This is a genomic window from Streptomyces clavifer (genome assembly GCF_036345975.1).
Classification (GTDB): domain Bacteria; phylum Actinomycetota; class Actinomycetes; order Streptomycetales; family Streptomycetaceae; genus Streptomyces; species Streptomyces clavifer.
Window position 1 is genome coordinate 342920 of record NZ_CP107793.1, and the last position, 56553, is coordinate 399472.

46 protein-coding genes and 1 pseudogene (2 of these 47 only partly in view) are annotated in these 56553 nt (G+C 71.3%); 17 read left to right on the forward strand and 30 right to left on the reverse strand.

What is annotated here, in order from left to right:
* Nucleotides 1-1592: the 5' portion of a glycoside hydrolase family 48 protein gene (locus OG927_RS01465; protein WP_241192031.1), read on the reverse strand. 1246 nt of this gene lie to the left of the window's left edge; the window shows 1592 of its 2838 coding nt (coding positions 1-1592); it begins with the start codon at nucleotides 1590-1592; its stop codon lies beyond the left edge, outside the window.
* 1004 nt (nucleotides 1593-2596) lie between these two features.
* Between OG927_RS01465 and OG927_RS01470 the strand changes: the two genes are divergently transcribed.
* Both OG927_RS01470 and OG927_RS01475 read left to right on the forward strand, forming a co-directional pair.
* Nucleotides 2597-2743 (forward strand): hypothetical protein, encoded by a 147-nt coding sequence (locus tag OG927_RS01470; protein WP_164494230.1) that lies wholly within the window; start codon nucleotides 2597-2599, stop codon nucleotides 2741-2743.
* Between the two features lie 15 nt (nucleotides 2744-2758).
* Complete coding sequence (locus OG927_RS01475; RefSeq protein ID WP_079099303.1) at nucleotides 2759-4501, forward strand: glycoside hydrolase family 6 protein; 1743 nt, start codon at nucleotides 2759-2761, stop codon at nucleotides 4499-4501.
* Here OG927_RS01475 and OG927_RS01480 read toward each other — a convergent pair.
* Nucleotides 4498-5307, reverse strand: coding sequence for a VanZ family protein (locus OG927_RS01480; protein ID WP_330319546.1), 810 nt, complete (start codon nucleotides 5305-5307; stop codon nucleotides 4498-4500). The genes OG927_RS01475 and OG927_RS01480 overlap by 4 nt on opposite strands.
* A 61-nt stretch (nucleotides 5308-5368) precedes the next feature.
* On the opposite strand from OG927_RS01480, the gene OG927_RS01485 reads away from it, so the two are divergent.
* Complete coding sequence (locus tag OG927_RS01485; RefSeq protein ID WP_124283270.1) at nucleotides 5369-5869, forward strand: tetratricopeptide repeat protein; 501 nt, start codon at nucleotides 5369-5371, stop codon at nucleotides 5867-5869.
* Nucleotides 5870-6208: 339 nt separating this feature from the next.
* Here the strand turns inward: OG927_RS01485 and rpmG are convergent, their stop codons facing one another.
* On the reverse strand, nucleotides 6209-6373 hold the full coding sequence (gene rpmG, locus OG927_RS01490) for a 50S ribosomal protein L33 (protein WP_056787756.1): 165 nt from the start codon (nucleotides 6371-6373) through the stop codon (nucleotides 6209-6211).
* Nucleotides 6374-6964: 591 nt separating this feature from the next.
* Between rpmG and OG927_RS01495 the strand changes: the two genes are divergently transcribed.
* Nucleotides 6965-8401, forward strand: a complete 1437-nt coding sequence (locus OG927_RS01495) for a PP2C family protein-serine/threonine phosphatase (RefSeq protein ID WP_056787759.1) — start codon at nucleotides 6965-6967, stop codon at nucleotides 8399-8401.
* A gap of 75 nt (nucleotides 8402-8476) precedes the next feature.
* Here the strand turns inward: OG927_RS01495 and OG927_RS01500 are convergent, their stop codons facing one another.
* Nucleotides 8477-9973 (reverse strand): DNA-binding protein NsdB, encoded by a 1497-nt coding sequence (locus OG927_RS01500; RefSeq protein WP_056787763.1) that lies wholly within the window; start codon nucleotides 9971-9973, stop codon nucleotides 8477-8479.
* A gap of 231 nt (nucleotides 9974-10204) precedes the next feature.
* Here OG927_RS01500 and OG927_RS01505 point away from each other — a divergent pair, with 231 nt between their 5' ends.
* The gene (locus OG927_RS01505; protein WP_056787766.1) at nucleotides 10205-11338 is read left to right on the forward strand and encodes an aminoglycoside phosphotransferase family protein; all 1134 of its coding nucleotides are present in this window, start codon (nucleotides 10205-10207) and stop codon (nucleotides 11336-11338) included.
* A 97-nt stretch (nucleotides 11339-11435) separates the two neighbouring features.
* On the opposite strand, the gene OG927_RS01510 is transcribed toward OG927_RS01505, so the two are convergent.
* Entirely contained in the window at nucleotides 11436-12767 is a 1332-nt protein-coding gene (locus OG927_RS01510) for an N-acetylmuramoyl-L-alanine amidase (protein WP_124283267.1), read from the reverse strand.
* 239 nt (nucleotides 12768-13006) lie between these two features.
* On the opposite strand from OG927_RS01510, the gene OG927_RS01515 reads away from it, so the two are divergent.
* A complete protein-coding gene (locus OG927_RS01515; RefSeq protein ID WP_209471155.1) occupies nucleotides 13007-15271 on the forward strand; it encodes a terpene synthase family protein in 2265 nt (754 codons plus the stop codon).
* Here the strand turns inward: OG927_RS01515 and OG927_RS01520 are convergent.
* Nucleotides 15210-15710, reverse strand: a complete 501-nt coding sequence (locus OG927_RS01520; protein ID WP_056787776.1) for a hypothetical protein — start codon at nucleotides 15708-15710, stop codon at nucleotides 15210-15212. The genes OG927_RS01515 and OG927_RS01520 overlap by 62 nt on opposite strands.
* A 92-nt stretch (nucleotides 15711-15802) precedes the next feature.
* Entirely contained in the window at nucleotides 15803-16204 is a 402-nt protein-coding gene (locus OG927_RS01525) for an ACT domain-containing protein (RefSeq protein ID WP_209471154.1), read from the reverse strand.
* A 233-nt stretch (nucleotides 16205-16437) separates the two neighbouring features.
* On the opposite strand from OG927_RS01525, the gene OG927_RS01530 reads away from it, so the two are divergent.
* Nucleotides 16438-17520, forward strand: a complete 1083-nt coding sequence (locus OG927_RS01530; protein WP_241192005.1) for a right-handed parallel beta-helix repeat-containing protein — start codon at nucleotides 16438-16440, stop codon at nucleotides 17518-17520.
* 34 nt (nucleotides 17521-17554) lie between these two features.
* The gene (locus tag OG927_RS01535; RefSeq protein WP_330319547.1) at nucleotides 17555-18658 is read left to right on the forward strand and encodes a methyltransferase; all 1104 of its coding nucleotides are present in this window, start codon (nucleotides 17555-17557) and stop codon (nucleotides 18656-18658) included.
* Between the two features lie 67 nt (nucleotides 18659-18725).
* On the opposite strand, the gene OG927_RS01540 is transcribed toward OG927_RS01535, so the two are convergent.
* The 7 genes from OG927_RS01540 to OG927_RS01570 form a co-directional block, all read right to left on the reverse strand.
* Nucleotides 18726-19055, reverse strand: coding sequence for a TcmI family type II polyketide cyclase (locus OG927_RS01540; RefSeq protein WP_056787785.1), 330 nt, complete (start codon nucleotides 19053-19055; stop codon nucleotides 18726-18728).
* A gap of 19 nt (nucleotides 19056-19074) precedes the next feature.
* Nucleotides 19075-19554, reverse strand: a complete 480-nt coding sequence (locus OG927_RS01545; protein ID WP_330319548.1) for an SRPBCC family protein — start codon at nucleotides 19552-19554, stop codon at nucleotides 19075-19077.
* 1 nt (nucleotide 19555) lies between these two features.
* Nucleotides 19556-19813, reverse strand: coding sequence for an acyl carrier protein (locus OG927_RS01550; protein WP_056787791.1), 258 nt, complete (start codon nucleotides 19811-19813; stop codon nucleotides 19556-19558).
* Between the two features lie 16 nt (nucleotides 19814-19829).
* Complete coding sequence (locus tag OG927_RS01555) at nucleotides 19830-21080, reverse strand: ketosynthase chain-length factor (protein ID WP_056787794.1); 1251 nt, start codon at nucleotides 21078-21080, stop codon at nucleotides 19830-19832.
* Entirely contained in the window at nucleotides 21077-22345 is a 1269-nt protein-coding gene (locus tag OG927_RS01560; RefSeq protein WP_124283265.1) for a beta-ketoacyl-[acyl-carrier-protein] synthase family protein, read from the reverse strand. Before OG927_RS01560 ends, OG927_RS01555 begins: the two co-directional genes overlap by 4 nt.
* On the reverse strand, nucleotides 22342-22785 hold the full coding sequence (locus tag OG927_RS01565; protein WP_056787799.1) for a cupin domain-containing protein: 444 nt from the start codon (nucleotides 22783-22785) through the stop codon (nucleotides 22342-22344). The genes OG927_RS01560 and OG927_RS01565 overlap by 4 nt, the downstream gene beginning before the upstream one ends.
* Before the next feature lie 76 nt (nucleotides 22786-22861).
* Entirely contained in the window at nucleotides 22862-23980 is a 1119-nt protein-coding gene (locus OG927_RS01570) for a SchA/CurD-like domain-containing protein (RefSeq protein WP_056787802.1), read from the reverse strand.
* 260 nt (nucleotides 23981-24240) lie between these two features.
* On the opposite strand from OG927_RS01570, the gene OG927_RS01575 reads away from it, so the two are divergent.
* Nucleotides 24241-25878 (forward strand): FAD-dependent oxidoreductase, encoded by a 1638-nt coding sequence (locus OG927_RS01575; RefSeq protein ID WP_319105143.1) that lies wholly within the window; start codon nucleotides 24241-24243, stop codon nucleotides 25876-25878.
* Nucleotides 25879-25918: 40 nt separating this feature from the next.
* Here the strand turns inward: OG927_RS01575 and OG927_RS01580 are convergent, their stop codons facing one another.
* Nucleotides 25919-27439: an alpha/beta fold hydrolase gene (locus OG927_RS01580; protein ID WP_330319549.1), complete on the reverse strand. Its 1521-nt coding sequence runs from the start codon at nucleotides 27437-27439 to the stop codon at nucleotides 25919-25921.
* 350 nt (nucleotides 27440-27789) lie between these two features.
* Here OG927_RS01580 and paaK point away from each other — a divergent pair, with 350 nt between their 5' ends.
* On the forward strand, nucleotides 27790-29079 hold the full coding sequence (gene paaK, locus OG927_RS01585) for a phenylacetate--CoA ligase PaaK (protein ID WP_330319550.1): 1290 nt from the start codon (nucleotides 27790-27792) through the stop codon (nucleotides 29077-29079).
* Nucleotides 29080-29113: 34 nt separating this feature from the next.
* Here paaK and OG927_RS01590 read toward each other — a convergent pair whose 3' ends face one another.
* The 4 genes from OG927_RS01590 to OG927_RS01605 all read right to left on the reverse strand — a co-directional run bounded on the left by OG927_RS01590 (nucleotide 29114) and on the right by OG927_RS01605 (nucleotide 33718).
* On the reverse strand, nucleotides 29114-29998 hold the full coding sequence (locus OG927_RS01590) for a class F sortase (protein WP_330319551.1): 885 nt from the start codon (nucleotides 29996-29998) through the stop codon (nucleotides 29114-29116).
* 93 nt (nucleotides 29999-30091) lie between these two features.
* The gene (locus tag OG927_RS01595; RefSeq protein WP_056787816.1) at nucleotides 30092-30592 is read right to left on the reverse strand and encodes a hypothetical protein; all 501 of its coding nucleotides are present in this window, start codon (nucleotides 30590-30592) and stop codon (nucleotides 30092-30094) included.
* Between the two features lie 264 nt (nucleotides 30593-30856).
* On the reverse strand, nucleotides 30857-32368 hold the full coding sequence (locus tag OG927_RS01600) for an acyl-CoA synthetase (protein WP_330319552.1): 1512 nt from the start codon (nucleotides 32366-32368) through the stop codon (nucleotides 30857-30859).
* 243 nt (nucleotides 32369-32611) lie between these two features.
* On the reverse strand, nucleotides 32612-33718 hold the full coding sequence (locus tag OG927_RS01605) for a calcium:proton antiporter (protein WP_209471149.1): 1107 nt from the start codon (nucleotides 33716-33718) through the stop codon (nucleotides 32612-32614).
* A gap of 277 nt (nucleotides 33719-33995) precedes the next feature.
* Here OG927_RS01605 and OG927_RS01610 point away from each other — a divergent pair, with 277 nt between their 5' ends.
* The 4 genes and pseudogenes from OG927_RS01610 to OG927_RS35950 form a co-directional block, all read left to right on the forward strand.
* Entirely contained in the window at nucleotides 33996-35855 is a 1860-nt protein-coding gene (locus tag OG927_RS01610; protein ID WP_330319553.1) for a serine hydrolase, read from the forward strand.
* A 38-nt stretch (nucleotides 35856-35893) separates the two neighbouring features.
* Nucleotides 35894-36535 (forward strand): SIMPL domain-containing protein, encoded by a 642-nt coding sequence (locus OG927_RS01615; protein ID WP_330319554.1) that lies wholly within the window; start codon nucleotides 35894-35896, stop codon nucleotides 36533-36535.
* Nucleotides 36536-36990: 455 nt separating this feature from the next.
* A complete protein-coding gene (locus OG927_RS01620; protein WP_124283258.1) occupies nucleotides 36991-38364 on the forward strand; it encodes an endo-1,4-beta-xylanase in 1374 nt (457 codons plus the stop codon).
* A 282-nt stretch (nucleotides 38365-38646) separates the two neighbouring features.
* Nucleotides 38647-38694 (forward strand): annotated as a pseudogene (locus OG927_RS35950) (hypothetical protein); the annotation flags it as partial.
* 93 nt (nucleotides 38695-38787) lie between these two features.
* Here OG927_RS35950 and OG927_RS01630 read toward each other — a convergent pair.
* The 4 genes from OG927_RS01630 to OG927_RS01645 all read right to left on the reverse strand — a co-directional run bounded on the left by OG927_RS01630 (nucleotide 38788) and on the right by OG927_RS01645 (nucleotide 44601).
* On the reverse strand, nucleotides 38788-40362 hold the full coding sequence (locus tag OG927_RS01630) for a phytoene desaturase family protein (RefSeq protein WP_056787825.1): 1575 nt from the start codon (nucleotides 40360-40362) through the stop codon (nucleotides 38788-38790).
* A 172-nt stretch (nucleotides 40363-40534) separates the two neighbouring features.
* Complete coding sequence (locus OG927_RS01635; RefSeq protein WP_330319555.1) at nucleotides 40535-42784, reverse strand: serine/threonine-protein kinase; 2250 nt, start codon at nucleotides 42782-42784, stop codon at nucleotides 40535-40537.
* 387 nt (nucleotides 42785-43171) lie between these two features.
* Nucleotides 43172-44329 (reverse strand): methyltransferase, encoded by a 1158-nt coding sequence (locus tag OG927_RS01640; RefSeq protein WP_330319556.1) that lies wholly within the window; start codon nucleotides 44327-44329, stop codon nucleotides 43172-43174.
* A gap of 59 nt (nucleotides 44330-44388) precedes the next feature.
* The gene (locus OG927_RS01645; RefSeq protein ID WP_056787836.1) at nucleotides 44389-44601 is read right to left on the reverse strand and encodes a hypothetical protein; all 213 of its coding nucleotides are present in this window, start codon (nucleotides 44599-44601) and stop codon (nucleotides 44389-44391) included.
* A 245-nt stretch (nucleotides 44602-44846) separates the two neighbouring features.
* On the opposite strand from OG927_RS01645, the gene OG927_RS01650 reads away from it, so the two are divergent.
* Nucleotides 44847-45674 (forward strand): endonuclease I family protein, encoded by an 828-nt coding sequence (locus OG927_RS01650; protein WP_330319557.1) that lies wholly within the window; start codon nucleotides 44847-44849, stop codon nucleotides 45672-45674.
* Between the two features lie 86 nt (nucleotides 45675-45760).
* On the opposite strand, the gene glsA is transcribed toward OG927_RS01650, so the two are convergent.
* The gene (gene glsA, locus OG927_RS01655) at nucleotides 45761-47113 is read right to left on the reverse strand and encodes a glutaminase A (RefSeq protein ID WP_124283411.1); all 1353 of its coding nucleotides are present in this window, start codon (nucleotides 47111-47113) and stop codon (nucleotides 45761-45763) included.
* A gap of 40 nt (nucleotides 47114-47153) precedes the next feature.
* Nucleotides 47154-47648: a DUF1269 domain-containing protein gene (locus OG927_RS01660; RefSeq protein ID WP_056787840.1), complete on the reverse strand. Its 495-nt coding sequence runs from the start codon at nucleotides 47646-47648 to the stop codon at nucleotides 47154-47156.
* Nucleotides 47649-47783: 135 nt separating this feature from the next.
* On the opposite strand from OG927_RS01660, the gene OG927_RS01665 reads away from it, so the two are divergent.
* A complete protein-coding gene (locus OG927_RS01665; RefSeq protein WP_209471145.1) occupies nucleotides 47784-48899 on the forward strand; it encodes a baeRF3 domain-containing protein in 1116 nt (371 codons plus the stop codon).
* Between the two features lie 112 nt (nucleotides 48900-49011).
* A complete protein-coding gene (locus OG927_RS01670; protein ID WP_330319558.1) occupies nucleotides 49012-49407 on the forward strand; it encodes a hypothetical protein in 396 nt (131 codons plus the stop codon).
* A 54-nt stretch (nucleotides 49408-49461) separates the two neighbouring features.
* Here OG927_RS01670 and OG927_RS01675 read toward each other — a convergent pair whose 3' ends face one another.
* The 5 genes from OG927_RS01675 to OG927_RS01695 all read right to left on the reverse strand — a co-directional run.
* Nucleotides 49462-51849: a phosphoketolase family protein gene (locus tag OG927_RS01675; protein ID WP_056787849.1), complete on the reverse strand. Its 2388-nt coding sequence runs from the start codon at nucleotides 51847-51849 to the stop codon at nucleotides 49462-49464.
* A 9-nt stretch (nucleotides 51850-51858) separates the two neighbouring features.
* Entirely contained in the window at nucleotides 51859-53277 is a 1419-nt protein-coding gene (locus OG927_RS01680; protein ID WP_330319559.1) for an NADP-dependent succinic semialdehyde dehydrogenase, read from the reverse strand.
* Between the two features lie 143 nt (nucleotides 53278-53420).
* Nucleotides 53421-53882: an ATP-binding protein gene (locus OG927_RS01685; protein ID WP_330319560.1), complete on the reverse strand. Its 462-nt coding sequence runs from the start codon at nucleotides 53880-53882 to the stop codon at nucleotides 53421-53423.
* A 155-nt stretch (nucleotides 53883-54037) separates the two neighbouring features.
* Nucleotides 54038-56134: a xanthine dehydrogenase family protein molybdopterin-binding subunit gene (locus OG927_RS01690; protein WP_056787857.1), complete on the reverse strand. Its 2097-nt coding sequence runs from the start codon at nucleotides 56132-56134 to the stop codon at nucleotides 54038-54040.
* A gap of 40 nt (nucleotides 56135-56174) precedes the next feature.
* Nucleotides 56175-56553: the 3' portion of an FAD binding domain-containing protein gene (locus OG927_RS01695; RefSeq protein WP_056787860.1), read on the reverse strand. 620 nt of this gene lie beyond the right edge of the window; 379 of the gene's 999 nt are visible here — the last part of the coding sequence; its start codon lies beyond the right edge, outside the window; it ends in the stop codon at nucleotides 56175-56177.

Consider the following 56553-nt stretch of genomic DNA (forward strand, 5'->3'; position numbering starts at 1 on the left):
TTGGCGTACGAGGCATCCCCGGTGAACAGGTCCAGGTAGCCGTTGTCACCGCCGTACGTGAAGTTGTCGCAGGTGGGGTGGGTGACGGTCTCCCAGACGGACTCCTGCGATCCGCGCTGGAAGGTGTTGATGTACGAGGGTCCGGTCTCGGTGGGACCGGCCGCGCACTTCCCGGGCGTGTTGCCGAATCCGTAGACGTTGTCGACGTCCTGGATCCAGTGCATGCCGTAGATGTCGTCCGTGCCGTACGCACTCTTGAGCTCGGCCGCGATCGGGTCCGACCCGGAGGCCGCCGATCCGTCGAGGACCGCCGGGTACTCGTTCGGGGTGTCGTGCTCGGGCGCGTAGGTGGCGGGCTTCGAGGCGTTGTAGAAGGAGTTCGTGGGCTGGTCGGCGTGCGTGGGGATCATGTACTTCTCCATGGTGTCCCACGCACCGTTGAACTTCGTCCAGTCGCCGGTGATCTTGCCGTACATCGCCTGCAGCCAGATCAGGTAGCTGTACGCCTCGGACGTCGTCTCGTGCCCGTGGTCCGGGGCCTCGACGATCAGCGTCTCCACGGAGTGGTAGGGGATGCCCTCCGAGGAGAAGTAGCCGTTCGCCGGGTCGGTGATCTTCCCGTACAGATCGAGGAAGCGGGCGTCGTACTCCTTCGCCGCCGCCAGCTGGGTGACGGTGACCTCGGCCTTGCCGTGGCCGGGTGCCGTCACGGAGAACGTCGCGGCTCCGGTGCCGGAGGCGTCGGCCGAAATGGTCGCCTTCTGCGCCGTGGACCAGTTCGAGGGCGTGAAGGTGAGGCTCGCTCCGCCGGTGACACTCAGTCCGGAGTTGCCTGCGGTCCGGGCCACCGTGGCGGTGACGTTGGCCGTCGGCCGGGTGGACAGCTTCACATCGAACGTGGCGGATTTGCCCTGCTGGACGCCCAGTTGGGCCGGTGTGGCCACGACAGCCGGGCCTGCGGCGACGGTGATGCCCGCCGGGGTGGACTCCGCGGAGGCACCGAGGCTGTCGTAGGCCCTGGCGTAGACGGAGTGGCTGCCGGCCGCGAGGCCCTGAGCGCTGTAGGTGTAGGGGGAGGTGGTGTCGGTGCCGAGCAGGGTCGTGTTGTCGTAGAACTCGACCTTGCTGATCCCGGCTCCGTCCGCGGCAGCCGCGGTGGCTGCCATGGGTACCGGGTCTCCGGCCGAGAAGACGGCACCCGCCGCCGGAGAGGTGAGAACGGTGATCGGCGGCTGGTGCGCCCCCGCGCAGACCGTGCCGTTGACGGCGAAGGCGCCCGGAGCGGTGTTGGTGCCGCTGTAGGAGAACTGCGCGCCCGTCGTCACTGCTGCACCGGCGGCGATCGTGCCGTTCCAGGCGGCGCTCCTGACAGTGATGTTCTTGCCGGACTGGGACCAGGAGCCGCTCCAGCCGTTGGTCAACTGCTGGTTGCCCGTGTAGGCGTACGTCAGGGTCCAGCCGTCGATCGCGGCGGAGCCCCGGTTGGTCACGGTGAGTTCGGTGGTGAAGCCCGAACCCCAGTCATTGGCCTTCTGGTCGACGCTGCACTGGACGGCAGCGGCCTGCGCGGGGGTGCCGGCCGCGGCGGTCATGCCCAGGGGGAGGGCGAACGCTGCCACTAGGGCAGTCCACAACCGTCTGGATCCGACTCCGGTTCTGCCGGGTCCTCCCGGTAACCAAGTTCTTCGTGCGGTTCCCGTCGGCATGCGCGGGTACCTCCTCGCGGCTCGGCATACATGGGGGTGCGCGGGTTGAGCACAATCCTTGAACCAGTGGGAGCGCTCCCAGCATGGAGATGAGGAAAAACGGAGTCAAGACGCTTGAAGAGTCGAATTATTTCGATAGCAAGAGACGGGAACGGGTGTGTTGACCGACACCACTTGACGCTCTAACGTCAAGCCTCACCAGTGGGAGCGGTTCCATCAGTCGACGTGCCGTAGGGGGCACGCCCGGTCTGTCAGGAGTCGTTCATGCGACATCCCCCGCACTCATCGCACCTGCTCAACTGCTCCTCGGAGCAGTGCTCACCACGGACGGCCCCGCTGCCGCACCCGTGGCGACGGCCTCCGGATCCGCCCCCCGTGTGCACGGTCGAGTACGGCACCGCGCACCAGTGGGACGGCGGCTCACAGAGGTCCGTCACGCTCACCGGCCTGGGTACCGCCACCAGTCGCCGGAGCCTCGGTTTCGCCTCGCCCGGGTAACGGACGGTGGTTCAGGGACGGAAATCCCTGTGGCCGCCGCCGGGCAGGGGGCCGGCACCGAGGAGAGCGGAGGCCGGAAGGTGACACCCGCGCACGATGCGGGCATCACCGCCGGCGTCAGGAGCGGGTGCGGGCCCCCGGGGCAGCCGACCGGTGCGTTCACGCTCAACGTCACGCTCTGCACAGCGGATCCGGACCCGGATCCGACCGGCCCCACTGATCACGACCCGGCGGGCCGTCCGCCGGCGCTTGGCACCTCTACCACTTTCACGTCTGCGCGGACGAGGACTGCTGCACCTCCACGCTCGCGCCGGTCGTCACCGAAGTCCCCCTCGCCGCAGGCGAGATCGGTGTGAACAACCGCGCCCACGGCTCCGCCGAGGGGTCATGCGGTGGTTCGACGACCGCGGATCTCCTACCTCGGACGAGCCAGGAGCACCTGGGACTGCTCCGCAGGTCCGTCCCTGAACAGCGACTACGACGGTATCCCCACCCCGTACGGAATCGGGCCGCGTGACCAGCGCGCCCTCGACAGCTGAGGAAACGGAATTCGTATGAGCCGCACGAGCCGCACCACCCTGCGCCGATCCCGAACGGCGCTCATAGCAGCGGGAGCACTTGTCGCCGCAGCCGCGGGCTCCGCCGCCGCTGCGGCCCCGTTCGGAGCCTCCGCCGCCGCAGCGGCCGGATGCACCGTCGATTACAAGATCCAGAACCAGTGGAACGGCGGACTGACGGCCTCGGTGAGCGTCACCAACAAGGGTGATGCCCTGTCGAGCTGGCAGTTGGAGTGGTCCTTCGGCGGCGGTGAGCAAGTCAGCCAGGGCTGGAACGCCGCCGTCACCCAGAGCGGCAGCGCCGTCACGGCGAAGAACGTCTCGTACAACGGCTCCCTCGCCACGGGGGCCTCGGCCTCCTTCGGCTTCAACGCGACGGGGAACGGCAACAGCACCGTTCCCGCGACCTTCAAGCTGAACGGCGTCACCTGCAACGGCGACACGACGGGACCGACCGACCCGCCGGACCCGACGGACCCGCCCGCCGGCAGCCGTGTCAACAACCCGTACGAGGGCGCCAAGGTCTACGTCAACCCGGAGTGGTCGGCCAAGGCCGCCGCGGAGCCGGGCGGCAGCCGCATCGCGCAGCAGCCGACGGGAGTCTGGCTGGACCGCACCGCCGCCATCGCAGGCGTCGCCGGGGGCATGGGACTGCGCGACCACCTGGACGCGGCCCTGACCCAGAAGGGCTCCGGCGAGCTCGTCGTGCAGCTCGTGATCTACAACCTGCCCGGACGCGACTGTGCGGCACTCGCCTCCAACGGTGAGCTGGGCCCGACGGAGATCGGCCGTTACAAGACGGAGTACATCGACCCGATCGCGGCGATCCTCGCCGACGCGAAGTACGCGGGGCTGCGCATCGTCACCACGGTCGAGATCGACTCGCTGCCGAACCTGGTCACCAACACCGGAAGCCGCCCCACCGCCACCCCGGCCTGCGACGTGATGAAGGCCAACGGCAACTACGTCAAGGGAGTCGGCTACGCGCTCAACAAGCTCGGCGACGCGCCCAACGTCTACAACTACATCGACGCGGGGCACCACGGTTGGATCGGCTGGGACGACAACTTCGCCCCGTCGGCCACCACCTTCCACGCGGCAGCGACCGCCGAGGGCGCGACCGTCAACGACGTGCACGGCTTCATCACCAACACGGCCAACTACGGTGCACTGACGGAGAAGCACTTCTCCATCGGCGACTCGGTCAACGGCACGTCCGTCCGGCAGTCGAAGTGGGTGGACTGGAACCGCTACACGGACGAGCAGTCGTTCGCCCAGGCGTTCCGCAACCAGCTGGTCTCGGTCGGCTTCAAGTCCGACATCGGTATGCTCATCGACACCTCGCGCAACGGCTGGGGCGGAACGCAGCGGCCGACCGGACCGGGCGCGACCACCAGCGTCGACACCTACGTGGACGGGGGCCGCTACGACCGCCGTATCCACCTGGGCAACTGGTGCAACCAGTCGGGGGCCGGCCTGGGCGAACGGCCGAAGGCCGCCCCCGCCGCCGGAATCGACGCCTACGTCTGGATGAAGCCGCCGGGGGAGTCCGACGGTTCCAGCAAGGCGATCCCGAACGACGAGGGCAAGGGATTCGACCGCATGTGCGACCCCACTTACACGGGTAACGCACGCAACGGCAACAACCTGTCCGGAGCGCTGCCCGACGCGCCGGTCTCGGGCCACTGGTTCTCCGCCCAGTTCCAGGAGCTCATGAAGAACGCCTACCCGGCGCTCTAGGTTCCGTTTCGGCCGGCTCCGGGCGCTCCCCCGCCCGGGCCCGGCCGGCCACTGCGCCACCGTGCGATCAGAGCGCGTCCGCGAGCAACCGGCGCGGACGCGCTCCGGCCTGCGGCGGCCTCGGGCCTGGCCCGCCCTGCCGCCTTGCTCCCCGACACCGCCTTGGTCTCCGATCGGGCCCGCTTCCCGGATGCCGGCCTGCTCTCCGGTACGGACGCCGTCCCGACCCGGGCCTTCCTCGCCGCCCAGGCCCTGTTGGTCCGCTTGGCGCCTTCCTTCGCCGCGGGTGGAGCCTTCGCGGTGTCCGCTGCGGGCGGCTCGTCCAAGAGGGTGTGGTAGCGGTGGCTGACCCGCCGGCCGAGCACGATGTAGCCCAGCAGCGCACCGCTCGTATTGAGGATCACGTCGTCGATGTCGAAGGCCCGTCCTGCGACGAGCGCCCCCTGCACGAGTTCGATGACCGCCATGACCAGCACGGTCAGGAGGGCCATGCGGACCATGCGGAGCCTGCGCGGGACCATGATCGGCAGCAGTATGCCGAACGGCACGCCGAGCAACAGGTTCCCTCCTGCCTGCTTGCACGCGGCCAGGAACGTGTAGTCCTCCGCGTACTGCCGCAGGGAACGGCCCGGCTCGAGGTTGGAGGTCACGAGGTCCTCCGACGCCGGCGACGGCGTCAGCGTGATCTTGGCCAGGACGAACGAGAACGCCACGAGCCCCAGGAACGCGACGGCCAATGCCACCGCGCGTAGCAGAAGACGACCCAGTCTTCCGCGTCGTGCTCTTCCATCCGCCTCTGCAGTCATGGCGGAACGGATGCCCCCAACCCCGGCGGCCACACCCGGAGCCGGGTGCGACGATGTGCGCATGAGCGTACGGAGCAAGGACGAGCTGCTGGCCGAAGCGGTGCGGCTGCGGGAACAGGGCCACCCCGAGCAGGCCAGGGAGCGCCTGCTCGCCCTCACTTCCACGTTCCCCGACGCGGTGGACGTGGCCTACCACACCGCCTGGGTCCACGACGTGCTCGGCCTGGAGGCCGAGGCGGTCCCGTACTACGAGCGCTGTCTACAGGGCGACGGCCTCGACGAGGAGGACCGCCGGGGAGCACTGCTCGGGCTCGGCAGCACCTACCGGGTGCTGGGCAGGTTCGGACAGTCGGTCGAGACGCTGCGCCGCGGGGTGTCGGAATTCCCTGACGACGGCGCGCTGCGGACGTTCCTCTCGATGGCGCTGTACAACACCGGCGATCACCACGAGGCGATGCAGATCCTGCTGCGTCTGGTGGCGGCGACGAGCGACAGCCCGCACGTACGGCGTTACCGGCCCGCGATCGAGCACTACGCGACGGATCTCACCCGGACCATGTGACCCGGGGCCGGCCCCGGGCGCCCCGCAGTCGGCGCAGCGTGCGACGAAAGCTTCAGGCCACGCCGGGGCGAGCGGGCAAGGGGAAGCCCCGACCGGATCGGGGGAATCCAGCCGGGGCGGCTTGTGCGCGGGGTGGAGGGCGGTCGTCGCTCTGCGGACTCCGCCCGCTCAATCCCACGTATAGATGAACAATAAACCAGCCCTCCCCGTTCCCGGGAACCGACCCCCCTCCATGTGATCCACACCACGACCACCAGGGACGACGTGGGCCGCGACCCGGTTCCGGCCGCGCCGGAGGCATCCAGGTCGACATGCCGGATCAGGCTCCGGCGCGCCGGGTCAGCGGGCCTCGCGGAACAGGACGTGCCCGCCTGCCGTCGGGTCGTACTTCCGCAGTTCCAGCCGGTCGGGGTCATTGCGGCGGTTCTTACGCGTGACGTACGTGTGGCCGGTTCCGGCTGTCGACCGGAGCAGGACGACGGGCCTGGTCTCACTGCGAGCCATGAGGGCCTCCAGACAGGATTCCGACCCCGTTGCCGTGATGGCAATGGGTGTCGTTTTCGTTCTATGCCGACAACGCGAGCCCGCCCGTCGTCATTCCCGACGGGGCGGGTGGGCCTTTACCGGCTCCGGCGGGCCGGTACCGCACGGCCTCCGGCCCGCTCCGCGTCCGGGCGGGAACCGGCCGGGTCCGCGGCGCCCGGCATCCAGACCCCACCCCCCGCACACTCAGCCGACGCACGCCGACCCCCGCTCCGAACGTTCGGCCGTTTCCAGGTTTCACCGCCCGATGCGCCCAGCGATCCACGAGGCCGCCGTCCTGCGCATATGGCCTGCTCCCGGGCGGGGTGCGCCGTCCGGGAGCCGTACGCGCGGGCGTACGGCGGAGCTCGCACGCCGGGCGACTTGCGTCAACTCCTGTGTAAAGGCAAGGCTGTTCGGCGGACCTCCGCTCCACACAGCCGACGGCATATGCCGGAAGCAACAACCTGTCGAGTGTTGCCGAATCCCTTACGGGCCCCTGCGGCCTGTGCAACAGTCGTGTTCGGTCCACCCCCACGAACCGACCGTGCCGCGCCTGTATCGGAGTACGAGATGCCGTCCCCTCAGTTTGCGGACCGCCCCGCCCCGCAGCCGCCCGAGCGGGACGCCGTCGACGCGTTGATCAACCGGACCCGGTGCCTGCGCGGAGACGTGGAAGCCGTGCGACGGGACGCCTCGGTCATCGACGAGGACGACCCCCAGGTGCGATGGCAGCGCGCGCTCTGCGAGCTGGCCGTCCACCAGCTCGACGACCTCGGCGCACATCTGGGACAGCTCCGGGACGGCATCCCCGCCCAGCCGGCGGCCGATTCCGCGCCGGAGGCCGCCGGGAAGGCGCCGGCCGGCCCCTCGACCGGGGGCTCCCTCCTCACCAGGGTCGGCACCGCCGAGTGGAATCTGCTCACCGACGAGGTCAGCTGGTCCGAGGAGCTGTACCGGATCTTCGGCCGCTCCCCGGGAGCGGGTGGGCTGTCCCTGGACGAGTTGCCGTCCGTACTCGTCGACGAGGACCAGCCCCTGCTGACGTCGATGGTGACGGACTGCCTGGTGGACGGACGGCCGATAGACGGCGAGTTCCGGATCCTGTTGCCGGACGGCGCCACGCGGACACTGCACATGATGGGCGAGCCCGTTCTCGACAAGGACGGCTGCACCACTTCCATGTGGGCGGTCCTGCGTGACGTCAGCCGCCTCCGCCGCAGCGAGCACCTCGTGGGCCGGACCCGGGACTCGTTGCGGCACCGGGAACGCATGGCACAGGCCGAACACCGGGTGGCAGTGGAGCTGCAGGAGGCGGTTCTGCCGCCTCGGCACGGCTCGCTGCCTTTAGCCGACCAGGGAACCGGCGGGCTGGAGGTCGCCGCCCACTACCTGCCGTCCGGGTCCAGCGACCTGATCGGCGGCGACTGGTACGACGCGCTGCGGCTGCCCGACGGCAGGACGATGCTCACCGTCGGAGACCTGACCGGCCACGGGATTCCCGCCACCTCGGCCATGGCGATGCTGCTCGGAGCACTGCGCGGCATGTCCGTGGCCGGAATCGAGCCGGCTGCCGTGATGGGCCACCTGAACCAGCTGATCGAATGCTCGTCACAGCCCGTTCTCGGGAGCGCCGTGTACTGCTGCTTCGATCCGGCGACCGGAACGCTCGCCTGGGCACAGGCGGGGCACCCCGCGCCACTGCTGTTCCGCAACGGAGTGGGGCGCCCGCTGCCCGCACCGGACGGGGTGCTTCTGGGCGCGGCGTCCGGGGTCGCCTACGAGCAGGACCAGGTGGCCCTGCTTCCCGGCGATGTACTGATGCTGCACACGGACGGGCTCACTCGGCGGAGCGACCGCAGCGCAGGGCCCGAAGCGCTCCTTGAGCTCGCCCCGCGGTTCGCACGGGCTCGCACCGCACAGGACTGTGTCCGCACGGTCGTCGACGCATTCGGCGCCAACGAACGGCTCGACGACGCATGCGTGCTGGTGGCTCGGGTCGGGACATGAGGGATCGCCGGACCACGCTGTCCGTCGTCCCGGTGGGCACACGGTACGGAGTGCGCCCCGTGGCAGGGCTCCGATTCAGATCTGGGACCCTCGGCCCTTCTTGACGAACGAGCCCTGGGGCAGAGCGAGTTCGATCTCCTCGCGCAGGTCCTCGATCCTGGCGTACCCGGCGAACTGGCCGGTGAGCCGGTACATCTCGCGCAGCCGGTCCCAGGTACGGTGCGACGAGGTCTCCCCCATCGACACCAGGGCGAGCCGTGCGTAGCGGTCCGCCTGCTCGGGATCGTCGGCGATGAAGCAGGCCGAGGCGAGCGAGATGTAGTCGAAGATCTTCGACCGCTGGCGGCCGTTTATCCGTAGGTCGAGTGCCTGTTTGGCATGGCGCTGTGCGGTGGTGGCGGCTGCCGGATCGTGTTCGGCCAGCGTCCGGAATGCCAGAGCCTGCATACCGTGCATGTCCGCCTCGTCGAACATCTGCATCCAGCTCGGCGGCGGCACGTCACCCTTGTCCGAGACGAACAGGTCCTCGGCCTCGCCGAGCGTGCGCCGCATCGCCTGCCCGCGGCCCATCGACGCCTGCGCCCAGGCCTCGATGGTGTGCAGCATGGCCCGGGTGCGCGGCAGGGTCTCCTCCCCGGAGCCTGACTTCGCGAGCTTCATCAGGTCCAGGGCGTCGTCCGGCCGGCCCAGATGAACCATCTGGCGTGCCGCACGGGAGAGGGCCTCACCGGCGCGGGGCCGGTCTCCGCCTTCGCGTGCCGCGTGCGCGGCGATGACGAAGTACTTCTGGGCGGTGGGTTCGAGGCCGACGTCGTGGGACATCCAGCCCGCGAGGACCGCGAGGTTGGCGGCGACGCCCCAGAGCCGGCGCTGCAGGTGTTCGGGGTGGCGGTAGGCGAGCATGCCTCCCACCTCGTTGAGCTGGCCCACGACGGCCTTGCGTTGGAGTCCGCCGCCCCGCGAGGCGTCCCAGGCCCGGAACACCTCGACCGAGTGCTCCAGGGCCTCGATCTCCTCGGACCCGATGGGCGCGGCCTCGTACCGGTCGAAGCCGGCGTTGTCGGCGTACAGGGGGTCGTTGAGGGATGTGTTCCGGGCCACCGGAGCGGGTTCGGAGTGAAGCCAGTCGTGCATGGCGCCGGTGAGTGCTGAGCCAGCGGCGAGCGCGGCGCCCGCGCCCACCAAGCCGCGTCGGTTGAGCATGAGGTCCATTCCCGTGAATTCGGTGAGGACCGCTGCCGTCCGTTCGGGCGCCCACGGCAATCCGTCGGGATTCTTCTCCGTCCCGGCTTCTCGCTGTTTCCCCACACGCCCGCGCCGGCCGAACCCGAGGTCCTCGATGGTCACGACACGGCCGAGCCGCTCGGTGAACAGAGCTGCCAGCACTTCGGGCACGGGATCGCGGGGGGACTCCCCCATGTCGATCCAGCGCCGGACCCGCGAGGTGTCGGTGGCCAGTTGGAGGTGGCCCATGGCCGCCGCCTGCCTGTTCACCATTCTCGCGAGTTCACCCTTGGACCAGCCGGCCAGGCCGAACAGATCAGAAAGGCGGGTGTTGGGTTCTCCGGTCACTTCAAGCCCCCAGGTTCTCGGCTGACTTGACACTAACCCCCTGTCAGATGCTGAGCGACTATTCGCCAGGCTTCGCCAGGGTCCGCCAGATGGTCTGCCACCCGCGGGCCGGTGTCAGGTAGGAAAGCGCCACCCCGCCCGGCAGCCCTCGGTACTCCCCAGGGTGCCGGACGGCCGCCGGCCGGGGCGGCGCACGCAACTTGTCGGCGCACGAAGGGATCTGTACCGCCCATGTACACAGCATCGTCCTCCGTGTCCGCCCCGCCCCGGCCGCTTCGCCCCATGGGGACGGGCGGCGGGCCGTATCTCGACCCCCGCGTCGCTTCACCCGCGTCCGGCGGTCGGACCCGGCGGGCGGCGGGACCGGGCACCCAACCGCCCAGCGGAAGGCTCGACCTGTCCGGCCCCCAGGGCGCGCAGCTGAGAATGGCGATCGCCTCGGTGCACCGCATCTGTCCCGAGTTCAATCCGGTTCAGGTGCTGCGCCGCAGCGGGCGTTCCGTGCTCATCGTCGGCACGACCGGCCGCGCGACCGCGGTGGCCAAGTGCTTACTGGACCACTCCCCCGCGTGGACGGAGCGGTTCCGGCACGAAATAGCTGCATACCGCGCCTTCGTCAGGCACCGCCCGCCAGTACGGGTCCCCCGGCTCATCGCCGCGGACCCCGAGAACTGCACACTGGTGATCGAGCGGATGCCCGGACGGGTCGCGGCGCTGACGAGGCACCCGGTGGAGGCACCACCGCGCGCGGACATCCGGGCGGCCCTCGGTGCGATCAGCCGCATCAACGCCTGGCGGCCTCCGGCCGGTCTGTTCGACGCGCCGCTGGACTACGCGTCGCGCATCGCCCGCTATCACGAGTTGGGGCTCTTCACCGACCGCGATCTGGGCGATCTGCAGAAGCTGCTGCACGGTCTGGCCCACGCGGGCGGCCGGCAGGGCATGGGCCAGTTCTGTCACGGCGACGCCCTGCTCTCCAACATCCTGCTGCCCCCGACCGGCCCGGTGCTGGTCGACTGGGAGCACGCGGGCTGGTACCTCCCGGGCTACGACCTGGCAACCCTGTGGGCGGTCCTCGGGGACGCACCGGCGGCACGGCGTCAGATCAGCCAGCTGGCTCAGTCCAGGGGGGCGGCCTCGCGCGACGCGTTCCTGGTCAACCTGATGCTCGTACTGACGCGGGAGATCCGTACGTACGAGACGGCTGTGCAGCGGGCCATGCGGGACGGTGCGCCTGCCGGCGGCGGGCAGGCACGGCAGGGTGTGCTCTCCTCCGGCGAGGAGCAGCGGCTGCTGCTTCGCAGGCTGCACGACGACTGCGCGATGGCCAGGCGGGCTGTGCGCGCGGCCGTGGGTACGCGCTGACCACGGCGGGCCGATGACCTGTCCGACGGGGGATGCGCGCTGCGGGACCGGTGCCGACACACGGGTCCCGCAGCGCGCCTCGATCAGTCGCCCGGTCTCAGGACCCGGCGCGCACCACATCCACGTCGGATGTCTTCACGAAGGCGATCCGGTGCCCGATCTGGACCGTCACGTACTTCTGGGTCCCCCGGAAGTAGGTGTGGTCGTACGGCTTGGACGCGTCGATCGTCGGTGCGTAGTAGTACCCGGTGGGCGCCTCGCCGCCGCCCGGGAAGGCCTGTCCGGCCTTGATCGTGTATACCAGCGGGCTGCCCACGGTCGGCTTCACGAAGTCCGTCGGGTACTCCTCCTTCGCGGGGTAGGCCACCCCGTACACCGGTACCGCGTCCTTGCCCGCCTTGGGCCGCACGATGTAGCCGGACGTCGGGGTGGTGACCCGGGTCCCGGCCGGGGTGCGGAACCACGCCTGCTGTCCGTACCACCAGATCGCCGTCCAGCCCGGCACCCGGTCCGCCACGACGGCCTGCTGGGTGGCGCTGATCTTGCTGCCCCAGTCGGCGGCGCAGTTGGTACCGGGCGAACCGTCCGGGTGGAGTCCCGGGTCGGAGAAGAGGGGTGCGTCCGCGGAGGGCCCGGTGTGCAGCGGGACGGCGCTGCTCCCTTGGAGGGGCAGGTCCACGCTCTTCTCGCAGTCCCGGAAGGCCTGTTCGTTCTTCGCGAAGTCGGCGCTGATGGTCACCAGTTCGCTGCTGCGGGGGGCGCTGGGCACGGTCGGCCTGCCGAGCAGGGCCATGAAGCGGTTCCAGTCCCAGTAGGGCCCCGGATCCCAGTGCATGTTCTTCGTTCCGGTGGCACTGGTCGGCGGCACCCCGTCGTGCCCGAGGATGTGCTGCCGGTCGAGCGGGATGTCGTACTTCGCTGCCAGATGGCGCACGAGCCTGGCCGTGGACCGGTACATCTCCGGGGTGTACCACTTGGCGCCCTCGGCGGCCACCCCCTCCTGTTCGATGCCGATGGAGTGGGTGTTGAGGTACCAGTTGCCCGCCTGCCAGGCGACGTCCTTGTTCTTCACCATCTGCGTGACGTGGCCGTCGGACGAACGCACCACGTAGTGGGCGGAGCTCTGGTTGAGCGGGTTCTGGAAGATCTTCAGAGTGGTGTCGAAGTCGACCTCGGTGTCGTGCAGGACGATGAACTTGATGGCGTTGCTGTCGGGCCGGTCCGCCGTGTCGTAGTTGCCGTACGTGTCCTTGTCCGCCGGGTCGCCGGTCTGCTGGTAGGCCGCGGGAACCCAGTCGCAGGCGAGGCTGCGGGGGCATTCCGGCCGCACCGTGGCGGTGCCGGCCTGCGCGGCCGGGGTGAGCAGCGCGACGCTCAGCGCCCCCGCGGCGGTCAGTGCGAGCGCAGTCCTGGACCTCTTGGACGTCATGACAACCCTTCCTGGGCCGGGCGTACCGGAGCCGTTCCCGGGGTGGTCCCAGCGTTCCACCGTCGGCGGACACTCTGTGACGGGAGTTGATGGTGAGTCAAGAGTGCAGTGGCCGCAATTCCTCAGCTTGTGTGACTAATTTGCGCGGTGCGTGCCCCGGATGGCCGAAGGGTAGTGCTGGCGCCGACAGGACAAGTTCCGCGCGGACCGCGGAGTTCTCGGAGAGGCCGGACGTACTCATGGCACAGCCCTTCTCACTGCCGGACTTCTATGTGCCGTATCCGGCACGCCTGAACCCCCATCTGGAGGCTGCCCGTAGCCATACCCGCGAGTGGGCCCGCGGGATGGGGATGCTGGAGGGATCGGGAATCTGGGAGGAGAAGGACCTCGAGGCGCACGACTACGCGCTGCTGTGCGCGTACACGCACCCCGACTGCTCGGCCGAGGCCCTGTCCCTGGTGACGGACTGGTACGTGTGGGTCTTCTTCTTCGACGACCACTTCCTGGAGCTGTTCAAGCGCACCCCGGACCGCCAGGGCGGGAAGCGGTACCTGGACCGGCTGCCCGCCTTCATGCCGATGGAGCGGGGTGCGGCTACACCCGAGCCGTCCAACCCCGTGGAGGCCGGTCTGGCCGACCTCTGGTCCAGGACCGTGCCGGGCATGTCCGATGCCTGGCGGGCCAGGTTCGCCGAGTCCACGGAGAATCTGCTCAACGAGTCCCTGTGGGAGCTCTCGAACATCGACGAGGGCCGGATCGCGAACCCGGTCGAGTACATCGAGATGCGGCGGAAGGTGGGCGGCGCGCCGTGGTCCGCGGGACTGGTGGAGTACGCGGCGAACGCGGAGGTGCCGGCGTCGCTGGCCGACGCGCGTGCGCTGCGTGTGCTGCGGGACGCCTTCTCGGACGGCGTCCATCTGCGCAACGACCTCTTCTCGTACCAGCGGGAGGTCGAGGACGAGGGCGAGAACAGCAACGGGGTGCTCGTCCTGGAGAAGTTCCTGGGCTGCTCCACCCAGGAGGCGGCCGAGGTGGTCAACGATCTGCTGACCTCGCGCCTCCAGCAGTTCGAGAACACCGCCCTGACGGAGCTCGGCCCGCTCTGTGCGGAGAAGGGGATCAGCCCCGACGAGACGCTTTCCGTCCTCGCGTACGTCAAGGGCCTCCAGGACTGGCAGTCCGGCGGCCACGAGTGGCACATGCGCTCCAGTCGCTACATGAACGGCGGCGGTGCGGGCGAGAGCGTGCCCGGTTTCGGGATGGCGGCCGCGTCGCTCCGCTTCTCGCCGCGTGGGGAGTCGGCCCGGCTGCGCAGCCACACGCATGTGCCCTACCGGCACGTCGGCCCGTCGCTGCTGCCCGACTTCGCTCTGCCCTTCACCACGACGTTGAGCCCGCATCTGGACGGGGCCCGGGTGCGGATCGTGGAATGGTCGCACCGGATGGGACTCCTGCAGGCACAGCCGGGTGTGCCGGGGTCGCACATCTGGGACGAGGAGCGGCTCCTCGCGACGGATCTGCCGCTCTGCGCGGCGGGGCTGCATCCCGATGCCACCCCCGACGAGCTCGATCTGTCCTCGGGGTGGCTGACCTGGGGGACGTACGGTGACGACTGGTTCCCGGTGGTGCACGGCAGGACGCGTGACCTGGCGGGGGCGCGGCTGGCCAACGAGCGGTTGTCGCTCTTCATGCCGCTGGACGGCGCGCCGGTGCCCGAGCCGGTCAACGCGCTGGAACGGGGCCTGGGCGACCTCTGGGGGCGGACCGCGGGCCCGATGGACGGGAGCGCGCGCCGGGCCTTCCGCGCGTCCGTGGAGTCGATGACGGCGAGCTGGCTGTGGGAGCTGGCGAACCAGGCACAGAACCGGATCCCCGATCCGGTCGACTACATGGAGATGCGCCGGGCCACGTTCGGTTCGGATCTGACGATGAGCCTGTGCCGGTTGGGACACGGCAGGAAGGTGCCGGACGCGGTCTACCGCAGCGGTCCCCTGCGCTCCCTGGAGAACGCGGCTGCGGACTACGCCTGCCTGCTCAACGACCTGTTCTCGTACCAGAAGGAGATCGAGTACGAGGGAGAGGTGCACAACGGCGTCCTGGTCGTGCAGAACTTCTTCGGGGTGGACTATCCCACGGGGGTGGCCATCGTGGACGACCTGATGAACTCCCGCATGCGCCAGTTCCAGCACGTCGCCGAGCACGAACTCCCGGTGATGTACGACGACTTCGATCTGGACGCGGAGGCGCGGAAGACCCTGTCGGGCTATGTCGTGGAGCTCCAGCACTGGATGGCGGGCATCCTGATCTGGCACCGGGACTGCAGGCGCTACCGCGAGGAGGATCTGCGGCGGGGCACCGGCACCCCGTGGCACCTCAGCGGTCCCACGGGGTTCGGTACGTCGGCGGCGAGGGTGGCGCGGCTGTTGACGGCGCAGGGACGTTTCAGCCCTGTTGGAACAGCTCCGCGGGCAGGGGCTTCAGGAGTGCGTACAGATCGTCGGTGATCGGCCGGTCCCAACTGGCGATGGTGACGAGCACGCCGTCGCTCCGGTCGAACTGAACACAGGAGATGCGGCTCTCGGAGAGCTTGACGCGGCGCACGATCAGCAGGCTGTCCCCCTGCATGACGGGCACGTCCTCCGAGCCGGTCACCTCGACCGGTTCGTCGTTCTCGAGCGCGAGGAGGAGCTGGGCGACCTCGAAGGGAACCTGGCCCTCCTCGGTCTCGCGGGCCGGCGAGCCCTCCGGCAGATTGCCGATGATCATCGCGGGGCCTCGGCCGCCGAACAGGTCGTACCGCAGGAAGACGCCCTGACAGCTTCCGTCGGGAGCGGGAAGGAGACCGGCGCCGAGGTTGCCGGGCCAGTCCCCCGGGTCCATGGCCAGGACGTCGAAGTCCGGGCCCGCGGGTGTGGCGGCGCTACGGCGGCGGAGGAAGGACATGCGCCCATGTTACGTGTCCCGGCTCACGTCGTGGAGCCGGGCGCCCCCCGGCCCTCCCGTTCGGATCGTGCCGGCCCGCGGGCGCGAAGTACCTACCGGGACTCGGCGGCCAGCGCCTCCAGCACCTGGACGGCCTCTTCCGCACGCGCGTACGGAACGAACAGGTGGTCGTGGTGGTATCCGGCGACCACGTTGCAGCTCACCCCCGCGTCAGTCAGAGCCAGGGAGACCGCGGCCGTCAGTCCGACGGCGTCCAGGGCGGAGTGCACACGCAGCGTGATCCAGCCGGCGACGTAGTCGTACGCCAGGCCGGCTGCCACCGCCTCGGACTCGGGGAGTACGAGCGTCATCCCCTCACGCTCGGCGACGGTGGCCACAGGGGTGACACCGGCGGGCGTCTCACCGCCCGGCACGGTCGTGAAGACGTAGCGGCCGGGGTTCAGCTCCGGTCGCATGCTGTGCAGAAGTGTTCGAAGATCGCGCTCGCCCGTCATGGACGCCACGGTACGTCCACCGTGCCCGGGACGATGGGCGGGACCGTGCCCGGCGCACTCCGCCGATGCCCCGAGCCGCCCTTCGCCGACGCCCGCTGCCGCGCTCCGCCGACGCCCGCCGGTGGTCGCGCCGATGCGGGCGAGGCCCTGGCGAGTAAGCCATTCGGGCACGCCATGTATCCCTACGCTCACCCTGCGTGGCACCAGGGGTTGATCGCCCATAGCTTCGGCATATGAGAAGAACACACATGAAATGCCTGGTGGGTGTGACCGTCACCGCCGCCACGGTCCTCGGTACGGCGGCCGTCCCCACCAGCGCTGCCGGGCACGGTGACCACGTGGTGCGTCCGGGCACCTCCATCCAGAGCGCGGTGGACGCCGCACACCCCGGCGACAGGATCGTGATCCTGCCCGGCACGTACCGCGAGAGCGTCCTGATCACGACTCCGGGCCTGACCCTTCGGGGCATCCGGGGCCGGACCGTGATCAAGCCGGCGGCCACCACCGCCAAGGCCGCCAACACCTGTGCCGCGGCGGGCAACGGCATCTGTGTCGTCGGCACGAAGGGCCACACCGTCGACGACGTCAGCATCCACTCCCTGACCGTCTCCGGATTCAAGAAGAGCGGCGTCTGGGCCTCCTGGACCGACGGACTCACGGTCCGCCGGGTCACCGCTACGAAGAACGGCACCTGGGGCATCGCCCAGGAGCGTTCGACCCATGCCGCCTTCGTGCGCAACACCGCCGTCGGCAACGGCGACGCGGGCATCTTCCTCGCCAACACGGTCAGCGAGGAGGGCGGGGCCACCGACACCCGGGGGACGGAGATCCGGGAGAACGACCTGCGCGGGAACCGCATCGGCGTCACCGCCCGGCGCGTCAGGAACCTCGTCATCGACGGCAACCGGATGACCGGCAACTGCAGCGGTGTCTTCGTCGTGGGCGACGAGTCCAAGCCGGCTGCCGGGGCCATGACGATCAGCGACAACCGGATCCTGAAGAACAACAAGTTCTGCGCGGCGACCCCGCGGCTGTCTGCCATCCAGGGCTCGGGCATCGTCCTCACCGGCAGCGAACGAACGGTCGTGCGTGCGAACGTCGTCCGGGACAACGTGGGCTCGACCCCCCTTTCCGGCGGAATCCTGCTGTTCAAGAGCCTCGTGGGCGCCCTCAACAGCGACAACACCGTCACGGGCAACCTCGTGCAGGGCAACAAGCCGGCCGACCTGGCCAACCGCGACACCACCGGCAAGGGCAACGCCTTCGTGAGCAACACGTGCGGGACGTCCGTACCGGCCGGGATGTGCGCCGAGTGATGGCGCACCGACGCACCAGGAGGAACGAGAAGGCATGACCACTGTGAGCCCCACCCCCGAAACCACCCCCGTCGTCTCCCCGCCGGCCTCGCCGCAGGCTTCCGTCGCCGCCTCCTCCGCCCCCCAGACCCCGCCCCCGGCGATGCGGCTGCGGGAGCTGGCGTTCGGAGCGGCCTGCGCCGCGGCCGTCCGTGCGGCGGCACGGCTGGGCGTCGCCGACGCGCTCGGCGCAGCACCCGCCTCGGCCGCCGAGCTCGCCCTGGCCGTGGACACCGAGCCCGTGCCGCTCCAGCGGCTGCTGCGGGCGCTGTGCTGCTACGGGATCTTCAGCGAGACCGAGGACGGGAAGTTCGTCCACACGGAGATGTCCCGGCTGCTGCGCGAGGACGACCCGAACAGCCTGCGGTACATCTCCCTGTGGTGCACGGAGCCCTGGACCTGGGAGGTCTGGCCGCGGCTCGACGACGCGGTGCGCTCCGGTACGAGCGTCTTCCAGGAGGCCTTCGGCAAGGGCTTCTTCGACTACCTCCACCAGGACGCGGGCGAGTCCGCCCACATCTTCAACCGGGCGATGACGACGTCCAGCACGCAGTCCGCGCGGGACGTGGCCGAGCTCCTCGACCTCACCGGGGTGTCCTCGGTCGCCGACATCGGCGGCGGCCAGGGACACGTGCTCGCCAGTCTGCTGGAGAAGCACCCCTCGGTCCACGGCACGCTTCTGGACCTGCCGGGCGTCGTGGCGCGCGCGGACGGCAGGCTGAGGGACGGTGGCGCACTGGCGGACCGGGTACGGATCGTGCCCGGGGACTGCCGTGAGGACATCCCGGTCGACGCGGATCTCTACATCATCAAGAACATCCTCGAGTGGGACGACGAGAGCACCCGCAGGACCCTGCGCAACGTGGTCGCCGCGGCCCGGCCCGGCGCCCGCGTCGTGATCATCGAGAACCTAGTCGACGACACCCCGTCCATGCGGTTCACCACCGCCATGGACCTGCTGCTCCTCCTGAACGTCGGCGGCGCCAAGCACACGAGGGAGAGCCTGGTCGGCAGGATGTCCGAGGCCGGCCTGCGGATCGGCGAGGTCCGCCCGGTCAACGCGTATCTGCACGCCTTCGAGTGCGTCGTACCGGGCTGACGTCCGGCGCACACGCGATCGCCCCGGTCCGGCACGCTGGTGCCGGACCGGGGCGATCGTCCGTGTGTCAGGCGCCGTCGCGCTGCCACCGGTAGAACTGCTGGGCCATCGCGTCCTTGGGACCGCGCCAGGTCAGCGGGTCGTAGGGGCTCACGAACGCGGTGAGGCGCTCGCTGACGGCCTTGAACTCCGGGTGCTCCGTCACCTTGGCGATCTCCGGGCCCGGGGGCCGGTCGGATTCGATCAGGTGCAGGTACACGTCGCCGAACTGGAACAGGGTGCGCCTGTTCACCCCCACGAGGTGGGGGAGCTCGGTGTCGTCGGACGCCGCGAAGAGCTCGGCGATGTCCGGGGCGGACTCGGGCGCCATCCGGGCGACGATCAGTGCGTGGTGCATCTGGCTGCCTTTCGGGGCATCAGTTGGCCGGGACCGCGGCGGAACGGCGCTCACGGTCACGCTGCTCGATCTTGTCGCGGATGAGTTCCAGCTGGACGCGGGAGTTGCGGTTGATGTTGTCCGTCATCCACGCGTCGTCGACCGGCGCGTCGGGCCGCATCGCGAAGTCCTGGCGCCAGTGCATCCTGGTGCCGCCGGGGACCTCCGTGTACTCCCACCGGATGTCCATGTGCTGGAACGGTCCGGGCTCGACGCGGCGGGCGCGTACGGTGCGAGCCGCGCGGTCGGTGGTGCGCTCCGACACCCAGCTCCAGACCTTCCCGTTGTCGTCCGGGTGCATGGTGAGCCGGAAGGTCGTCTTCTGGCCCTCCCGCTCGATCACTTCGACTGCCGCGTACTCGCTGAACAGCTGCGTCCAGCGCTCCAGGTCGTTCGTCATGTCCCAGACGAGGTCGAGCGGGGCGGCGATGGTGATCTCGTTCTCCGTGTGTCCGGGCACGTCAGGCTCCTGTCACGAGGGTGTTGTTGACGAGGTCGAGGAACTCGCCGGGGGTCTTGCACCGGTCGGCCTCGGCGGGCAGCGGACGGCCGAACCGGTTCTCCAGCACCGCCACGATGCCGAGCAGGCCGAGCGAGTCGAGGCCGTACTCGTCGAAGGCCGAGCCGGGACGGCTCTCCATCGCCAGCGGATCGACCGTGAGACCCGCACCGTTCTTCATGAGGACGGCCAGTTCTTCGTAGGTCAGTTGATCGGTCATGAGGGGCTGCTCCTTCTCACAGAGGGCTGTCGGTGGGGTGCCGGAGCACCAGGGCCGCGTTCGAACCCATGAGGCCCCGGCTCAGCACCAGCGCCGTCCGCAGTTCCGCGGGGCGCGCGCGTCCGGTGACCACGTCGAGGTCGTGGCACACCTCGAAGACGTTGGGCGTCGGCGGGATCAGACCGTGTTCCATCGCGAGTACCGCGGCGGACGTGTCCAGCACGGGTGCCCCGCAGTAGGCGCGGCCGATGCCGGTCTTGGGCGCCGTAACCGGTACGCGCCGTCCGTGCGCGCCCAGGGCGTCGGCGATGGCGAGCGCCTCGGCACGGTCGGCCGAGGGAACGCCGAGCGCGTCCGCGAAGACGACGTCGACCTCCTCCGGTGCGCAGCCGGCCTCCGCCAGCGCTCCCTCGATGGCGTGGGCCAGTCCTTCGCGGGACTGCTCCCACCGGGACGCGCCGGTGAAGGTGGCGGCGTGGCCAGCCAGTTCGGCACGGATCCGGACTCCTCGGTCCAGGGCGGCCGTCTCCTCCTCGACCACGAGCATCGCGCCGCCCTCGGCGGGCACGAATCCGCAGGCGTCGGAGGTGAACGGACGGTAGGCACGGGTGGGTTCGCCGCAGACGCTGAGGTCCTCGTAGCCGAGCTGGCAGACGACCGAGTACGGAGCCAGGGGTGCCTCCGCCGCGCCGACGACGACGGCGTCCGTGCCGCGCCGGATGGTGCGTGCGGCATGCATCAGGGCGTCGAGGCCGCCCGCCTCGTCGCTGGCCACGACGGCGCACGGGCCCTTGAAGCCGCCCCGGATCGAGATCTGGCCGGTGCTGGCCGCGTAGAACCAGGCGATGGACTGGTACGGCCCGACGTAGCGGGAGCCCTGGCCCCACAGCCGTTGCAGTTCACGCTGGCCGAATTCGCCGCCACCCGAACCCGCGGCGGTCACCACGCCCACGCTGAACGGGGTGTCCTCGTAGTCGGCGCGGCCGAGCCGTGCGTCGTCCAGGGCAAGGTCGGCGGCGGCCATCGCGTAGTGCGTGAAGCGGTCGGTCTGGACGAGGTAGCGCTCCTCGATGAACGCGACCGGGTCGAAGTCCCTGACCTCGCCCGCGACACGCAGCGGAAGGTTCTCGCAGCCTTCTCTGGAGACCAGGTCGAGGACGCTCACGCCCTCCTGCGTCTGCTTCCAGAAGGCACCGGCGCCGACACCGTTGGGGGCGACGACACCGATCCCCGTAATGACGGATCGCCGGTGTGTCCGGATACTCATGGGGTCCTCCCGCCTGATCGGCTCAGGGCGACGGCCGACTGGAATCCGCCGAACCCGCTGCCCACCGAGAGCACGCTGCGCAGTTTCAGGGGCCGTGCGGTGCGCGGCACGTAGTCGAGGTCGCACTCGGGGTCCGCGGTCTCGTAGTTGGCCGTGGGCGGCACCGTCTGGTGCTGGAGGGCCAGGACGCACGCGGCGATCTCGATCGCGCCGATGGCGCCGAGCGAGTGGCCGACCATGGACTTGATCGAGCTCATCGGGACCTTGTACGCGTGTGCGCCGAGGGCCCGTTTCACCGCCGCCGTCTCGTGCCGGTCGTTCTGCTTGGTGCCCGAGCCGTGCGCGTTGACGTAGTCGACCTGCGAGCCGTCGATCCGGGCCTGCGCGAGTGCTGTGTTGATGGCCTCGGCCATCTCCAGCCCTTCGCAGGTCAGCCCGGTCATGTGGTAGGCGTTGCCGAAGGTGGCGTAGCCCGATATCTCGCAGTAGACGGTGGCGCCGCGGGCGCGGGCGTGTTCGAGCTCCTCGAGTACGAGGACGGCTCCGCCCTCGCCCATGACGAATCCGTCCCTGCGTGCGTCGAACGGCCGGGAGGCGTGCTCCGGGTCGTCGTTGTTCGCCGAGGTCGCCTTGATCGCGTCGAAGCACGCCACCGTGATGGGGGTGATCGGCGTGTCGGAGGCGCCGGCGATGCAGACGTCTACCCTGCCCTCCTCGATGGACTGGAAGGCGTAGCCGATCGCGTCGAGGCCGGAGGTGCAGCCGGTGGACACGGTCTGGACGGGCCCGTGCGCGCCGACCTCCTCGGCCACGGCCGAGGCGAGGGTGCTGGGTGAGAAGGCCCGCTCCAGATGGGCGCCCGCCGGCCGGTGGTCGACGTCCCAGCGCGCACCGCTGCCGCTGACCGCGACGTAGTCCTTCTCCAGGCGGGTGGTGCCCCCGACCGCCGTGCCGAGGGACACCCCGATGCGCCAGGGGTCCTCCTTCCCGGGGTCGAGACCGGCGTCGCTCAGCGCTTCCCTGGCAGCCACCAGGGCGAACTGGACGTACCGGTCCGAGCGTGCGATCAGGTCCTCGTCGAGGCCGTGGGCCACGGGATCGAAGTCGCACTCGGCGGCGATGCGCGAGCGGAACGCCGCCGGGTCGAAGAGGGTGATGCCGCGTGTCGCGGTGCGGCCGTTGGAGAGCAGGTCCCAGAACGCCGGGGCGCCGATCCCGCCGGGCGCGACGACACCGACTCCGGTGACCGCCACACGTCGTGTCATGACGCGGCCCCCGTTCGTTCTGGCGGCGCGTAGCCGTCACTGGGGTCCGCGGTCTCGGTGGCTTCGGTGTCGACGTGCCCGAGCTCGGGACGCGGGGCGAGCGGGCCGAGGTGGAAGACCATGCGCGCCTCCACGTCGCCCACGTTGCGGAAGCGGTGGCGGACGTGCGGAGGGATCAGCAGGCCCTGGTCGGGCCGCATCGGGTGCGGCTCACCGTCCAGGTCCACTTCGAGGAGCCCGTCCACGACGTACACGAACTCCTCCGAGTACGGGTGGTAGTGCTCACCGATGCGCTCTCCGGGGCGGACGATGGCCAGCCCCATGAAACCGCTGGTGGCACCCACCGCCGTCGGTGTGAGCATGGCGCGCAGATCGCCTCCGCGCCTGCGGTTGGGCTGTGTTTCGCTGAGGTCCACGATGCGGGGACGGTGCGTGGTCATGACTGCTCTCCTCCAGGCGCGTTGTGCGGTGTGACGGCATCCGCGGGGCGGTCCTCGCGGATGCCGGTGACTCGGTTCAGGACTCTGCGGCCCGACGGTCGGTGATGAGGTTCATCTCGGCCTGCGCGAGGAAGCGCGCGGCCTCCGTGTCCGTGGTGGGCAGGCCGTTCGCGCCGCCGTCCAGCAGCCGGCCGAGCATGGCCGCCTTGCGGTGGCCGCCGATGCCGAGCGCCTGTGTGGGCTGGGCGTCGAACGGGCCGCTCACTTCGAGGAGCCGCACCACGATGTCGTCGCGCTGGAAGATGGTGCTGCTCTCGATGGGGCTCGCGGCGTCGTCCGCGGCCTCTTCGTCCTGGCCGGCGAGCAGCCGGGCCAGCGCCATGCCGCAGCCTTCCTTGGCCTGGTAGAACAGCGCGTGCCGCTGGACGTCCGCGGCGGCGTGGCGGCCCGCCTTCACGTGGTGGACGGTCGGGAGTGCGGCCCGGGTGAAGAACATCCGGGCGGAGTCGGGATCGCTGAGGTCGCGGTCCTGCTCCAGGTACGGGTTGATGGCCTCCTCGACGGCCCTGACCTCGGGCTGACGGGAGACGTGGCGCAGGGCCGCCATCAGATCGCCCTCGACCTCCACCGCTCGCACGACACGGTTCCCGTGCATGAAGAGCGAGGTGCGGCACAGCCGGGTGTTCTCGTCGACCCGTGCCTGCGGGGAGTCGTAGTCGGCGAGGATCTTCGCGACCATCTCCTCCGTACCCGGCTTCACCGTGAAGGTGAGCGCGTGGCGTACCACGCCGTCGCCCAGACGAGGTGCCGCCTGGAGGCGGCCCTTGGCGGGCTCGGGGGCCCGCTCGAACGCGGCTCCGGTCTCGCGCAGCACGCTGAAGCGCAGGGAGCGGGTGTCGCGCACGCAGCTGTGCAGGGGCTGCACCGTCGCGACGTGCTCCTCGCTGTTCACCCAGGCGAGGAAGGGCGGGGCGCTCTCCCATTCGCTGGTGATCAGCCACTGCGAGGGGTTCTCGATGGACTGGCACAGCTGGTCGCTGATGTGTCCGGGGATCGACGCCACCTGGTTGCGCATGTGCTCGTACGCCTCGAGGAACTGGTTCTGGGCGCCGTCGTGCAGGTCCAGCAGCAGTATGACCCGGAGCCTCGAACCGTCGAAGGCGGACTGAGATATACGTTCCGAGAGGGTTGTCATCTTTCGTTCTCCTTCGAGACGGTGCGACGGCTACAGCCGTGGCCCGTCCTCATCCGTCGGGTTCGGTGGAAGCGGAGCAGGTCCCTGCCCGCTGACGCGTGACGTCCGCCTCCGCATCGCGAGTTCGCTCCCGCGACTGATCGTGGAACGCTGGTACGGGCGGCGCGAGATTTATGAACCGTTCAGGTGAGGCGGTGACCGAAGGCGCCGCACGAGGGCATGGACATTCCATCCGTCGTGCGGCCGAGCTGGAGCAACTGATGAACGAGAACGTCGAGCACCGCGTACCTGTCCTCATCGTGGGCGGCTCACTGGTGGGCCTGTCCGCATCCCTCTTCCTGAGCCGCCTCGGCATCCGCCATCTGCTGGTCGAGAAGCACGCCGACACGTCGACCCACCCGCGCGGGCGTGGCAACAACGTGCGCACGATGGAGGTGTTCCGTGCCGCGGGCGCGGAGCAGCTGATCCGGGACGCCGCTTCGGTGCTGGCGGACAACCACGGCATCCTCCAGGCGAAGTCGCTCACGGGGGACGACCAGGAGTGGCTGTTCAAGGAGATCGACCCGGGCGGCGGGCTCGCCCGGTTCAGCCCGAGCGGCTGGTGCCTGTGCAGCCAGAACGACCTGGAGCCCGTGCTCGTGCGCCGGGCCCGCGCCGAGGGCGGCGAGCTGCGCTTCTCCACCGAGCTGCTCTCCTTCGAGCAGGACCCGGACGGGGTGACCGCCGTGGTGAAGGACCGGGAGACCGGGGAGCACACCACGGTGCGCGCGGACTATCTGGTGGCGGCCGACGGTCCGCGCAGCCCCATCCGGGAGCAGCTGCGGATCGGGCAGACGGGGCCCGGCGACCTGTTCCACAACGTGAGCATCACCTTCCGCTCCCGGCAGCTCGCCTCCGTGGTCGGCGACCGGCGCTTCATCGTCTGCTACCTGACGAATCCCGAGGCGGACGGGGCGCTGCTGCCGGTGGACAACGAGGAGCACTGGGTGTTCCACGCGCCGTGGCAGCCCGACCGGGGCGAGACGCTGGAGGACTTCACCGACGAGCGGTGCGCGGCGCACATCCGCAAGGCGGTCGGGGATCGCGGCCTCGATGTCGAGATCACGGGCAAGGCCCCGTGGCACGCCGCGGAGCGCGTCGCCGAGAGGTACGGGGCCGGCCGGGTGTTCCTGGCCGGTGACTCGGCCCACGAGATGTCCCCCACCGGGGCGTTCGGGTCCAACACCGGAATCCAGGACGCCCACAACCTGGCGTGGAAGCTGGCCGCGGTGCTGAACGGCACGGCGGGGCCGGCGCTCCTGGAGACGTACGAGGCGGAGCGGCTGCCGGTGGCCCGGGCCACGAGCGCGCGCGCGTCGGCCCGTTCGGGGGAGCACAGCCACCCGGGCTTCGCCGGCTCCCCGGGCCCGGTTGGCGGCGGGCGCAAGGGCGGCATGCTCACCGTCGCGCTCGGCTACCGCTACGTCCGGGGCGCGGTGCTCGGCACCGACCCCGACCTGCCGGTGGTGCCCGAGGGCATGGAGCTGAGGGGCGAACCCGGCACCCGCGCACCGCACCTGTGGGTCGGCCGGGACGGGAAGCGCGTGTCGACGCTGGATCTGTACGAGCGGTCGTTCGTGCTGCTGTGCGACGCCGGGCACCCGGAATGGCGTGCGGCGGCGACTCGGGTGGCGGAGCGTCTGGCTCTGCGCCTGGACGTCTTCGCGATCGGTTCGGGGCCCGGCGCCGATCTGGAGCCGTTGGGCGGGGCCGACTGGGCCGCGGCCCACGGCACGGGGGCCGAAGGCGCCGTGCTCGTGCGCCCCGACGCCTTCGTGGCCTGGCGGTCCGAGGGAGCGGCGGCCGACGCGGAGGCGACTCTGCACGAGGCGCTGACGGCGCTGCTCCGGCGCGGCTGAACACCCCGGCGCCCTCGTCCGGTGCCTCCGCCTCCTGCGTTCATCCCACGCCGAAGTCCCTCAGCGCGGCCAGGAACGCGTCCGGGTTGTCGCCGTGCACGAGGTGCCCCGCGTCGACGGAGACGTACTGCCCGCCGGGGATCCGGCGGGCCATCCGGGCCAGTTGCTGCTGGTCGATGTGGCTGCGGGCTCCGCCGACCACGAGCGCGGGGGCGGTGATCTCGCCCAGTCGCTCCCACACGGCCGGATCCGGGTCGCTCAGCTGGGCCTCGGTGCACGGCACCACGGGCCAGTCGAAGCCGAGCTCTCCGGCGGGCCGCCGGGCCGGCGAGCGGGGCGTGTCGAGCGGAAGCAGCGGCGGGGCGTCCTCGAGGACGAGTCCGCCGATCAGCCCGGGGTGCTGTGCGGCGAGCAGCAGGGCCGCCACTCCGCCCATCGAGTGCCCGATCAGGACGGCGCCGGGCAGGTTGCGGACCTCGAGGAACGCGTGCAGGTCGTCGCGGAAGAGTTCGAAGGAGTAGCGGCCCGGCCAGTCGCTGAGCCCGTGGCCACGGAAGTCGAGTGCGTACACCCGGTGCCGTGCCGCGAGCTGTTCGGCGATCCGCGTCCAGTCCCCGCTGCTGCCGCCTCGGCCGTGGGCGAGGACGACGGGCGGGGCCGCGGGGTCGCCCCAGAAGCGGTACGCGAGCCGGATTCCGCCGGCGAGCACGCTGCTGACCCCGGGGTCGAGGAAGGCGGTGACGGTGCGGACGAAGGAGCCGGGGTCGTCCAGCCACGGGTAGTGGCCTGCGCCGCGCTGGACGACGAGCTCTCCGTAGGGGAAGAGCGCGGCCATCTCCGCCGCACGGTCGGGGGTGGGGCCGCCGTCGTACTCCCCCGCCAGGACGAGCACCGGGACCGGCAGCTCTCGCAGCGCGGTGACCACGGTGGCGGTGTCCAGGCCGTCCTGCGGGTAGTAGAGCGCTCCTGCCTCGGAGTTGGTCTGTGCCGCGGCCTCGCCGGCGTGGGCCCGGGCGGCGGCGTCCCAGCGCCCGTAGGTGAACGGCAGTGCGGCGGCCCGGGCCCCTGCGGTGGCATGCCCGGCCCGGATCTCCTCCAGCGCGGCACTCGCCTCCGCGTACCAGGGCTCGTGGCCGCGCAGCTCGGAGGCATGGCGCCGGTCCTGGTCGGTGGCCGGGATGCCGGTGGCTCGCGTACTGGGTGCGACGAGGGTGAGGGTGCGCAGTCGCTGCGGGTACCTCACTGCGTAGAGGGCCGCCAGGCTCGCGGACGCGGAGTGGCCGAGCAGATCGACCCGTTCGAGTCCGAGGTGTGCGCGCAGGGCCTCGACGTCGTCGACGAGCCGGTCGCAGCGGTACGTCGACGGGTCGTCCGGGCTCGCGGAGTCCCCGGTGCCGCGCAGATCGAGGAGGATCAGCCGGTGCGCGCGGGAGAGTCCGCCGAGGTCGCCGAGGTAGCGGGCCGCCCGCATCGGGCCACCGGGCAGACAGATCAGAGGCCGGCCCTCACCCGCGAGGTGGTAGGCCAGTTCGGTCCCGTCGTATGTGCGGAAGGTCGGCATGGCCGCCATCCAAACAGGGCGGGCGGCTCTCCGTGGCCGCCTACGCCCACAGCGATCAGAAGTGCACGACTCCGGACGTCGGCCGCCGCGGAGGCCGGCGGCCGCGGGTCCATGCGTTCGAGGCACGCCCCCTCATCGACATCCGATCGCGGAGTCCGAGCGGCGGCGCCACGGGCCGCCGGCCCGACGACCACCCCGGACACCCCGGACTCGCCGGACCGGGCTCCTCACCGGCCACGTCACCCGCGGGACGTCGCCCCCCTTGCCAGGGCGCCGCGGATGCTGAATTACTGCTCCCAGGAAGATCGACCGAATGATCGGTCGTCCGCCACGGCGAGAGGATCATCCGCATGACGGCTCTGCTGGACGCGGCCGAGCGGCTCGGTCGTGACGAGCTGGAGGCGCTGCAGCTCGAACGGCTCCGGGACACGCTGCGGCACGCGTACGACCACGTCGGCTTCTACCGGGCGGCGTTCGACAAGGCAGGCCTGCGGCCCGAGGACTGCCGCACACTCGCCGATCTCGCCCGTTTCCCCTTCACCGTCAAGGCCGACATGCGCGACAACTACCCGTTCGGCATGTTCGCCGTGCCCGAGGAGCGGGTGCGGCGCATCCACGCGTCCAGCGGGACGACCGGCCGGCCGACCGTGGTCGGGTACACCGAGCGGGATCTGGACACCTGGGCGGACGTGGTCGCCCGGTCGATCAGGGCGGCGGGCGGGCGCCCGGGCCACAAGGTCCATGTGGCGTACGGATACGGACTGTTCACCGGAGGGCTCGGTGCGCACTACGGAGCGGAGCGGCTGGGCTGCACCGTCGTTCCGGCGTCCGGTGGCATGACGGCACGGCAGGTGCAGCTGATCCAGGACTTCGGGCCGGAGATCATCATGATCACGCCCTCCTACATGCTGACCCTTCTGGACGAGTTCGAGCGCCAGGGCGTCGACCCGCGCACGACCTCGCTGCAGGTCGGCATCTTCGGTGCCGAGCCGTGGACCGAGCAGATGCGCAGGGAGATCGAGGAGCGGTGCGCGATCGACGCGGTCGACATATACGGGCTGTCCGAGGTGATGGGTCCCGGTGTGGCGCAGGAGTGCGTCGAGACCAAGGACGGGCTGCACATCTGGGAGGACCACTTCTATCCGGAGGTCGTCGACCCGTTCACCGGCGCGGTGCTGCCGGACGGTGAGGAGGGTGAGCTGGTGTTCACCTCGCTCACCAAGGAGGCCATGCCGGTGATCCGCTACCGGACCCGGGACCTGACGCGGCTGCTGCCCGGTACGGCACGGGTGTTCCGGCGGATGGAGAAGGTCACGGGCCGCAGCGACGACATGGTGATCCTGCGGGGGGTGAATCTCTTTCCCACCCAAATCGAGGAGATCGTGCTGCGGACACCGGGCGTGGCACCGCACTTCCAGCTGCGCCTGACCAGGCAGGGGCGCCTGGACGCACTGACCGTGCGGGCCGAGGCGCGGGCCGGTGCCACGCCGGAGGACCGTGCGACTGCCGCGCGGCTGATCGCGGCGGCCGTGAAGGACGGGATCGGTGTGACGGTCGGGGTCGAGATCGTGGACCCGGAGACGCTGGAGCGCTCGGTCGGCAAGATCAAGCGAATCGTCGACCTCAGGGACGCCGGCTGAGGAGCGAGGGGACGCCGGCTGGGGAGCGCAGGACTCAGCGCTGCCCTGTGAGGGCTGCGAACACGACGACATTGCTCCGGTAGCCGGTCTTCTTGCTGTAGTCGCCTCCGCAGGTGATCACCCGGAGCTCGGGCCGGGCGGAGGCGCCGTAGACCTTCTTGTCGGGGAAGCTGCCCTTGTCGTAGACCTCGACGGCGTACACGGTGAACACGGCGGTCGTCAGGTCCGCCCGGATGATCTCGACGGTGGCGCCCTCGCGTACGAAGCCCAGCTCCTGGAAGACGCCGGGCCCCAGGCGGGTGTCCACGTGCCCGGCGGTGATGGCGGTGCCCACGGAGCCGGGGTCCGTCCCGCCGGCGTACCAGCCTGCGAGGACGGGGTTGTTGTCGGGCGGGGGCTGCAGCGCTCCCGCCGCGTCGAGGGCGAGCCTCATCAGGGGGGCGTCCACGCCGATGGCGGGGATCCGCAGGCGGACGGGTTCCGACCGCGGCAGCGGCTGGACGGCACTCGGCGGGACACTGCGGCCGGGGGCCGGTGTCGCGGCGGCGGGCGCGGCAGGGAGCGCCGGCGCGGGGCGCAGGGGGGCCGGGCGCACGGCAGGCGGGGGTGCGAGCGCCGGTGGTACGGGGGCCGGGCTCACGAAGGCGGGGGGTGCGGGGGCGGGGCGGGACGGTGCCATGTAGGCCAGGGCCGCGGCGGGCTCCGGAGACCGGCCGGTGGGCGGCGCGGCTGTCCCGGGGGAGGCGCCGGAGGCCGCCGGGGCGGGGGCAGGGACTGTATGGGCGCGCGGCGGCTGCGGCGGGTTCCCGTCCCGTGTACCGCTGACCACCAGGGCGGTGCCCGCCACCAGGGCCCAGACGAGGTGTTTGACGGTGGGGAACGTCTGCGGTGGCGTGCTGGTCCTTCGCCCGGATTCCATCGCGTGTGCCTCTGCTTCGCCGCGGGTGGGTGGGGAGTCCGCGGGCCCCGGGCCGGTGCGGCGTCCGGGGGCCGCGCGACAGGGCTCGTGCGGTCAGGCGCCGGCGGCTGCCGTCCGACGCCGCATCCTGACCACTCCCCCGGCCACGGCGCCGGCGAGCAGGACGCCGCCCGCGGCGAGCTGCGTGCCCTGGTCCGCGGGGGCACCGAAGCCGGCGTCCACGCCGCCGGTCGGGGCGCGGCCGACGATCTCGTAGGTGTCCGTGATCTTGATCCGCGGCGGGCACTTCACGGTGACGGTGTCGATGCCCGGCCCGGTCCCCGCCGGGATCTCGAACTCTCCGACGAGCACGCCCGGACGGTCGCCCCCGAAGAGGTGGAAGTCGCCCGCGGCCTCCGAGACGCCCTTGCCGTAGGTCTCCTTGCCGCAGGCTCTGGTGGTGACCGTGACCTTCGAGCCCGGCGACGCCTTCTTCGGATGGATGCGAAGGGTCTGCTCGGCGGCGGGAGTGTCCGCCGCCGCTGCGGCCGGAGCCGAGAGGGCGAGGGCACCGATGGCCAGACAGATACCCGCACCGATGCGTGTGTTGCGCATGAGGATCCTCCAACGGGAGCAGGGTCCGGCCTGTCTGCGCGGCGCCTCTGCTGTGCTCCGTTTCCGAGGCAAGCGACAGTCCGTCACCGCCGCAACACGACGGCCGGCCCTCCGCGTCACCCGGCCAGGCGCAGAAATCCACCAGCCGGTGATCGTTTCCCCAGGTCACCGGGCGAGGGCCCGGCCTGAGGAACGATCAGCCGCCCGGCGGACGAACGGGTTAAGGGGCAGGCCCCAGGACGTGTTCCCCCGTGCGTCCGACCGTCAGGACGACACCTGGGAGAACCGGTCCCGCAGCTCCCTCTTGAGGATCTTGCCGCTGGCGTTGCGCGGCAGCTCGTCCACGAACAGGACCCTCTTCGGGGCCTTGAAGTGAGCCAGCCTCTCGCGGGCGTGCTCGATCAGTTCGTCCTCCGTCGCGACGCCGCGGAGGACGACGATCGCGGTGACGGCCTCGATCCAGCGGTCGTCGGGCAGTCCCACGACCGCCGTTTCGGCCACCGCGGAGTGGGTGTAAAGGGCATCCTCCACCTGCCGGGAGGCCACGAGCACGCCTCCGGAGTTGATGACGTCCTTCACCCGGTCGACGACCGTGAAATAGCCCTCCGGATCACGAACGGCCAGGTCACCGGAGTGGAACCAGCCGTCACGGAAGGCCTCAGTGCTCTCCTCCGGTTTGTCCCAGTAGCCCTGGCACAGCTGCGGGGAGCGGTAGACCACTTCGCCCGCCGTCCCGTCGGGCACCTCCCTGCCGTGCTCGTCGACCACCCTCGCCTCGACGAAGAGCACGGGCCGGCCGCAGGATTCCATCCGGCCCTCGTGCTCGTCGGGGCCGAGGACCGTGGCGAGCGGGCCGATCTCGCTCTGTCCGAAGCAGTTGTAGAACGCCAGCTCCGGCAGCCGGGCGCGGAGGCGTTCCAGCACGGGCACCGGCATGATCGACGCGCCGTAGTACGCCTTGCGCAGGGCGCCGAGCTCGCGGGTGGCGAAGTCCGGGTGGTTGGCGAGACCGATCCAGACAGTGGGCGGGGCGAACAGGCTGTCCGCCTGCCCGGCCTCGACCAGGTCGAAGATCCGGCCCGCGTCCGGAGCGTCGAGGATCGTGTTCTGCGCGCCCACCGCGAGGTAGGGCATCAGGAACACGTGCATCTGCGCGGAGTGGTAGAGCGGCAGCGAGTGGACGGGCCGGTCGGTGGCGCGCAGGTCGAGCGCGGTGACCGCACTGACGTACTCGTGGACCAGGGCGCCGTGGGTCATCATCGCGCCCTTGGGCTGGGCGGTGGTGCCGGAGGTGTACAGCAGCTGGACCAGGTCGTCGGCGCCGGGCGTGTGCGCGGGGGTGAAGGGACGCGGGGTCTCCAGCTCACCGAGGAGCGAGTCCGGTGCGTCGCGCAGTGCGCGCGTGGGGTGTCCGGCGGGGACGCGGGGGGCCAGGCCGGGGTCGGTGAGGACGAGGGAGCTGCCGGACTGCCGCAGGATGTACGACAGGTCGTCGCCGGTGAGGTTCTGGTTGACCGGTACGTGGACGAGTCCGGCCCGGGCGCAGGCCAGGTAGGCGATCAGGTACACGTCGGAGTTGTGGGCGTAGGAGGCGACCCGGTCCCCCGGGCGCAGTCCGTGTGCCCCGGTCAGGACGGCGGCCGCCGTGCCGACCGCCTCGTCCAGCGCGGCGTAGGTCCAGGACCGGCCCGCGTACCGCACGGCGGTGCGCCCGGGGGTGCGCCGTGCGCTGCGTGCCACGACACCGTCGACTGTGCTGCTGCGTACACCTGTCATGGCGTGATCCTGAGCGGCCCGGGGGCCGGGGGTCAAGGGTCGCGGCCCCGGCGGACGGCGTACGGGCGTACGGGGCCGCCCCCTGTCGCGGCCCGGTCGGGAAGGCCGGCCCATGACGGGGTGCCACGAGGCGCAGGAGGGCGTGATGCCTGATCGCCGGGAGGGCGAGGAGGCGTGGGGGGCTGGTCGTCGGGAGGGCGAGGAGGCGCCGAGGGCTGGTCGTCGGCCGGACGGACCGCGGCATCAGGGACTGATCGCCAGGAAGACGAACGCGGCGAAGATCGCCAGATGTACCCCGCCCTGGAGCAGGGTGGCGCGCCCCGGGACGACGGTCAGGGCTCCCACCACGACGGTCAACGCGAGCAGCACCATATGGGTGGCGCCGAGGCCGAGGTGCAGCGGTCCGTCCAGCCAGATCGAGGTGAGTGCGATCACCGGGATCGTGAGGCCGATGCTGGCCATCGCCGAGCCGAGGGCCAGGTTGAGGCTGGTCTGCACGCGTTCACGTCGGGCGGCCCGTACGGCGGCGAGGGTCTCCGGCAGGAGGACGAGCAGTGCGATGACGACGCCGACCACGGACTGCGGCATCCCCGCGGCCTCCACTCCCGATTCGACGGTCGGCGACACGGCCTTGGCGTCCCCGACGACGGCGACGAGCGCCACCAGGAGCATGACCACGCTGAGGGTGGTGGCGCCCCTTCCGGGCAGGGCGGCCGGGTCGGCCTCCTCACGCGGTCTGCCGTCCTGGGTGAGCGGCAGGAAGTACTCGCGGTGCCGCACGGTCTGTACCGCGACGAACAGGCCGTAGAGCAGGAGCGAGGCGACGGCGGCGAAGCCGAGCTGGGCCGGGGAGAACTCGGGGCCCGGCTTTCCGATGGTGAAGGTGGGGAGGACCAGGCTGAGGGTGGCGAGGGTCGTCACGGTCGCCAGTGCGGCGCCGGTGCCCTCGGCGTTGAAGACGGCGACGCGGCTGCGTACGGCGCCGACCATCAGGGAGAGGCCGACGATGCCGTTGCAGGTGATCATGACGGCGGCGAAGACGGTGTCGCGGGCGAGGGTGGACGTCTCGGGTCCGCCGTCCACCATGAGGGTGACGATCAACGCCACTTCGATGACGGTGACCGCGACCGCCAGGATCAGCGAGCCGTAGGGGTCACCGACGCGGTGGGCGATCACCTCCGCGTGGTGGACGGCTGCGAGCACCGCGCCCGCGAGGCAGAGCGCGACGACGGCGACCGCGAACGGGGAGAGCGTGCGCCCCCAGCTGAGAACCAGGGCGAGTGCCGCGATCACCGGTACGGCGACGGTCCACTGCGTGACCAGGGCACGGACCGTCGCGCTCGCGTTCATGGGCACAGGCTGCCAGAGGTGGGCGGGGAGCGCGCGCCGGAGATCGGAGATCGTGCCGGCGGTTCACCGAGGACGCGCCGTCGGCCGTCGCGCACGCTCCGCCGTCCGCCGGGAGCCGCCACGTTGATGGGGTGTCAGATTCTTTGTTCCGTCAGAGGCCCACGGGGCGGCCGAGGTGACAGTAACCTCTGCTTCGGCAGGAAGTTTCACCATCGGACGAGATTTCGAAAGTTACTTTCGTGCCGGTGCTTTCGACATGAAGGGGAAGGGGTTCCGGATGACCGGGGACGTGTCGGACCGGGGAATGAGCCGCCGGAGGATGGGCGGCGGGATACTGGCGCTGGGCGGAGCACTCGTCCTCGCACCGATCCCCTTCGCGGGAGCGGCGGGCACGGCGGTCGGCGCCGGTCGGGACACGGAGGCGGCCGGCACGGGAGCGGGAGCCGGGACGGACATGGGATCAGGGTCGCGCAGGCCCACGCTGCGCCGGGGCTCCCCCGCGCGCGCCGGTCTGCTGGACGAGCCGCTAGACCAGCTCGTGTCCGACGCGGAGAAGTACCTCGCCGACTCACCCGCCCACCCCTGGTACGCGGGCGCCGTGCTGCTGGCCGGGCGCGGCGGAACCGTGGCCCTGCACCGGCCGATCGGCAAGGCGGTGCGTTACGCGGCCTACGACGAGAAGACCGACACCGGCGTGGAGTTCCCCGCGGAACAGCAGATCGCGATGGCCGAGGACACGGTCTTCGACCTCGCCTCGGTGTCGAAGCTCTTCACCTCGATCCTGGCCGTGCAGCAGATCGAGCGGGGCACGCTGGAGCTGGAGGCCGCGGTCGCCTCGTACCTGCCGGACTTCGCCGGGGGCGGCAAGCAGGACATCACGGTCCGTCAGCTGCTCACTCACACCTCGGGCTTCCGCTCCTGGATCCCGCTGTACAAGGAGCCGACCCGCGAGGGGAAGCTCCGCCTGCTCTGGAACGAGGTGCCGGCCTCCGCGCCCGGAACGAAGTACCTCTACTCCGACCTCAATCTGATCTCGCTGCAGCTGGTCCTGGAGAAGATCACCGGCCGCACCCAGGACGTGCTGCTCCGCGAGGAGATCACCGCTCCACTCGGGATGCACCGCACGCGGTACAACCCGCCCGCCTCCTGGAAGCCGAAGATCGCAGCCACCGAGGATGCCCGGCTGCCCTGGTCGGGGCTGGAGCGCGGGCTGGTCTGGGGCGAGGTCCACGACGAGAACGCGTACAGCCTGGACGGGGTCGCCGGCCACGCGGGGGTCTTCTCGTGCGCGTGGGACCTGGCCGTGCTGGCCCGTACGCTCCTCAACGGGGGCGTCTACGGCAGGTCCCGCATCCTGTCCGAGGACTCGGTGGAGCTGCTGTTCACCGACTTCAACACCGCGTTCCCGGGTGATGAGCACGGGCTGGGCTTCGAGCTCTACCAGCACTGGTACATGGGCGCGATGGCCACGCCGCGCACCGCCGGCCACACCGGATTCACCGGCACCAGCCTGGTCATCGATCCGACGACGGACTCCTTCCTGATCATCCTGGGAAACTCGGTGCACCCCGTGCGCAGCTGGCGCTCGGGCAGTGCGCCGCGGGTCGCGGCCGCCAACCGGATGGCGCGCGCCGTGCCCGTCCGCCCCGCCCGGGGCAAAACCGCCTGGTTCTCCGGCATGGAGAGCGCGGCCACCGCCACGCTGGCGCTGCCCGCGCTGCGTCCGGCCACCGCGCACGCGGTGCTGAGCTGCACGCTCTGGTGGGACACCGAGCCGTCGTCGGACTCCTTGGTCCTGGAGGCCTCGTCGGACTCCGGAGCGACGTGGCAGCCGGTGCCCTTCACGACTTCTCCAGCCGGTTCAGGGCGGCCCCGGCCGGATCAGCCGCACCCGGCGGGCTCGGTGTCCGGCTGGTCCGGACGGGTCTGGCACCGCCTCGACGCGGACCTGGCGGCATGGCACGGCACCGAGGTCAGGCTGCGGTGGCGTTACACCACCGACCAGTTGTATGTCGGGCGCGGTGCGTACGTCGACGGCCTGCGCGTCCGGGACGGTGGCCGCACCCTGTTCGACGGGAACAGGCCCGGCGATTCCGGCCGTGTCGAGGCGACGGGGTGGACGGTCTCCGCCGACTGAGGAGCCCGACCGGCGGTCCGGCTGGTTGGATGACGGGCATGAACGGAACACAGTCCATAGAGGCACCGTGGGGCGTGTCGGTGTTCGGGGCGGCGAGCGTGGATGCCGCACCCGACCTGGCACGCCTGCGTGTCGCCATCGAGCAGACCAGGAACACGCCGGGTGACGCGTTCGCCGCGACCAGGGTCGGGGTGAACCGGATCCGGGAGGTCCTGCGCGGGCACCGGGTGCCCGAGGCCGCAGTGTCGGCATCACGGCTGAACCTGTCGTCGCAGTGGAGCTACGGCAGCGAGCGCACGTTCCTCGGCTACGAGTGCACCGCGTCGTTCGTGATCGAGCTGCGGGACCTGGACCTCCTGGAGACCGTGCTCATCGACGTCGTCGACGCGGGGGCCAACCAGGTCGAGAGCGTCGAATTCGACGTGAGTGCGAAGAAGGAGCTGCGCGCCCGGGCGCGTACGGCGGCCGTGGCCGCGGCACGCGAGAAGGCCGCACTGTACGCCGCAGCCGCGGATGTGCGGCTCGGACCCGTCGTCCACATCAAGGACGTGGACGCGGAGCAGCTCCAGAACTACCGCGGCCACGGCGGGCACGACGGAGGCGGCGAGGGCGATCTGACGCCGGGCAAGGTGACGGTGTCGGCGGGTGTCGTGATCGGTCTCTCGCTCATCGGCAGTTGAGGCACGCGCCTGGGGGCGCGAAAGCGGGCGCGGGCCGAGTCGGGGACGGCCCGCGCCCTTCTCATGAGCCCTCGCACAGAGCCGAACATCCGGATCGAAACTTTCGGTGCGCTCAGTGAATACCTTTCGTCATGCGCCCGCGTCCTACGCGCCTTTCTCGCCGATGAGTCCGGTCACGTACCGGAACCACATCATCTACGCAGGCAGAATGAACGAGAGGCGCCGAAGCTTCACATGCCCGCTCGGAAATATTTCGGAAATACGCCGTTGACGCGATTTCCCGTTGAGCGCATACTCTCCCTCGCTCCCCTTGTTCCACTGCTCGCCTTCCCGCCGCTGCCGCGCTCCCAGGCGTAGCCACCGGCGGCTGCACAGCACCTCGAACGGTCCCGACCGACCCGTCCGGGCGTTCTGTTGGATCCGCCCGGCATCCGGAAGAAGAGGCTGGAAACGCGATGGTTCAGACATCCCCCGGCGGCCTGTCCGCCCGCCCCCACCTGCCGCCCCGTACCGGACGAGCCCTGTCCCTCGTCATGGCCGGTGTCCTCGCCATGGCAGGCGTGATCTCGCTCGCCGGTCCGGCCGAGGCGGTCGGCACGCTCGGCGACGCCGCGGCGGCGAAGGGCCGGTACTTCGGCACGGCCGTGGCGGCGAACCACCTCGGCGAGGCGCAGTACGCGTCCACGCTGGACGCGCAGTTCGACTCGGTGACGCCCGAGAACGAGATGAAGTGGGACGCGATCGAGGGCACCCGCGACTCGTTCAACTTCGCGTCGGCCGACCGGATCGTCGACCACGCGCAGAGCAGGGGGATGAAGGTCCGGGGCCACACGCTGGTCTGGCACTCACAACTGCCCGGCTGGGTCGGCGGCCTCGGCACCGCTGATCTCCGCACGGCGATGAACAACCACATCACGCAGGTGATGACGCATTACAAGGGCAAGATCGACTCCTGGGACGTGGTGAACGAGGCGTACCAGGACGGAAGCAGCGGGGCACGCCGCAGCTCGCCGTTCCAGGACAAGCTCGGCAGCGGATTCATCGAGGAGGCGTTCCGCACCGCCCGTACAGTCGATGCCGGCGCCAAGCTCTGCTACAACGACTACAACACCGACGGCCAGAACGCGAAGAGCAACGCGGTCTACGCCATGGTGAAGGACTTCAAGCAGCGCGGCGTGCCGATCGACTGCGTCGGGTTCCAGTCGCACTTCAACAGCAACTCCCCCGTCCCCTCCGACTACCGGGCCAATCTGCAGCGCTTCGCCGACCTCGGTGTCGACGTGCAGATCACGGAGCTGGACATCGAGGGCTCCGGCTCGGCCCAGGCCGCCTCGTACGCCGCCGTCGTGAACGCCTGCCTGGCGGTCTCGCGCTGCACCGGCATCACGGTGTGGGGGGTCACCGACAAGTACTCGTGGCGCAGCAGCGGCACCCCGCTGCTGTTCGACGGGAACTACAGCAGGAAGCCCGCGTACGACGCGGTACTCGCCGCGCTCGGCGGCTCCACCGGTGGCGGCGGCACGGGCAGCTGCACGGCCGCGTTCACCCGGACCGCCACCTGGAACGGGGGGTACAACGGGGAGGTGACCATCAAGGCCGGCAGCGCCGCGATCAGCACCTGGACGGTGCCGGTGACCGTGGCCTCGCCGCAGAAGGTGACCGCCACCTGGAACGGCGCACCCACCTGGGACACCGGTGGGAACGTCATGACGGTCAGGCCCACCTACAACGGGAACCTCGCCGCGGGCGCCTCGACGTCCTTCGGGTTCACCGTCAGCACGAACGGCAGCACGTCGACGCCCGTCGTCGGTTCCTGCACGGCCTCCTGAACGGGGCGGCCATCGGTACGGCGGGGCGGGAACCCTCGCACGCGCCCCCGCCGTACCGCCCCCGCCCCGCCCGTTCCTGCGACCGGGCGAGGCGGTTCGCCGTCACCGCCGACGCGCGGCCGGACGGTGATGGCACGGCCCACCTGCCATGGATCCGCTGGACGCCGGAACTCGACGCGGTCAGGCAGCGGATCAACCGTGCCCTGCGGACCGGCCGGCTCTCCGACGTACGCGGAGATCGCCCGCCGGCCGTCCGGGCACCGCTTCCGGGTCGAGGAGGCGATGCGGACGCTCTCGTACTTCGACGGGATGAACTTCGCGGCGCGGGCAACCGCTCCCGCGTCGTTCTCGGTGGGGCTGACGGACCGCATCCGCCCCTCGTCGACCGTCGCCGTCACCCGTGGTCCGCCCACCCGTGTCCCGTCACCGGCCCAGCGCCGCCATCGCGGCGTTGTGGCCGGGCACCCCGCTGACCCCTCCGCCGCGCACCGCGCCCGCCCCGCACAGCAGGACGTTGGCGTGCGCGGTCTCGACACCCCAGCGGCCGGTGTCCTCGGTGGCGTACGGGAAGGACAGGTCCCGGTGGAAGATGTGCCCGCCGGGCAGCCTCAGATCCTGCTCCAGGTCGAGCGGTGTCTTCGCCTCGATGCACGGCTCGCCGTTGCCGTCGAGGGCCAGGCAGTCGGCGATCGGTTCCTCCAGGTGGCTGTCGAGCTCCGCGAGGGTCGCCTCCAGCAGGGCCGCGCGCGCCGCTGCGTTGTCCGCGGCGAAGAGCCGGGCGGGGGTGTGCAGCCCGAAGAGGGTGAGGGTCTGGTAGCCGCGGGCCGCGAGCTCGGGGCCGAGGATCGACGGGTCGGTCAGCGAGTGGCAGTAGATCTCGGACGGCGGGGCGGCGGGCAGCCGTCCCGCCGCTGCCTCCCGGTACGCGTCGGCGAGCTGTGTGTAGCCCTCCGCGATGTGGAAGGTGCCGGCGAACGCCCGGTGCGGGTCGACCGCGTGGTCCCGCAGCTTCGGCAACCGGGTGAGCAGCATGTTCACCTTCAGCTGCGCACCCTCGGCCGGGGCGGGCCGCTCCTCGCCGAGGAGTGCGGCCAGTGCCTGCGGGGAGGCGTTGACCAGGACCCGGCGGGCGGCGACGACCCGCTCCCCGCCGGGTGAGCGGACGGTGACCTCCGCGCGGGTCCCGTCCGTGTCGATACGGGTGGCCTCGTGCAGGACGCGGATCTCGGCGCCCGCGGCCCGGGCCGCCCCGGCCAGGGCGTCGGTGAGCGCGCCCATCCCGCCGACCGGGACGTCCCAGTCCCCGGTGCCGCCGCCGATCACGTGGTAGAGGAAGCAGCGGTTCTGGAGCAGCGACGGGTCGTGGGCGTCGGCGAAGGTACCGATCAGGGCATCGGTCAGCACGACGCCACGTACGAGGTCGTCGGTGAACCGCTCCTCGACGGCGACGCCGATGGGCTCCTCGAACAGCGTGCGCCAGGCGTCCGCGTCGTCGATCCTCGCCCGCAGTCCGTCGCGGGCCGGCAGGGGTTCGGTGAGCGTCGGGAAGACCCGCTCGGCGACCCGTTGCGTCATCGCGTAGAAGCGCTGCCACGCGTCGTACTCACGCTCGTCGCCGGTGAGGTCCGCGAAGGACGCACGGGTGCCGTCGCCGCCGATGAGCAGCCCGGTGGCCCGTCCGCCGCGCACCACCGGGGTGTACGAGGAGACCGTGCGCTTGCGTACGGCGAAGTCGAGGCCGAGATCCCGGACGATCTTCGAGGGGAGCAGCGAGACGAGGTACGAATAGCGGGACAGCCTGGCGTCGACCCCGTCGAACGGGCGGGTGGAGACGGCCGCTCCCCCGGTGTTGCCGAGACGCTCCAGGACGAGGACGGACTGTCCGGCGCGGGCGAGGTAGGCGGCGGCGACGAGGCCGTTGTGGCCACCGCCCACGATCACCGCGTCATAGCGGTCGTGCGCGGGCTTGCCGGCTGCGTGTGTCTCGTCCGTAGGCATGGCACCTTCGTAACACGGGATGATCACCCCTGCCCAGAGGGCTGCGGGTGCCCGGAGGCGGACGGTCGGGGCAGAGCGCGCAGGCCGCCGGGGGGCCGCCGGGATGCGGGGAGGGCCGCGGGTGCGGGCGCGGCCCGCGAGGCCGGGACGGCCGCGTGGTGGTCGGCGCCGCTCAGTGGGGTCCGCCCGTCCGACGCAGGTCGGCGACCCGGCGGTACAGGTCCGCCGCTTCCGCGCAGCGGCCCAGCTGCTCCAGGCAGTGCGCCTCGTCGTTGCGGCCGGCGAGGGTGTCGGGGTGGCCGGCGCCCAGGGTCCGTTCGCGGGCCTCGGCGACCTTCCGGTACTCGGTGAGGGCCTCGGCCCAGCGCCCGAGCCAGCCGAGGCCGACGGCGACCTCCCGGCGGCTGAGGAGCGTGTCGGGGTGGTCGGGGCCCAGGACGCGCTCGCGGATCGCCCACACGTCGCGGGACTCGACGAGGGCTTCCTCCCAGCGGGCCATCCGCCCGAGGTTGACGCCGAGGCCGTGCCGGGCGCGCAGGGTCTCCGGATCGGCGGGCCCGTCGACCCGGGTGCGGTCCTCGGCCAGCAGCCGGTACAGCTCCAGGGCCTCGGCACTGCGGCCGAGCCTGCCGAGACTGATGCCGACCTCGTAGCGCGCGGACAGGGTGTCGGGGTGGTCGGCGCCGACCACTGCGGCGCGGGCCTGCGCGACCTCGCGGTACGTCTGCAGGGCCTCGGGCCAGCGGCCCAGCTGGCCGAGCGTGTACGCCACCTCGTAGAGGGTGGCCAGGGTGTCCGGGTGCGTCGCCCCGAGGAGTCGGCCGCGGGCGTCCGCCACCTCGCGGGCCATCCGGTACGAGTCCTCGACGCGCCCCAGCCTGCTGAGGTTGTAGGCCAGGTTGTGACGACAGCGCAGGGTGTCCGGGTGGTCCGTGCCCATGGAGCGCTCGCGGGAGGCGAGCACGGCGGCGTACACCTGGTGGGCCTCGAAGTGCCGGCCGAGCTGGCCCAGGACGTACGCCGTCTCCTGGCGGGCCGCGAGGGTCTCGGGGTGGTCGGGGCCCAGGGATCGCCCGCGGCCCTCGGCGACCTGTCCGAAGGCGTGCAGCGCGTCGGCCGCCCGTCCGGTGCGGCTGAGGGTGAACCCGACCTCGTACAGGCTGGCGAGGGTGTCGGGGTGGTCGGGGCCGAGGGCCTGTTCGCGCGTCTCCGCGACCGACCGGTGCACCTCCCCGGCTTCCTCCCAGTGGCCCAGACGTGCCAGGTTCAGTCCGGCGCTGTGCCGGCCGGCGAGGGTGGCGAGCAGCTCGGGCGACGGGGCGGGGGGCGGGTGCGCGGCGGACGGGGCGCCGGGAAGGGACAACAGCCCGGTCCCGGTCGTCCACGCCCCGGTCAGGCCCGCCGAGTGGTCGACCGGCGCGTCGACGCGGAACGCCGCGCCGGTCACCTTGTGCCCGGTGGTCATGTTGCGGGTCCAGGCCGGCAGTTGCGGTGTCCGGGAGACGGCCGGCCTGCCGGGGTGCAGGACGGGGACGGGCGGGGCCAGCCGGAGCAGCCCGCCGGGTTGTTCGCCGGTGCGGCCGAGGGCGATGCGCCGGCGGAGGTCGCTCGCGTCGGCGGGCCGCTCCTCGGGCGTCTTGGCCAGCAGGTCCAGGACGACCCGGTCGAAGAACCCGGGCAGTTCGGCGCGGTGGGTGCGCAGCGGTTCGGGCTGCGTGTCACGGTGTCCGACGAGGACCGCCCAGGCGTCGTCGAGGTCGAACGGCGGTACGCCCGTGGCGATCTCGTACAGGACGCAGCCCAGCGAGTAGAGGTCGCTGCGGTGGTCGACCTCACTGCCGCTGATCTGCTCGGGAGACATGTAGTGCGGGGTGCCCATGGCGATCCCGGTGCCGGTGAGCCGTGAGGTGAAGCCGATGTCGCGGCCCAGCCGGGCTATGCCGAAATCGCAGATCTTCACCGTGCCGTCGTCGAGGCGCATGATGTTGGCCGGCTTGAGGTCCCGGTGCACGATGCCCTGCTGGTGGGTGTAGCCGAGGGCGTCGGCGACCTGTTCCGCGATGTCGACGACATCGGGCACCGGCAGAGGGTGCTGCTTGTTGTCCTCCAGCAGCTCGCTGAGGTTGCGTCCCTCCAGGAGCTCCATGACGAGGTAGAGGACGCCTTCGGACTCGCCGAAGTCGTGGACGACGGTGACGCCCCGGTGCTGGAGCGCCGCGGCCACCCGGGCCTCGCGGCGGAAGCGCTCGCGCAGGATGCGGGTGAACTCCTGGTCGTGCTGGGGCCCCATCGGTTTGAGGCACTTGACGGCGACCTGCCGTCCCAGCGCTTCGTCGCGGGCACGCCACACCTCGCCCATGCCGCCCCGCCCGATCAGATCGAGCAGCCGGTACCGGCTCTGGATCAGCCTGGTCTCCGCCATCGCCTGCTGTCGCCCCCGTCGCTTCGCCCGTTGCTGCGCCCTCCCCGGCCCGTCCAGTATGGCGGCCTGTCTGCGGAGTTTGTACGGGGCGGGACGGCTGCCCGGGCGAGTCGTCCCGCCCCGTTCACCGTGTACCCGGGTGGCAGGCACCTGCGGAGACGGGCGGGAATGCGGCGCAGGGCGGGGCCGATGGTACGCAGGCAGCGGTCGACGGTCCCCGGGGCTTCCCCGCCCTGCCGTACGGCTCATGGGCGTACGGCAGGGGAGGCGGAGACGGGTGCCGCCACGGGGCGAACCGCCGCACCGGGGCCGCGACCCCCGCGCACCCCGGGACTCCGACGGGCCCGTGGTGCCGTCCCGGACCGGGCCGGCCCGTCCTTGGCCGGATCAGCGCTTGACGGCCCGCAGCACCACGAACTTCGGGTCGCCGGCCACGGCGGTGCAGTTGCCGAACGTCCGGCGCAGCTGCGTGTGGTAGCCGAGGTGCCGGTTGCCGACGACCCACAGCTCGCCGCCCTGACGCAGCGCGGTGCGCGCTCCGTGGAACATGTTCCGGGCCGTGGCGTCCGAGACCGCCTGGTGGGAGTGGAACGGCGGGTTGCTGAGGACGAGGTCCACGCTCCCCGCGGGCAGGTCCGCCGTCCCGTCCCCGACCAGGAACTCCGCCTCGGCGCCCGGGCCCGCGTTGGCCCGGAACGTCGCCTCCGCCGAGGCCACCGCCTGGTACGACTCGTCGATGAAGGTGACGGAGGCCTCGGGGTTGGCGAGGGCCGCGGACACCCCGAGGACGCCGTTCCCGCAGCCGAGGTCGACGACGCGGTCCGCGCCGGTCCGCCCGGGCAGGTGCTTCAGGAAGAAGCGGGTGCCGATGTCGAGGCGCTCCGCGCAGAAGATCCCGGCGTGGTTGGTGACGGTCCGGCCGGAGACGGCGCCGACGTCGTCGGGCAGCTCGTAGCGGTAGGGCCAGGGGCTGGGGCTCCTGGGCAGCGCCGGATCGGGGGTGCAGAAGATGAGCCGGGCCTTCTTGACCGCCAGCGAGGTGCGGGTGGGGCCGATGATCCGCTCGAAGAGCTTGAGGGTGGAGGTGTGGATCTCCTTGACCATGCCGGTGCCGATGACGACGGTCCCGGCGTGGACGGCCGGTGCGATCCGGTGCAGCTGGTCCTCGAGGAGCGCGAGGCTCTTGGGCACCCGTACGAGCAGCACGTCGACGCGCTCCGGCGGGGTGTCGCGCACCGACAGCATGCGTACGGAGTCCGGGCCGGCGCCGTTGCGGACCAGGTTGGCAGCGGTGGCGCGCTGGGCGAGATACGAGTCGGTGATCTGTACGGGGTGGTGTTCCGCCAGCACCGTGGTCAGGGCGCCCCAGCGGTCGCCGACCACGGCCACGGTGCCGGACAGCGCGACCGGTTCGCTGTCCTCCGCCCCCTCCAGCCGGCGCAGCAGGTACTCGTCGGCGGCATCCCACGCACGGAACGGGTCGCGCGGGTCCTCGGGAAATCGGGCGAGATCGAATCCGCCCTGTGACGTCGTCAAACGGTTCATATTGCGTTCAGGCTAACCGAGTGGCGGGGAGCGTCCCGCACGCTCCCCGCCCGCGGGTCCTACGGAAGCCGCTTGTCCATGGCCGACCGGCCCTCCTCGGCCAGCCGGCGCCGTGCCCACTCCAGGGTCTCCGGGGTCAGGTCCCGCCCGGAGGCGAGCACCAGATCCTCCGCCGTGGGTCGATCGTTGGCTCCGGTGTGCAGCAGACGGTCGGGAGTCACCCCCTGCTCCTCCGGCACGCGTGCGGATACGGATTCGGACTCTTCGCTCATGCCGCCTCCTCGTCCTTGCCGCAATTCTCGCGCCGGGACGGCATCGCCGCATCCGTTGCCGGGAGCGCTCACGCCGGGGCGTCACTTGACTTGCACATGATAAATACGCAACGTTCACACGACGGGCACCGTACGTGTGGAAGGCTCCCGGCTGACCAGGCATCACTCGGCCACATCGGTACCGCTCCCCCCACGCACCCGGTGGCGGCGGCGCGGTCTCCGCTGCTCCGGAGAGGACACCCCCCATGTCCAGTCGTCGCCGTTTCTACGCGCGTCCACTACTGGCCACTGCCGCCTCGATCGCCGTGCTCACGGGCGTCGCGTCCACCGCGCCCGCGGCAACCCCAGCGGCCCCTGCCGCCACCACCACGGCCTCCGTCACCGCCCTCGACGACACCTACTACCAGGGCGCCCTGGGCAAGACCGGTACGGCGCTCAAGAGCTCGCTGCACACGATCATCAGCAAGCAGACCAAGCTCTCCTACAGCCAGGTCTGGGAGGCACTCAAGAAGACCGACGAGGACCCGTCCAACTCCTCCAACGTGGTCCTGCTCTACACCGGCCGCTCCCAGTCGAAGAGCAGCAACGGCGGCAACACGGGCCAGTGGAACCGGGAGCACGTCTGGGCCAAGTCGCACGGCGACTTCGGCACGTCGACCGGCCCCGGCACGGACATCCACCACCTGCGCCCCACCGACGTCCAGGTCAACTCCATCCGGGGCAACAAGGACTTCGACAACGGCGGCGGCGCGGTGTCGGGTGCGCCGGGCAACTACACCGACAGCGACTCCTTCGAACCGCGCGACGCGGTCAAGGGCGACGTCGCCCGGATGATCCTCTACATGGCGGTGCGGTACGAGGGCGGCGACTCCTTCGCCGACCTCGAACCGAACAACAACGTGAACAACGGCTCGGCGCCGTACATCGGACGGCTCTCCGTGCTGAAGCAGTGGAGCCAGGAGGACCCGCCGGACAGCTTCGAGCGGAAGCGCAACGACGTCATATTCGACCAGTACCAGCACAACAGGAACCCGTTCATCGACCACCCGGAGTGGGTCGAGGCCATCTGGTAGCCGGACCTTCCGTACGGCAGGAGCCCGGCCGGTCCGGCCCTCCGTGAGGGAGACGGCTCAGCCGGGCTCTCCGCACCGCGGGAGACTCAGCCCGGACCGGCCAGGGCCTGCGCACAGCGTTCGACGGCCTCCTCGCGGGAGCCGTAGCGCGGCAGGTCCCGGCCGGTTCGCTCCCGGACGAGGTCCGAGGGGCCCAGCCGGTCGCCCGGGTCGACGACGGCCGCGCGCCGCCCGTCCGCGACGAGGCGGGCCAGACCGGCGTGCAGCAGCTCCAGGGCCACGGAGTCGACTCCTGTCACCTCGCGCAGGTCGAGCACGACCGAACCCGTCCGTTCCGCTCCCGACTCGTCCAGGGCGTACAGCACGCGCTCGGCGGCGGTGAAGTCCAGTGCGCCCTGGGCCGCGACGATGCCGACCCGCTCGCGCAGGGCACGCTCCCGCCGGCCCGCGGGGGCGGAGGGCAGCACGTCGGCGGTGGTGGCCAGCGTGACCGTGGAGCCCGGCAGGGCCGGGTTCCTCATGAGGTGGAGCCCGTACCGCTCCGACAGTGCGCCGAGCGCCGCCCGTCCGCGTACCGAGGTACCGGCCGGGTCCAGCGGCGGGCTGTAGGCGGCCAGGCCGAAGCGGGCCGGCCCCGCGGCGATCAGACCGCCGGACACCCCGCTCTTGGCCGGCAGCCCGACCCGCAGCAGCCATTCGCCCGAGCCGTTGTACATGCCGCACGTGGCCATGACCGAGAGCACCTGCGCCGCGACCTCCGCGGAGACGACGGTCTCGCCCGTGAGCGGGTTGACACCGCCGTACGCGAGGGTGGCGGCCATCACGGCGAGGTCCACGGCGGTGACCCGCACCGCGCACTGCCGGAAGTACGTGTCCACGGCGGCCACCGGGTCCAGGTAGTCGGTGCCCGTGCTGCGGATGAGATAGGCCAGCGCCCTGTTGCGGTCCCCGGTGGCGGCCTCGGAGGCGTACACCTCCTCGTCCACGTCCAGCAGGCGTCCGGCGAACCGGCTCAGGCAGGCCAGGATGCGGTCGAAGGCCGGTGACTCCGGAGTGTCGGGGACCAGGGCGGTGGTGACGATGGCACCGGCGTTGACCATGGCGTTGGCGGGCCGCCCCGTACCGGCTTCCAGGCTGATGGCGTTGAACGCCTCGCCGCTGGGCTCGGCACCCACCCAGCGGTCCACCTCGTCCAGGCCCACCGAGGACAGCGCGAGCGCGTAGACGAAGGGCTTGGAGACCGACTGCACGGTGAAGGGGGTGTCCGCCTCCCCCGCGCTGTAGCAGTGGCCGTCCATGCTGACGAGTGCCAGCCCGAAGTCGTCCGGGTCGGCTCTCGTCAACTGCGGGATGTAGTCGGCCTGTTCGCCGTCGCGCACATCGGCGAACCGGGCGTGCAGAGCACCCAGGGCATCATTCACGGCTTCGGCCGCGTTCATCCCGGCCCCACCGAGGAGGGGAAGCACGGCCACCGCGCGGTCATTCCGCGTCGTCGCCGAAGATGTCGCGGAGCTTGGCCTCGCGCCCGGTATCGAGGTTGCTGTGCAGCAGCTCGGCGCCGCCGCCGGGAAGCGACTCGCTGATCCGGCTCGGAACCTCGTCCATGGTCATCAGGAACAGCGCCGAAGTCCCCGGTGTCACCTTCTCCTTGACCTCGGCGATGAAGTCGTCGTCGATGCCGACATCCGCGAGCTTCCCGCCGAGCGCCCCGGCCGCGGCACCGATGGCGGCGCCGAGCAGCGGCATCAGGAAGATGAGTCCGAAGAGCATCCCCCAGAACGTCCCGCTCAGCGCGCCCGCGCCGACCAGGTTGACCAGCTGCTTCGTCTTCGGCTTCGAGCGCTCGGCCGGCCAGGACACGACGGCGGCGTCGAGGATCTTGATCAGCCCCTCCTTCTGGAGGGACTTCAGTGACGTCTCCACCTTCTCGGCCCCGTCGGCCGAGTGGAATTTCCACACAGTGAGCGTGGACATCGCGCGCACCTCCGAAAGAGAAAGAGATAATTCGCTCATATTAGAATCAAAAGGTATGAATTGACTCGTCGAACGCCCCGCCTCACCTCAGGGCGGACCAAGCACCGCGGACCCCGAACCCTCCGGGAGGGAACGATGGATACGGACGCCCTGACCGCCGGCCTGTTGCAGGAGCTTCGAGCGACCAGGCCCTATCCGGCCCTGTCCCTGACGATGCCGACCCACCGCAGGGCACCGGACAACGCCCAGGACGCCGTACGGCTGCGCAACCTGGTGGCCGAGGCCGGCAACCGCCTGGAGGCGGACCCCCGGGTGAGCCGTGAGTCGCGCGCGGCCGTCAAGGCCCAGCTCGACCGTGCGGTCGCCGAGGTGGACCAGCGGCGCGCCCTGGACGCCCTGGTCATCCTCGCCGACGCCGACGAGTACCAGATCTGGCAACTGCCGCGCACCGCGCCCGAACGAGTGGTCCTGAGCGACACCTACCTCACCCGCAACCTGGTCGCGGCGAAAGCGGGGGCGCGGCCCTTCTGGGTCCTGAGCCTCTCCGCCGAACACGCGGCCCTGTGGTCGGGCACGAGCGAGGGCCTGCGCAAGGAGGGCACGGGCGGATTCCCGCTGACGGCCCCGCACGAGGAGCCCAACCCGCAGCGCGAGGAGCGGATCGGGGACACCCCGAGCACCTACAGCAGCGAGGACGCGCGCAACTTCCTCCGCACGGTCGACGAGAAGCTGCGCACGGTCCTGGCCACGGACCCCCGGCCGCTGTTCCTGGTCGGCCTCGCCCCCGCGCTCGCCCTGCTCGACGAGGTGGGAGAGAGCGCCGGGTCGGCCGTCGCCAGGGCCGCGAAGGGGACGACCGCCGAGACGACCGCACCCGAGCTGCTCAAGGAGCTGAACCCCGCCCTGGAGGACTGGCGCATGCAGGCCGCGGCCGGGATCCGGGGCAGGTTCGACAACGCCCTCAGCAGCCGCTCCTTCGCCGGCGGACTCGACGAGGTGTGGCTGGCCGTCCGGGAGGGCCGGGCGGGCCTGATCGCGGTCGAGGAGCACTTCGAGCAGACGGTCAGGGTCACCGACGGGCACCTGGAGCCGGTGGGCCCGGACGACACACCGGACACGGACGGCCAGATCCGCGAGGACATCGTCGACGAGCTCGTCGAGGCGGCGCTGGACAACGGCTGCGAGGTGTCCTTCGTGGCCGACGACTCCCTCGAGGGCCACGGACGGATCGCCGCGGTCCTGCGGTTCTGACCGCGTGTCCCTGCATGGGGATTATGTGAATAATGTTTAGGTTTGGCGCTCCGAAGTTGATCTCACCGGCTTGATCCCACTGGATCACGCCGTGAACGAAGGAGAGCCATTCATGGACCGGTTCAGGCGCGCTTCGGCGGCGGCCCTGCTGACAGCGGTGGTGCTGGCCGGCGCGGTGGGCGGGGCCACAGCGTCGCCCGGGGTCCCCGCACCGCCGTCCGGGGCGAGCGGCGAGGACCTGCCGGCCCTCTCCGCCCACGCGACCGCGCGCAGCGCCGGCGCCTGGGAGGAGTTCCGTGTCCACGGTTCCGCCCGGCACATCCGGCCCGGCACCCTGGTCACCCTCCAGCAGAAGCAGGGCGAGCGCTGGGTGTCCCTGCCCGCGAAGATGACGACCAGCAGCAGTGAGTACAGCCTGCGGGTGAAGCTGGGCATCAAGGGGGAGAACTCCCTCCGGATCGTCGGCGGCGGCGCCGTGTCTCCCGTCGTCCGCACGATCGTGGGCTGACCGTCCGCCGGTCGGTGCGGTGCGTCGGGGAGACGCGGCCCCCGGCGCCCCGCATCAGCCGTCCCAGGTCCAGTCGGTCACCTCGGGGAGGTCCGTACCGTGTTCCCGGATCCAGTCGTGGTGGCGGGTGCGGACGTCCGCCATGGCCTGTCGTACGGCCACGGCGCGGACACCCAGACCGGGTACCCGGTCGATGACGTCCATGACCAGCCGGTAGCGGTCCAGGTCGTTGCGGACCACCATGTCGAAAGGCGTGGTGGTGGTCCCCTCCTCCTTGTAGCCGCGGACGTGCAGGTGAGCGTGGCCCGCACGGCGGTAGGCGAGGCGGTGCACCAGCCACGGATAGCCGTGGTAGGCGAAGATCACCGGCTTGTCCCGGGTGAAGAGGGAGTCGTACTCCGCGTCCGGCATCCCGTGCGGGTGCTCCTCGTGCGGCAGCAGCCGAGTCATGTCGACCACGTTGACCACGCGCACGGCGAGCTCCGGGAGGTGGCGCCGCAGCAGCCCGGCCGCCGCCATCGTCTCCAGGGTGGGCACGTCGCCCGCGCAGGCGAGCACCACGTCGGGTTCCCGGCTGCCGTCCTCGGTGCCCGCCCACTCCCAGACCCCGGCGCCGCGGGCGCAGTGCGCGCGTGCCTCGTCGAGGGTGAGCCAGTCGAAGCCGGGCTGCTTGCCCGCGACGATCACGTTGACGTAGTCGCGGCTGCGCAGCACATGGTCCGCGGTGGACAGCAGCGTGTTGGCGTCCGGCGGGAGATAGACCCGGACCACCTCGGGACTCTTGTTGAGGATGTGGTCGACGAAGCCGGGGTCCTGGTGCGAGAAGCCGTTGTGGTCCTGGCGCCAGACGTGCGAGGTGAGCAGGTAGTTCAGCGAGGCCACGGGCGCACGCCAGTGCAGCCGGCGCGAGGTGCGCAGCCACTTGATGTGCTGGTTGACCATCGAGTCGACGATGTGGGCGAAGGCCTCGTACGAGGAGAACAGCCCGTGACGTCCGGTGAGGAGGTATCCCTCCAGCCAGCCCTGGCACAGGTGCTCGGAGAGCACCTCCATCACGCGGCCGTCGCGTACCAGATGCTCGTCGGTGGGAAGGATCTCCGCCTGCCAGGCCTTGCCGGTGGCCCCGTAGAGCGCGCCGAGCCGATTGGACTCGGTCTCGTCCGGTCCGACGACGCGGAAGTCCCTGCGCCCGGCGGTGGCCGCCATGACGTCCGCGAGCAGTCCGCCCAGGACCCGGGTGGGCTCGTGCACCACGGTCCCGGGACTGTCGACCCGGACCGCGTGGTCCTCCAGGGAGGGCAGCGGCAGATCACGCAGGAGCAGCCCTCCGTTGGCGTACGGAGTCGAGCCGAGCCGTGCCGTGCCCTCCGGGACGCATTCCAGGACCTGGGGGGTGGGCCGGCCGTCGGCGTCGAAGAGCTCCTCGGGACGGTAGGAGCGCATCCACTCCTCCAGCAGGCGCAGATGGCCGGGGTCGTCCCGGACCCCCGGCAGCGGGACCTGGTGGGAGCGCCAGGTGCCCTCGACGGGCAGTCCGTCCACCTCCCGCGGGCCGGTCCAGCCCTTGGGGGTGCGCAGCACGATCATCGGCCAGCGGGGCCGCACGGAAGCACCGCCGGTCCGCGCCGCGCGCTGGTACTCATCGATGCGGTCCACGGCGAGGTCCATGGCGGCGGCCAGTGCGCGGTGGACGGTCGCGGGGTCGTCCCCTTCGACGTGGACGGGGTCGTGGCCGTAGCCGCGCAGGAGTGCGTCGAGTTCCTCCTCGGGCAGCCGTGCGAGCACCGTGGGGTTCGCGATCTTGTATCCGTTGAGATGGAGGATCGGCAGGACCGCTCCGTCGTGCACGGGGTCGAGGAACTTGTTGGAGTGCCAGGAGGCCGCCAGCGGCCCGGTCTCGGCCTCCCCGTCCCCGACGACGCAGGCGACCAGCAGTTCCGGATGGTCGAACGCCGCGCCGTAGGCGTGGGTGAGCGCGTACCCCAGCTCCCCGCCCTCGTGGATGGAGCCCGGGGTCTCCGGGGCGACGTGGCTGGGCACCCCGCCCGGGAAGGAGAACTGCCTGAACAGGGCGCCCATGCCGGCACGGTCGAGGCCGACGTCGGGGTAGGTCTCCGAGTAGCTGCCCTCCAGCCAGGAGTTGGCGAGGACCGCGGGTCCGCCGTGGCCCGGTCCCCAGACGCAGAGCGCCTGGCGCCTGCGCGCCCTGATGATCCGGTTGAGGTGGGTGTGGACCAGGTTCAGCCCGGGTGAGGTGCCCCAGTGGCCGAGGAGTCGCGGTTTGATGTGCTCGGGGGTCAGCGGCTCTTCCAGGAGCGGGTTCGCCATCAGGTAGATCTGTCCGACCGCCAGGTAGTTGGCTGCCCGCCAGTGGGCGTCGAGCGCCGCGAGCTCGGTGTCGGACAGGACGGACGGCACGGACTGCGCGGGGGCGTCGGTCATGAGGCTCTCCTAGAGCGCGTCCGAATCGGGTCCGTACCAGACGGTGGTGGCGTTGCAGAACTCCCGGATGCCGTGTCCGGCCAGCTCCCGCCCGTAGCCGGAGCGCTTCACTCCGCCGAACGGCAGCGCGGGGTGCGAGGCCGTCATGCCGTTGAAGAAGACACCGCCCGCCTCCAGGTCGCGCACGCACCGGGCCATCTCCCCCTGGTCACGCGTCCAGACGTTGCTGCTGAGTCCGAAGGGTGTGTCGTTGGCGAGGTCCACCGCCTCGTCCAGGTCGGCGGCCCGGTAGAGCGTCGCCACCGGGCCGAAGGTCTCCTCCCGGTGGATGCGCATCCCGGGCGTGATCCCGGCGAGGACGGTCGGCGTGTAGAACCAGCCCCGGTCCAGGCCGCCGCCCAGCCCTTCGGGCCGGCCGCCCCCGCACAGTGCCGTGGCGCCGTGGCCCACGGCGTCGTCGACCAGCTCCTCGAGGTCGGTGCGGCCCTGTTCGCTCGCGAGGGGCCCCACATCGGTCGACTCCTCCAGCGGATCGCCCACGGTCAGTGCGCGCATCCCCTCGGTGAACCGCTCGGCGAACGCGTCGTACACGTCGGTGTGGACGATGAAGCGCTTGGCGGCGATGCAGGACTGCCCGTTGTTCTGTACGCGGGCGGTCACGGCGGTCTCCGCGGCCTTCGCGACGTCCGCCGACGGCAGGACGACGAACGGGTCGCTGCCGCCCAGCTCCAGCACGGTCTTCTTCACCTCGTCACCCGCCACGGAGGCGACAGCCCGGCCGGCGGGTTCGCTGCCGGTGAGCGTCGCCGCGGCGACCCGGGGGTCGCGCAGGACCACCTCGACCGCGCCCGAACCGACGAGCAGCGTCTGGAAGCAGCCGGCGGGGAATCCGGCCCGGGTGAACAGGTCCTCGATGTACAGGGCGGTCTGGGGCACGTTCGAGGCGTGCTTGAGGAGCCCGGTGTTGCCCGCCATCAGCGCGGGGGCGGCGAAGCGCATGACCTGCCAGAGCGGGAAGTTCCACGGCATCACGGCGAGGACCACCCCCAGGGGGCGGTAGTGGACGTGGGCCCGGGACGCCCCGGAGTCCTTGACGTCGGCGTCCTCGGGATGCTCGTCCGCGAGCAGCCGTTCGGCGTTGGCCGCGTACCAGCGCATCGCCTTCGCGCACTTCGCGGCCTCCGCTCGGGCCGCCTTGACCGGCTTGCCCATCTCGGTGGTCATGGTGCGGGCGATGTCCTGCCGGTCCTCGTCGAGGAGGTCCGCGGCCCGGTTCAGCAAGCGGGCCCGCTCGGCGAAGTCCGTGGTGCGGTAGCTGCGGAACGCCCGGTCGGCGGCGGCGACCTTGCGCTCGGTCTCCCGCGCGTCCAGTGCGTCGAATGTCCTGAGCGTCTCGCCGTTCGCGGGATTGACCGTCGCGATGGGCATGGCATGGCCTCCTTCGTCGGTTCTTCGACCGTGCCGCGCCACACCCTGCCGCGCAACGCGGACCCGTGGTGCACCTACCCGGCCGGCGCGGATCATGCGTCCGCGGGCACACCGTCCGTACCGGCCGGGCACCGGTCCTGCTGTCACGCGAGGACGGGAACGGGCCCTTCGAGGAACGTGCTGCCGCCGGGGAGCGGCGTACGCGGCAGCAGCCCGGTGGTGCACGGCGACTCCGCGTATCGCGTGAACCAGACGACCTTGCCGTCCGTGGTCCGGCAGGTGCCCCAGCTGTCGCTGAGGGCCATGACACGGCTGAGTCCGCCGCCACCCCCACTGAGCAGCCGGGGCATCCGGGGATCGTTGTCGGCCACGGACACCGTGAGGTGCCGACCGCTCCAGCGGAGTTCGACGACGCACTCGTCGTGGTCGCCGACGTGCCGTTGGACATTGGTCAGGAGCTCCTCCGCCGCCCGGCAGACCGGCCGGACGTGCAGGTCGAGGCTCCAGTGGCGGAGGTGCGCGGCGACTATCCGCCGTAGCTGGGAAATGCGCTCTGCCGACACCTGCAGTTCGACCAGACAGCACCGGTCGAGTGGAACGGTCATCGTCGAGGCTCCTCATCACGAGGCCCACGTGCTTCACCCCGTCCGTACCAACGACCCCCGAACGCGAAGCGTGAGCGGCCATCACTTCTGGGTCACTCATCAGGGTGACCCGAGGGGGCCGGTTGCGCAACCGATGAGCCCGGGCGCGTACCGCGTCACGGCAGGTAGGGCAGCAGTTTGTCCGGGGTGAGCGGGAGCGTGCGCAGCCGTGCCCCGGTGGCGTGCCGCACGGCGTTCCCGATGGCGGCCGCCGTGCCGACGATGCCGATCTCGCCGATGCCCTTGCTGCCCATCGGGTTGAGGTGGGGGTCGTCCTCGTCGATCCAGTGCGCCTGGATGTCGGGGACGTCGGCGCACGACGGGACGTGGTAGGAGGCCAGGTCGTTCTCGGTGAAGTCCCCGAAGACGGGGTCCATGGTGCTCCCCTCGGTGAGGGCCATCCCGAGGCCCATCACCATGCCGCCGATGAACTGGGAGCGTGCCGTCCGGGAGTTGAGGATGTGTCCGGCGGCGAAGACGCCCAGCATCCGCCGGACCCGGACCTCGCCGGTGAGGGAGTCGACCGCCACCTCGACGAAGTGGGCGCCGAAGGCGTGGCGCGCGTACGGGGACTCCTCCCCCGTCTCCCGCGCGGTGTCGGCCGTGACGGTGACGCCTTCCGGCGGGAGGGGCCCGGTGCGGCCGACGAGCCGGCCCGCCAGGCCGGTGGCCGCCTTGTGCACCGCGGATCCCCAGGACGCGGTGCCGGAGGACCCGCCGGCCACGGAGCCCGCGGGGAGGTCGCTGTTGCCGATGTCGATGCGGACGTTCTCCGGCGGGGTGCCCAGGACCGAGGCGGCGATCTGCGCCAGTACGGTCCTGGCACCGGTGCCGATGTCGGTGGCGTTCACCCCGATGCGGTACGAGCCGTCCGGCGCGGCGTGCGCGGAGGCGGCCGACTTCGAGACGAGCACGGGGTACGTCGCCGAGGCGACCCCGGTGCCGAGCAGCCACGGGCCCTCCTGCCGGGCGGCGGGGCCGGGGTCCCGCTCGTGCCAGCCGAACCGCCGGGCACCGTCGTTCAGACAGGCCGCGAGGTTGCGGCTGCTGAACGGGCGTCCGCTGTCGGGCTCGGCTGCCGGTTCGTTGCGCAGGCGCAGCTCGACCGGGTCGATCCCCAGGGCGCACGCCAGCTCGTCCATGGCGGACTCCAGGGCGTACATTCCCGAGGCCTCGCCGGGTGCGCGCATCCAGGAGGGGGTGGGCACGTCGAGGGCGGTCACCCGGTGTGCCGTGCGGCTGTGGGGCGAGGCGTACATGACGCGGGCCGGTACGGCGGCCTGCTCGACGAACTCCGCGACCGTCGAGGTGTGTGTGACGATCTCGTGGGAGACGGACGCCAGTACGCCCTCGCGGTCGGCGCCGAGCCGCACCCGCTGCACCGTGGGCGCGCGGTGGCCGACGACGGCCGCCATGTACCGGCGGGGCAGCGACAGCTGGACCGGGCGCCCGGTGTGGCGCGCTGCCATCGAGGCCAGAACGACCTGCGGGCGGGGGGTGCCCTTGGAACCGAAGCCGCCGCCGACGTGCTCGGAGATCACGGTGATGTGGTCCTTGTCGATTCCCAGTGCCCGGGCGAGGCTGTCGCGCACCGTGGTGGAGCCCTGGCTGGAGTCGTGGACGGTCAGATGTCCGTCGGCCCACCGGGCCGTGGAGGCGTGCGGTTCCATGGGGTGGTTGTGCAGGCCTCCGAGCGTGTACGTCGCGTCGATCCGTACCGGGGCGCTGGCGAAGGCGGCTTCCGCGTCACCGCGCTCGCGCACCGCCGGGTGGCCCCCGTTGGCCTGCTCCGGTGTGTAGAGGCCGGGATGGTCCCCGGTGAGGACCACGTCGTGTCCGGTCGTCCGGTACTCCACGCGGACGGCCGCCGCGCCGGCCCGGGCGGCTTCGAGGCTCTCGGCCAGGACGAGGGCGACGGGCCAGCCCCGGTGCGGAACCCGGTCGTCCTGGAGGACCGAGAGGATCGGGTCGTCGGGATCCTCCAGCCGCGGCGCGTTGTCCGGGGTCAGGACGGTGTGCACGCCCGGCACCGCGAGAGCGTCGGCGGTCCGGGTCGCGGTGACGACTCCGCCCGGGACGGTGGCGGGCACGATCCAGCCGTACAGGCAACCGGGCGGGGCGTACTCGGCGGCGTACCGGGCCGTGCCGGTGACCTTTTCCCGGCCCTCACGGCGGACGACGGGTGCGCCCGGCGGCTGGGGTGCTTGGCTCATGACGGGTGTCCTCGGTTCGTCGGAGTGCGGGCCGGTCGGCTCAGCGAGGCGGTGCTGCCCGGGCGGTGAGCCCGGCCAGGGCCCCGATCGCCAGATTGCGCGCCAGGGTGACCTTGAAGCCGTTGTCGCGCAGGGGCACGGCGGCTTCGAGCTCGGCGTCGACCGCCCGGGCAAAGGTCTCGTCGGTCGCGGGCGCGCCCCGCAGCACGTCCTCCGCCGCCCGGGCGCGCCACGGCCGGTGGGCGAGTCCGCCGAAGGCGAGCGCCGCGTGCTGAACGCGGCCGTCCCGGACGGTCAGCACGGCGGCCACGGATGCCAGCGCGAAGGCGTACGAGGCGCGGTCACGGGCCTTGCGGTACAGCGAGACGGCGCCGTCAGGACGGGGCGGCAGCACCACTTCGGTGATCAGCTCCCCGGGC

What these genes read in the sequence shown, in the direction of transcription:
- OG927_RS01475 (WP_079099303.1), top strand. Translation starts at nt 2,759, where the DNA reads ATGAGCCGCACGAGCCGCACCACCCTGCGCCGATCCCGAACGGCGCTC.
- OG927_RS01480 (WP_330319546.1), bottom strand. Translation starts at nt 5,307, where the DNA reads ATGACTGCAGAGGCGGATGGAAGAGCACGACGCGGAAGACTGGGTCGT.
- OG927_RS01485 (WP_124283270.1), top strand. Translation starts at nt 5,369, where the DNA reads ATGAGCGTACGGAGCAAGGACGAGCTGCTGGCCGAAGCGGTGCGGCTG.
- rpmG (WP_056787756.1), bottom strand. Translation starts at nt 6,373, where the DNA reads ATGGCTCGCAGTGAGACCAGGCCCGTCGTCCTGCTCCGGTCGACAGCC.
- OG927_RS01495 (WP_056787759.1), top strand. Translation starts at nt 6,965, where the DNA reads ATGCCGTCCCCTCAGTTTGCGGACCGCCCCGCCCCGCAGCCGCCCGAG.
- OG927_RS01505 (WP_056787766.1), top strand. Translation starts at nt 10,205, where the DNA reads ATGTACACAGCATCGTCCTCCGTGTCCGCCCCGCCCCGGCCGCTTCGC.
- OG927_RS01510 (WP_124283267.1), bottom strand. Translation starts at nt 12,767, where the DNA reads ATGACGTCCAAGAGGTCCAGGACTGCGCTCGCACTGACCGCCGCGGGG.
- OG927_RS01515 (WP_209471155.1), top strand. Translation starts at nt 13,007, where the DNA reads ATGGCACAGCCCTTCTCACTGCCGGACTTCTATGTGCCGTATCCGGCA.
- OG927_RS01520 (WP_056787776.1), bottom strand. Translation starts at nt 15,710, where the DNA reads ATGTCCTTCCTCCGCCGCCGTAGCGCCGCCACACCCGCGGGCCCGGAC.
- OG927_RS01525 (WP_209471154.1), bottom strand. Translation starts at nt 16,204, where the DNA reads ATGACGGGCGAGCGCGATCTTCGAACACTTCTGCACAGCATGCGACCG.
- OG927_RS01530 (WP_241192005.1), top strand. Translation starts at nt 16,438, where the DNA reads ATGAGAAGAACACACATGAAATGCCTGGTGGGTGTGACCGTCACCGCC.
- OG927_RS01535 (WP_330319547.1), top strand. Translation starts at nt 17,555, where the DNA reads ATGACCACTGTGAGCCCCACCCCCGAAACCACCCCCGTCGTCTCCCCG.
- OG927_RS01540 (WP_056787785.1), bottom strand. Translation starts at nt 19,055, where the DNA reads ATGCACCACGCACTGATCGTCGCCCGGATGGCGCCCGAGTCCGCCCCG.
- OG927_RS01550 (WP_056787791.1), bottom strand. Translation starts at nt 19,813, where the DNA reads ATGACCGATCAACTGACCTACGAAGAACTGGCCGTCCTCATGAAGAAC.
- OG927_RS01555 (WP_056787794.1), bottom strand. Translation starts at nt 21,080, where the DNA reads ATGAGTATCCGGACACACCGGCGATCCGTCATTACGGGGATCGGTGTC.
- OG927_RS01560 (WP_124283265.1), bottom strand. Translation starts at nt 22,345, where the DNA reads ATGACACGACGTGTGGCGGTCACCGGAGTCGGTGTCGTCGCGCCCGGC.
- OG927_RS01565 (WP_056787799.1), bottom strand. Translation starts at nt 22,785, where the DNA reads ATGACCACGCACCGTCCCCGCATCGTGGACCTCAGCGAAACACAGCCC.
- OG927_RS01570 (WP_056787802.1), bottom strand. Translation starts at nt 23,980, where the DNA reads ATGACAACCCTCTCGGAACGTATATCTCAGTCCGCCTTCGACGGTTCG.
- OG927_RS01575 (WP_319105143.1), top strand. Translation starts at nt 24,241, where the DNA reads ATGAACGAGAACGTCGAGCACCGCGTACCTGTCCTCATCGTGGGCGGC.
- OG927_RS01580 (WP_330319549.1), bottom strand. Translation starts at nt 27,439, where the DNA reads ATGCCGACCTTCCGCACATACGACGGGACCGAACTGGCCTACCACCTC.
- paaK (WP_330319550.1), top strand. Translation starts at nt 27,790, where the DNA reads ATGACGGCTCTGCTGGACGCGGCCGAGCGGCTCGGTCGTGACGAGCTG.
- OG927_RS01590 (WP_330319551.1), bottom strand. Translation starts at nt 29,998, where the DNA reads ATGGAATCCGGGCGAAGGACCAGCACGCCACCGCAGACGTTCCCCACC.
- OG927_RS01595 (WP_056787816.1), bottom strand. Translation starts at nt 30,592, where the DNA reads ATGCGCAACACACGCATCGGTGCGGGTATCTGTCTGGCCATCGGTGCC.
- OG927_RS01600 (WP_330319552.1), bottom strand. Translation starts at nt 32,368, where the DNA reads ATGACAGGTGTACGCAGCAGCACAGTCGACGGTGTCGTGGCACGCAGC.
- OG927_RS01605 (WP_209471149.1), bottom strand. Translation starts at nt 33,718, where the DNA reads ATGAACGCGAGCGCGACGGTCCGTGCCCTGGTCACGCAGTGGACCGTC.
- OG927_RS01610 (WP_330319553.1), top strand. Translation starts at nt 33,996, where the DNA reads ATGACCGGGGACGTGTCGGACCGGGGAATGAGCCGCCGGAGGATGGGC.
- OG927_RS01615 (WP_330319554.1), top strand. Translation starts at nt 35,894, where the DNA reads ATGAACGGAACACAGTCCATAGAGGCACCGTGGGGCGTGTCGGTGTTC.
- OG927_RS01620 (WP_124283258.1), top strand. Translation starts at nt 36,991, where the DNA reads ATGGTTCAGACATCCCCCGGCGGCCTGTCCGCCCGCCCCCACCTGCCG.
- OG927_RS01630 (WP_056787825.1), bottom strand. Translation starts at nt 40,362, where the DNA reads ATGCCTACGGACGAGACACACGCAGCCGGCAAGCCCGCGCACGACCGC.
- OG927_RS01635 (WP_330319555.1), bottom strand. Translation starts at nt 42,784, where the DNA reads ATGGCGGAGACCAGGCTGATCCAGAGCCGGTACCGGCTGCTCGATCTG.
- OG927_RS01640 (WP_330319556.1), bottom strand. Translation starts at nt 44,329, where the DNA reads ATGAACCGTTTGACGACGTCACAGGGCGGATTCGATCTCGCCCGATTT.
- OG927_RS01645 (WP_056787836.1), bottom strand. Translation starts at nt 44,601, where the DNA reads ATGAGCGAAGAGTCCGAATCCGTATCCGCACGCGTGCCGGAGGAGCAG.
- OG927_RS01650 (WP_330319557.1), top strand. Translation starts at nt 44,847, where the DNA reads ATGTCCAGTCGTCGCCGTTTCTACGCGCGTCCACTACTGGCCACTGCC.
- glsA (WP_124283411.1), bottom strand. Translation starts at nt 47,113, where the DNA reads ATGAACGCGGCCGAAGCCGTGAATGATGCCCTGGGTGCTCTGCACGCC.
- OG927_RS01660 (WP_056787840.1), bottom strand. Translation starts at nt 47,648, where the DNA reads ATGTCCACGCTCACTGTGTGGAAATTCCACTCGGCCGACGGGGCCGAG.
- OG927_RS01665 (WP_209471145.1), top strand. Translation starts at nt 47,784, where the DNA reads ATGGATACGGACGCCCTGACCGCCGGCCTGTTGCAGGAGCTTCGAGCG.
- OG927_RS01670 (WP_330319558.1), top strand. Translation starts at nt 49,012, where the DNA reads ATGGACCGGTTCAGGCGCGCTTCGGCGGCGGCCCTGCTGACAGCGGTG.
- OG927_RS01675 (WP_056787849.1), bottom strand. Translation starts at nt 51,849, where the DNA reads ATGACCGACGCCCCCGCGCAGTCCGTGCCGTCCGTCCTGTCCGACACC.
- OG927_RS01680 (WP_330319559.1), bottom strand. Translation starts at nt 53,277, where the DNA reads ATGCCCATCGCGACGGTCAATCCCGCGAACGGCGAGACGCTCAGGACA.
- OG927_RS01685 (WP_330319560.1), bottom strand. Translation starts at nt 53,882, where the DNA reads ATGACCGTTCCACTCGACCGGTGCTGTCTGGTCGAACTGCAGGTGTCG.
- OG927_RS01690 (WP_056787857.1), bottom strand. Translation starts at nt 56,134, where the DNA reads ATGAGCCAAGCACCCCAGCCGCCGGGCGCACCCGTCGTCCGCCGTGAG.